At 65.2% G+C, this 57,671-nt stretch carries 44 protein-coding genes and 2 tRNA genes (2 of these 46 cut by a window edge); 27 read left to right on the top strand and 19 right to left on the bottom strand.

Annotated features, from left to right (window positions below; all coding sequences use genetic code 11):
• The 20 genes from cyoC to TK49_RS11955 form a co-directional block, all read left to right on the top strand.
• A protein-coding gene (gene cyoC / locus TK49_RS12050) for a cytochrome o ubiquinol oxidase subunit III (protein ID WP_082062895.1) crosses the window boundary here: on the top strand, positions 1–551 show its 3' portion. Its footprint begins 112 nt before the window's first position; the window shows 551 of its 663 coding nt (coding positions 113–663); its start codon lies beyond the left edge, outside the window; its stop codon occupies positions 549–551.
• The gene (gene cyoD, locus TK49_RS12045; protein WP_045786910.1) at positions 548–976 is read left to right on the top strand and encodes a cytochrome o ubiquinol oxidase subunit IV; all 429 of its coding nucleotides are present in this window, start codon (positions 548–550) and stop codon (positions 974–976) included. Before cyoC ends, cyoD begins: the two co-directional genes overlap by 4 nt.
• Before the next feature lie 162 nt (positions 977–1,138).
• Positions 1,139–1,333 carry a hypothetical protein gene (locus tag TK49_RS12040; RefSeq protein WP_045786909.1) on the top strand — a complete coding sequence of 65 codons (195 nt, stop codon included), beginning with the start codon at positions 1,139–1,141 and terminating at the stop codon, positions 1,331–1,333.
• 143 nt (positions 1,334–1,476) lie between these two features.
• The gene (locus TK49_RS12035; RefSeq protein WP_045786908.1) at positions 1,477–1,986 is read left to right on the top strand and encodes a sigma-70 family RNA polymerase sigma factor; all 510 of its coding nucleotides are present in this window, start codon (positions 1,477–1,479) and stop codon (positions 1,984–1,986) included.
• 83 nt (positions 1,987–2,069) lie between these two features.
• Positions 2,070–4,271, top strand: a complete 2,202-nt coding sequence (locus TK49_RS12030; RefSeq protein ID WP_240479876.1) for a TonB-dependent siderophore receptor — start codon at positions 2,070–2,072, stop codon at positions 4,269–4,271.
• A 304-nt stretch (positions 4,272–4,575) separates the two neighbouring features.
• Positions 4,576–5,955, top strand: coding sequence for a lysine N(6)-hydroxylase/L-ornithine N(5)-oxygenase family protein (locus tag TK49_RS12025; protein ID WP_045786907.1), 1,380 nt, complete (start codon positions 4,576–4,578; stop codon positions 5,953–5,955).
• Positions 5,952–7,190: an MFS transporter gene (locus TK49_RS12020; RefSeq protein WP_045786906.1), complete on the top strand. Its 1,239-nt coding sequence runs from the start codon at positions 5,952–5,954 to the stop codon at positions 7,188–7,190. Before TK49_RS12025 ends, TK49_RS12020 begins: the two co-directional genes overlap by 4 nt.
• A complete protein-coding gene (locus tag TK49_RS12015) occupies positions 7,180–7,773 on the top strand; it encodes a GNAT family N-acetyltransferase (protein ID WP_045786905.1) in 594 nt (197 codons plus the stop codon). Before TK49_RS12020 ends, TK49_RS12015 begins: the two co-directional genes overlap by 11 nt.
• A 13-nt stretch (positions 7,774–7,786) precedes the next feature.
• Positions 7,787–9,667: an IucA/IucC family protein gene (locus tag TK49_RS12010; protein WP_045786904.1), complete on the top strand. Its 1,881-nt coding sequence runs from the start codon at positions 7,787–7,789 to the stop codon at positions 9,665–9,667.
• Positions 9,664–10,482, top strand: a complete 819-nt coding sequence (locus TK49_RS12005) for a siderophore ferric iron reductase (protein WP_157773997.1) — start codon at positions 9,664–9,666, stop codon at positions 10,480–10,482. Before TK49_RS12010 ends, TK49_RS12005 begins: the two co-directional genes overlap by 4 nt.
• 39 nt (positions 10,483–10,521) lie before the next feature.
• Positions 10,522–11,682: an aromatic ring-hydroxylating oxygenase subunit alpha gene (locus tag TK49_RS12000; RefSeq protein WP_045786903.1), complete on the top strand. Its 1,161-nt coding sequence runs from the start codon at positions 10,522–10,524 to the stop codon at positions 11,680–11,682.
• A gap of 64 nt (positions 11,683–11,746) precedes the next feature.
• On the top strand, positions 11,747–13,753 hold the full coding sequence (mnmC, locus tag TK49_RS11995) for a bifunctional tRNA (5-methylaminomethyl-2-thiouridine)(34)-methyltransferase MnmC2/FAD-dependent 5-carboxymethylaminomethyl-2-thiouridine(34) oxidoreductase MnmC1 (protein WP_045786902.1): 2,007 nt from the start codon (positions 11,747–11,749) through the stop codon (positions 13,751–13,753).
• Positions 13,754–13,994: 241 nt separating this feature from the next.
• Positions 13,995–15,341, top strand: a complete 1,347-nt coding sequence (gene tig / locus TK49_RS11990) for a trigger factor (RefSeq protein WP_045786901.1) — start codon at positions 13,995–13,997, stop codon at positions 15,339–15,341.
• Between the two features lie 34 nt (positions 15,342–15,375).
• A complete protein-coding gene (gene clpP / locus TK49_RS11985; RefSeq protein ID WP_045786900.1) occupies positions 15,376–16,023 on the top strand; it encodes an ATP-dependent Clp endopeptidase proteolytic subunit ClpP in 648 nt (215 codons plus the stop codon).
• 187 nt (positions 16,024–16,210) lie between these two features.
• A complete protein-coding gene (gene clpX / locus TK49_RS11980; protein ID WP_045786899.1) occupies positions 16,211–17,485 on the top strand; it encodes an ATP-dependent Clp protease ATP-binding subunit ClpX in 1,275 nt (424 codons plus the stop codon).
• Between the two features lie 210 nt (positions 17,486–17,695).
• Positions 17,696–20,110 (top strand): endopeptidase La, encoded by a 2,415-nt coding sequence (gene lon, locus TK49_RS11975; protein ID WP_045786898.1) that lies wholly within the window; start codon positions 17,696–17,698, stop codon positions 20,108–20,110.
• A 158-nt stretch (positions 20,111–20,268) separates the two neighbouring features.
• Positions 20,269–20,541, top strand: coding sequence for an HU family DNA-binding protein (locus TK49_RS11970; protein WP_045786897.1), 273 nt, complete (start codon positions 20,269–20,271; stop codon positions 20,539–20,541).
• Between the two features lie 76 nt (positions 20,542–20,617).
• Positions 20,618–20,693 (top strand) — tRNA-Val (locus TK49_RS11965).
• Between the two features lie 47 nt (positions 20,694–20,740).
• Positions 20,741–20,817: transfer RNA gene (locus TK49_RS11960), tRNA-Asp, on the top strand.
• A 155-nt stretch (positions 20,818–20,972) separates the two neighbouring features.
• Positions 20,973–22,919 (top strand): SurA N-terminal domain-containing protein, encoded by a 1,947-nt coding sequence (locus TK49_RS11955; protein WP_045786896.1) that lies wholly within the window; start codon positions 20,973–20,975, stop codon positions 22,917–22,919.
• A gap of 82 nt (positions 22,920–23,001) precedes the next feature.
• Here TK49_RS11955 and TK49_RS11950 read toward each other — a convergent pair whose 3' ends face one another.
• Complete coding sequence (locus tag TK49_RS11950; protein ID WP_045786895.1) at positions 23,002–23,622, bottom strand: arylesterase; 621 nt, start codon at positions 23,620–23,622, stop codon at positions 23,002–23,004.
• A 61-nt stretch (positions 23,623–23,683) separates the two neighbouring features.
• Here TK49_RS11950 and TK49_RS11945 point away from each other — a divergent pair, with 61 nt between their 5' ends.
• Positions 23,684–24,394, top strand: coding sequence for an ABC transporter ATP-binding protein (locus TK49_RS11945; RefSeq protein ID WP_045787865.1), 711 nt, complete (start codon positions 23,684–23,686; stop codon positions 24,392–24,394).
• A 4-nt stretch (positions 24,395–24,398) separates the two neighbouring features.
• Here TK49_RS11945 and pgi read toward each other — a convergent pair whose 3' ends face one another.
• Together pgi and TK49_RS11935 are read right to left on the bottom strand one after the other, a co-directional pair.
• Complete coding sequence (gene pgi / locus TK49_RS11940) at positions 24,399–26,018, bottom strand: glucose-6-phosphate isomerase (protein WP_045786894.1); 1,620 nt, start codon at positions 26,016–26,018, stop codon at positions 24,399–24,401.
• Between the two features lie 68 nt (positions 26,019–26,086).
• Positions 26,087–27,682 carry an NAD(P)H-hydrate dehydratase gene (locus TK49_RS11935; protein ID WP_045786893.1) on the bottom strand — a complete coding sequence of 532 codons (1,596 nt, stop codon included), beginning with the start codon at positions 27,680–27,682 and terminating at the stop codon, positions 26,087–26,089.
• An 86-nt stretch (positions 27,683–27,768) separates the two neighbouring features.
• On the opposite strand from TK49_RS11935, the gene TK49_RS11930 reads away from it, so the two are divergent.
• The 3 genes from TK49_RS11930 (at position 27,769) to TK49_RS11920 (ending at position 36,684) form a co-directional block, all read left to right on the top strand.
• Positions 27,769–28,332, top strand: coding sequence for a winged helix DNA-binding protein (locus TK49_RS11930; RefSeq protein WP_045786892.1), 564 nt, complete (start codon positions 27,769–27,771; stop codon positions 28,330–28,332).
• 149 nt (positions 28,333–28,481) lie between these two features.
• Complete coding sequence (purL, locus tag TK49_RS11925) at positions 28,482–32,576, top strand: phosphoribosylformylglycinamidine synthase (RefSeq protein ID WP_045786891.1); 4,095 nt, start codon at positions 28,482–28,484, stop codon at positions 32,574–32,576.
• Positions 32,577–32,862: 286 nt separating this feature from the next.
• Positions 32,863–36,684 (top strand): autotransporter domain-containing protein, encoded by a 3,822-nt coding sequence (locus tag TK49_RS11920; protein ID WP_045786890.1) that lies wholly within the window; start codon positions 32,863–32,865, stop codon positions 36,682–36,684.
• Positions 36,685–36,761: 77 nt separating this feature from the next.
• On the opposite strand, the gene TK49_RS11915 is transcribed toward TK49_RS11920, so the two are convergent.
• Positions 36,762–38,000: a serine hydrolase domain-containing protein gene (locus TK49_RS11915; RefSeq protein WP_240479875.1), complete on the bottom strand. Its 1,239-nt coding sequence runs from the start codon at positions 37,998–38,000 to the stop codon at positions 36,762–36,764.
• Positions 38,001–38,070: 70 nt separating this feature from the next.
• On the bottom strand, positions 38,071–38,997 hold the full coding sequence (locus TK49_RS11910; protein ID WP_045786888.1) for a LysR family transcriptional regulator: 927 nt from the start codon (positions 38,995–38,997) through the stop codon (positions 38,071–38,073).
• Between the two features lie 135 nt (positions 38,998–39,132).
• Here TK49_RS11910 and TK49_RS11905 point away from each other — a divergent pair, with 135 nt between their 5' ends.
• Positions 39,133–39,897, top strand: a complete 765-nt coding sequence (locus TK49_RS11905; RefSeq protein ID WP_045786887.1) for an SDR family NAD(P)-dependent oxidoreductase — start codon at positions 39,133–39,135, stop codon at positions 39,895–39,897.
• 731 nt (positions 39,898–40,628) lie between these two features.
• On the opposite strand, the gene TK49_RS11900 is transcribed toward TK49_RS11905, so the two are convergent.
• The 6 genes from TK49_RS11900 to TK49_RS11875 all read right to left on the bottom strand — a co-directional run bounded on the left by TK49_RS11900 (position 40,629) and on the right by TK49_RS11875 (position 47,572).
• Complete coding sequence (locus TK49_RS11900) at positions 40,629–41,465, bottom strand: ABC transporter permease (protein WP_027681397.1); 837 nt, start codon at positions 41,463–41,465, stop codon at positions 40,629–40,631.
• Positions 41,466–41,481: 16 nt separating this feature from the next.
• Entirely contained in the window at positions 41,482–42,750 is a 1,269-nt protein-coding gene (locus TK49_RS11895; RefSeq protein ID WP_045787864.1) for an ABC transporter permease, read from the bottom strand.
• 103 nt (positions 42,751–42,853) lie between these two features.
• The gene (locus tag TK49_RS11890; RefSeq protein ID WP_045786886.1) at positions 42,854–43,906 is read right to left on the bottom strand and encodes an ABC transporter substrate-binding protein; all 1,053 of its coding nucleotides are present in this window, start codon (positions 43,904–43,906) and stop codon (positions 42,854–42,856) included.
• Positions 43,907–43,962: 56 nt separating this feature from the next.
• Positions 43,963–45,051 (bottom strand): ABC transporter ATP-binding protein, encoded by a 1,089-nt coding sequence (locus TK49_RS11885; RefSeq protein WP_045786885.1) that lies wholly within the window; start codon positions 45,049–45,051, stop codon positions 43,963–43,965.
• A gap of 425 nt (positions 45,052–45,476) precedes the next feature.
• Positions 45,477–46,895, bottom strand: coding sequence for a sensor histidine kinase (locus tag TK49_RS11880; RefSeq protein WP_045786884.1), 1,419 nt, complete (start codon positions 46,893–46,895; stop codon positions 45,477–45,479).
• Positions 46,892–47,572: a response regulator gene (locus TK49_RS11875; protein ID WP_045786883.1), complete on the bottom strand. Its 681-nt coding sequence runs from the start codon at positions 47,570–47,572 to the stop codon at positions 46,892–46,894. The genes TK49_RS11880 and TK49_RS11875 overlap by 4 nt, the downstream gene beginning before the upstream one ends.
• A 207-nt stretch (positions 47,573–47,779) precedes the next feature.
• Between TK49_RS11875 and TK49_RS11870 the strand changes: the two genes are divergently transcribed.
• Positions 47,780–48,853: a porin gene (locus tag TK49_RS11870; protein WP_045786882.1), complete on the top strand. Its 1,074-nt coding sequence runs from the start codon at positions 47,780–47,782 to the stop codon at positions 48,851–48,853.
• A gap of 79 nt (positions 48,854–48,932) precedes the next feature.
• Here the strand turns inward: TK49_RS11870 and TK49_RS11865 are convergent, their stop codons facing one another.
• From TK49_RS11865 to TK49_RS11830, 8 genes are all read right to left on the bottom strand, one after another.
• Positions 48,933–49,727, bottom strand: a complete 795-nt coding sequence (locus tag TK49_RS11865; protein WP_045786881.1) for an ABC transporter ATP-binding protein — start codon at positions 49,725–49,727, stop codon at positions 48,933–48,935.
• 1 nt (position 49,728) lies between these two features.
• A complete protein-coding gene (locus TK49_RS11860; RefSeq protein WP_045786880.1) occupies positions 49,729–50,637 on the bottom strand; it encodes an ABC transporter permease in 909 nt (302 codons plus the stop codon).
• Positions 50,638–50,812: 175 nt separating this feature from the next.
• On the bottom strand, positions 50,813–51,793 hold the full coding sequence (locus TK49_RS11855) for an ABC transporter substrate-binding protein (protein WP_045786879.1): 981 nt from the start codon (positions 51,791–51,793) through the stop codon (positions 50,813–50,815).
• A 291-nt stretch (positions 51,794–52,084) separates the two neighbouring features.
• Positions 52,085–52,882 carry a peptidylprolyl isomerase gene (locus TK49_RS11850; RefSeq protein ID WP_045786878.1) on the bottom strand — a complete coding sequence of 266 codons (798 nt, stop codon included), beginning with the start codon at positions 52,880–52,882 and terminating at the stop codon, positions 52,085–52,087.
• Positions 52,883–52,905: 23 nt separating this feature from the next.
• Positions 52,906–53,178: a BolA family protein gene (locus TK49_RS11845; RefSeq protein ID WP_045786877.1), complete on the bottom strand. Its 273-nt coding sequence runs from the start codon at positions 53,176–53,178 to the stop codon at positions 52,906–52,908.
• On the bottom strand, positions 53,178–53,750 hold the full coding sequence (locus tag TK49_RS11840; protein ID WP_045786876.1) for a septation protein A: 573 nt from the start codon (positions 53,748–53,750) through the stop codon (positions 53,178–53,180). Before TK49_RS11840 ends, TK49_RS11845 begins: the two co-directional genes overlap by 1 nt.
• Positions 53,751–53,775: 25 nt before the next feature.
• Complete coding sequence (gene msrB / locus TK49_RS11835; RefSeq protein ID WP_045786875.1) at positions 53,776–54,162, bottom strand: peptide-methionine (R)-S-oxide reductase MsrB; 387 nt, start codon at positions 54,160–54,162, stop codon at positions 53,776–53,778.
• Between the two features lie 113 nt (positions 54,163–54,275).
• Entirely contained in the window at positions 54,276–55,859 is a 1,584-nt protein-coding gene (locus tag TK49_RS11830; RefSeq protein WP_045786874.1) for a protein adenylyltransferase SelO, read from the bottom strand.
• Between the two features lie 331 nt (positions 55,860–56,190).
• On the opposite strand from TK49_RS11830, the gene TK49_RS11825 reads away from it, so the two are divergent.
• Positions 56,191–57,671, top strand: the 5' portion of a protein-coding gene (locus tag TK49_RS11825; protein WP_045786873.1) for a 3-(methylthio)propionyl-CoA ligase. Its footprint extends 148 nt past the window's final position; 1,481 of the gene's 1,629 nt are visible here — the first part of the coding sequence; its start codon is at positions 56,191–56,193; its stop codon lies beyond the right edge, outside the window.

The raw sequence follows: 57,671 nt of genomic DNA, 5'->3' as shown, positions 1-57,671 counted from the left end.
ACGGCACGCTGCTCGGTTTCTGGGTCTACCTGATGAGCGATTGCCTCATCTTTGCGTGCCTGTTTGCCGCCTATGGCGTGCTCGGTCGCGAATACGCAGGTGGACCGACGGGGGCGGAACTGTTCGACCTGCCGCTCGTGGCGCTGAACACGTCGTTCCTGCTGCTGTCGTCCATCACGTACGGCTTTGCGATGCTACAGATGCAGCAGAACCGGATTCCGGGCCTGCAGATCTGGCTCGCCATCACGGGGCTTTTTGGTGCGGCGTTCCTCGCGGTGGAGCTCTACGAGTTCGTGCATCTGATCCATGAAGGGGCGGGGCCGCAGCGCAGTGCGTTCCTCACGTCGTTCTTTGCCCTGGTTGGCACGCACGGGCTGCACGTGACGTTCGGCCTGATCTGGCTGGTGGTGCTGATGCTCCAGGTTTCGCGGCATGGGCTGATCACAGCCAACAAGCGCAGGCTGATGTGCCTGTCGATGTTCTGGCACTTTCTGGACGTCGTGTGGATCGGCGTCTTTACCTTTGTGTACCTGATGGGGACGCTGCCATGAGCGCGCAAGATCAAACGCTGAACGGTCACGGCGACGGCCACAGCCATGACCATCACGAAGAAGACATCGGGCCGCACGCCACGCTGGGCGGCTACCTGACCGGCTTCGTGCTGTCCGTCTTCCTGACTGCCGTTCCGTTCTGGCTCGTGATGGGCCACGTGTTCGAGCGATCGTCGACCACGGCGGTGGCGATCCTCCTGATCGGCGCCGTGCAGATCGTGGTGCACATGATCTACTTCCTGCACATGAACGCGAAGTCCGAAGGCGGCTGGAACATGCTCTCGCTGATGTTCACGCTCGTGCTCGTGGTGATCACGCTCACGGGTTCGCTGTGGGTGATGTACCACCTGAACACGAACATGATGCCGCACATGCGGCCGCCCACTGATACGGGGGCCGTGATTCTGCCTCCGCGCGCGCCTTAGGACGGACGTCGGCCAGGGCAATCCAGATACTGCTCGACACCTGGCCGTGCCGGCCGCCAGACCGGTCGCGGCCTGAGCGGTCGCCTACACGGAACGTGCGGTGGCACACCCGCGCCACCTTCCCTACGATGACATGGCACAGACCAGACGGGGAGCCGCGCCATGTCCATCTTTGACGAGAACGAGCACCGCGAGGCGTTCTGGGAAACCGTGCGCCAGGCCATCGAGGCGCGCGAACAGGCCGACCGGGCGCGTCGCTCCGGCCGGATGACAGGGCTGGCAATCGGCCTGTCGGTGGCAGCCCTGGCCGTCGCACTCTTGGCGTGGCGGCGGCGCGCATCGGGCGACATCGCTTAGCACGGCCCGTCGCCCATCCCACCCGTTGTGGAACCCCAGTTGCAAAATGGGCTTCGCACCGCTTACAATGAGAATGATTCTCATTCGTAAGGGCGCCGGATGCGGGCTGCATACGCGCGTCCGGTTGACCTTCCGGAGCGCGCATGCAGGCCGTCCAGTCCGATCCGCTGCACGACATCGATTCGCTTTACGCCGACCATAGCGCGTGGCTGTTCGCGTGGCTCAGCAAGAAGCTGGCGTGCCCAGAAGAAGCCGCGGATGTGCTGCATGACACCTTCATGCGCGTGTTGGACTGCCCGCGCCCGCTCGAGGGGGTGCGTGAGCCGCGCGCTTACCTGACCACGACCGCCAAGCACCTGATGATCGATCGCGCGCGTCGGCGGAAGGTGGAGGACGCTTGCCTCGATGCGCTGACGCTGCGCTGCGCGGCATCCGGTCATGCGCCCTCGCCGGAGCAGCACCTGGCCCAGGCGCAGGTGCTGCAGCGCACGAGCGCGGTGCTCGATACGCTGTCATCGAGTGCGCGCGAGGCGATCCGGCTGCGCTACATCGAGGGGCAGTCCCAGGCCTGCATTGCCGAGACGCTCGGCAAGTCGACGCGCATGGTGCGCAAGTACCTGGTGCAGGCAGCGGAGCGCTGCGCGATGGCGTAAGCAAAAAAAATCACAATCGAGTTCCGCTTTTGTGCTGTGGCTCGTCGATGTGCATGGAAACCTCACGCATCTTCCAACACATCATGCCAAAGCACATCAACACAACGGTTTTTCCATCTGAAACGACTGGCCATACGGCGCTGCGCCCCGTGGTGCTCGCCGCGCGGCTGACATGCGTGGCGCTGCTGGGGGCGGTGCTGCCCGTGCAAGTCATGGCGCAGGGTACGGCCGCCGAGGTCACGGCGACGCTGCCGGCCACAACGGCCGTCGGCCGCGGCGAGACGGCACAAAGCCCCGGCAAGGGCTTCGTTGCCAAACAGAGCGCGGCCGGCACCAAGACCGACACGCCGATCATCGAGACGCCCCAGTCGATTTCGGTGGTCACCCAGCAGCAGCTGGATGACCAGAAGCCGCGCGGCCTGTCAGAGGCACTCAACTACACGTCCGGCGCGTTCACGGCCCTGGTGGGTGCATCCAACCGTTACGACTACGTGGCGTTGCGCGGCTTCAATGACAGCAGCGTCGACAACACCTTGCTCGATGGCCTGCGCCTGATGAGCGACCAGGGCAGCTATAGCTCGTTCCAGATCGACCCGTATTTCCTGCAGCGCATCGATGTGCTGAAAGGGCCGGGCTCGATTCTCTATGGCCGCGCGTCGCCGGGCGGAGTGGTGGCGTTGACGAGCAAGAAGCCGCTGTTTCAGCCGTATCACGAGGTGGAAGTCACGGTGGGCAACCGGAATCGCCTGGAAGGTGCGTTCGACATCTCCGGTCCGGTCGACCAGAACGGCGTGATGGCCTTTCGCGTGACAGGTCTTGCGCGCGGCATGGACACACAGTTCGAGCACGTGCGCGAGCAGCGCTTTGCCATTGCGCCATCGCTAGCGATCAACTTCACGCCCGACACGCACTTGCTGCTGCAGGCCTACTTGCAGCATGACCCGGAGGGCGGCTACCACAGCGGCGTGCCGGCCGAAGGCAGCATCTTCCCGCGCAACGGCCGCTTCATCTCGCGGTACTTCTTCGATGGCGACCCGACGGTCGAGAAGTTCCGCCGCACCCAGCGCATGGTCGGCTATCAGTTCGAGCACGCGTTCAATGACCAGTGGACGGTGCGCCAGAATTTCCGTTATGTGTTCGGCGACACGCGCCTGCGCCAGATCTATGGCTACGGCTGGGCCGGCGCAGAGGAACTGACGCGCTACTACTCCGGCGCCAAGGAGGCCACGCACGCCTATACCGTCGACAATCAGCTCGAAGGCAAATTCACGACCGGCCCGGTCAGGCATACGATGCTGTTCGGCCTGGATTACCAGAAGCGCCATGTGGATGGCTTCTGGGAGTCCGGCAGTGCAGACCCGATCAACGCCTTCAACCCCGTGTACGGCAATCCGGGCCTCACTGGTGTCAGCGCAACGCCGATCGACCGCTGGCTCGAGCAGACTGGCCTGTACCTGCAGGACCAGATTGCCATCGATCGCTGGCGCTTCACGCTGGGCGTGCGCGAAGACCACGCCAAGGCATCGAATCTGTTTGGCGCAGGCACGCCCTCGGAGTGGAGCGGGTCGAAGTTCACCAAGCGCGCGGGCGTGGTCTACCTGTTCGACAACGGGATCGCCCCGTACTTCAGCTATGCCGACGGCTTCAACCCGAGCCTGCGGGCAGACCAGCAGGGCAACCTGCTGCAACCGGCGACGGCCAAGCAGTTCGAGGCCGGTGTCCGTTATCAGCCGAAGGGGTCGAGCACGATGCTGTCGGCAGCGGTGTTCAACCTGGATCAGGAAAACGTGGCGACGCGGCCTGTCGGGCAGATCTACTACCAGCCGAGCGGCAAGATCCGCACGCGCGGCCTGGAGCTGGAGGCGCGCACGCAGCTGACGGACACCGTGTCGGTACTGGCCAACTACACGTTCACCAACATGAAGTTCATCGAGTCGGCAGAGGGCTTCGTGGGCAACACGCCGTACCAGGTGCCACGCCATATGGCATCGGCATGGCTCGATTGGACCTTCTTGCCCGGCTACACCGCTGGCATGGGCCTGCGCTATGTCGGCACGAGCTGGGGTGACAACGCCAACAGCTTCAAGGTGCCGCCGTACACGCTGGTCGATCTGATGCTGCGCATCGACCTGGCGCGCTGGGATCCGTCACTCAAAGGTGCCAAGCTGCAATTGTCGGCGAAGAATCTCTTTAACAAGAATTACATGGCATCGTGCCTGAGCGATACCTATTGTTATTGGGGTGATGCGCGCAACGTGATGGCAACCATTTCGTACCAATGGTAATTCGGTTTTCTTCATACAGGCATCATATTTTACGTGTAGTATTCTGATTGTCCTGTCGCCCGGTAATGTCGATTCCGACGTTGCCGGGCATTCCAGGTCGATTCCCAATATCGCTTCGGCGATATTCCATGATCATTCAGCGGCCGGCATGCATCGGCCGTGATCCATTCCCCACCTGAATCCACCCAGCCTAGGCGCGGCCTGATGCCGCCAGCCGACGGAGAACGTGCGCGTTTATCCGGCCGGGGCGTTGCTGCCGTCGTTTTTCAATGCAGCCTTTGTAAAATCAGGAGGTTCAAGCGTGATGAAATCCGATGTTTATGACTTTATTGCAATCGGGTTGGGGCCATTCAATTTAAGTCTGGCTTGCCTGGTCGAGCCTATTGACGGATTGAATGGTTTATTCCTGGAGCGTGCGCAGGAATTCAATTGGCATCCTGGCATGCTGATCGATAATGCGACATTGCAGAATCCATTCCTGGCCGATCTCGTCAGCCTGGCAGACCCGCAAAGCCGGTTCAGCTTCCTGAATTACTGCAAGCAGGAAGGCAAGATCTATTCGTATTACATCCGCGAGAACTTCTATCTGAGCCGGGCGGAATACAACCGCTACTGCCAGTGGGTCATCGCGCAGCTCACCAGCGTGCGCTTCCACCACGACGTGCGCGCGCTGTCGTATGACGCGGCGCACGGCTGCTATGTCGTCAGCGGATGCCGCGGCGCGGGCCGCGAACCGTTCGTGCTGCGCGCCCGCAAGCTGGTGCTCGGCGTCGGGTCATCACCGTCGTTTCCCGCCTGCGTGCCGCGCGACGGGCACCGTTACCTTCATACCGCCGACTACATGGACATGCGGGAGACGCTGCGCGAGAAGCGCTCCATCACGATCGTCGGCAGCGGGCAGAGCGCGGCGGAGGTCTATTACGACCTGCTCAAGGAGAGCGACAAGCACGACTACAGCCTCGTGTGGATCACGCGCTCGCCGCGCTTCTTTCAGATGGAGAACACGAAGCTCACGCTCGAGATGATCTCGCCGGATTACATCGACTACTTCTTCAACCTGCCGGATGGCCGCAAGGAAAGCATCATCCGCAAGCAGGACAGCCTGTACAAGGGCGTGAACGCGAGCCTGATCAACCAGATCTACGATCTGCTCGATGACCGGCGCAAGACGGGGGCGTTGCGCACGCACCTGATCACCAACTGCGAGCTGCAGGCCTGCCGGTACAACGCCGCCACGGGCCGCTACGAGACCGAGTTCCAGCAGCTCGACACCGGCGCCCGTTACGCGCACCGCACCGAGGCCCTGGTCTTTGCCACGGGGTATGAGCAGAACATCCCGGCGTTCATCAGCGGCATCCGCCACCGTCTGCGCTGGGACGCGAAAGGCCGCTACCGGCTCTCGCGCAACTACGCCGCCGATTTCAACGGCAACGAGGTCTACGTCCAGAACGCCGGGCTGCACACGCACGGCCTGACCAACCCGGATCTCGGCATGAGCTGCTACCGCAACTCCTGCATCATCCGCGAGCTCACCGGGGTGGAGCACTACAAGATCGAGCAGCGCATCGCCATCCAGGACTTTGCGATTCCTGCCACGGCGGAGTTCATCCCGCTGGCGGCGAAGGCTCCCGCCACCGCGCCCGTTGAAGCCGCTGTCGAGGAGACTGCCGAGGTGGCGACATGACGTTGCGCCTTTACATCATCCTGATGACGACGTTTGCCGTCATCAGCGATGCGATCCTGATTCCGTTCTATCCGCAGTTCTTTGCCTCGCGCTACGGGTTGGAAAGCCCGGTGCACGTGGGCGCCTACGTGGCCGCCATTTCGATCGCGGTGATGTGCACGCTGCCCATCTGGGCGCGCGTGGCCCGGCGTGTGGAGCCGTTGCACCTGCTGGTCTACACGCAATGCGCGGCGGGCACGTTCAGTCTGCTCAGCGACTGGGCGCCTGACGTGGTGACGTACTGGGTGCTGTCGATGCTGATGTTCATGTGCAAGAGCAGCTACCTGCTGATGTATCCGTACATGATGCGGCTCACGCCCAAGGACCAGCACGCTGCCACGGTCGGCATCCTCTCGGTGGTGGTGCACTTCGGTGCCATCTTCGGCGCCGTGGTGGGCGGCTTCGTGCTGCAGGCGTGGGGGCCGCGCGCCAGCATCGTCGCCATGGCCGCTGGGGATTTCTTCCAGATGGGCGTGTGCCTGTACCTGATTCGCAGCGGCAAGATCGTGCGCGTCAATTCGGGCGAGCACGCGGCGGTGGACGATCCGCAAGCACCCCGCGCGCGCTGGCAGGATCGCCTGCCGATCCTGCGCCTTGCGCTGGTGATGCTGGTGTTCGACTTCAGCGCATACCTGATACGCCCGTTTTTCGCGGTGTACTGGCAGCGGGTGTCGGGCGTCGACAGCGAGTTGGTTTCAGGCATGGCATTTGCCATTCCGGGCGTCGTCGCCATCGTTGCGCTGCGTCTGCATGCGCGCATCCGCGCGCGAGGCGGCCAGTTGCCCGACCACACACTGGGCAACCTCCTGCTTGGCACGTTGGGCCTGCTGCTGCACGCGGCGCCTCACCCTGCGCTGATCGTGCTTGGCCGCGTGCTGTACGGCTGGGCGCTGTTCCAGATCATCGTGAAGCTCGAGGTGAACCTGTTCCGGCTCTCCACACCGCAACGCTACGCGCACGACTACAGCATCACCAACTTCTTCCAGAACCTGGGCGTGCTGCTGTCTTCGTTTGCGGCGGGGGCGATCGTCGATCGCTACGGACTGCACGTGCCGTTTCTGTTGGCCGCCGGTGGCTTCGTGCTGACGGCGCTGCTGGACCGCCTGATTCTGAACGTGCCCAGCGCCAGCCATGCAGCCGAAGCGGGCAGGGCATCGGAGCCCAGCAGCCTGGAGGCGCCAGCCCATGCAAACTGAACACACCATCCACCGCCGCGCCGATGCCGCGCATCGGCCGTACACCGATGCACAGGGCTACACCTTCCGCCTGCTGCGCATTCCGGAAGACATCCCGACGCTGCATCGCTGGTTCCAGCCCGAGCGCGCATCGTTCTGGCTCATGCGCGACAAGACCGAGGCTGAGATCGCACAGATCTACCAGGATCTGATGGACTCGGGCCACGCGACCGCCTACCTCGTCTGGCAGGGCGGCCGCCCGGTCTTCCTGGCCGAGTGCTACGACCCTGCACACGACCGCATCCGCGCGTTCTACGACGTGCAGCCAGGTGACCTCGGCATGCACATCTTCGTCGGGCCGCCGGAGGTTCGGGTGGCCGGCTATACGCGCACGGTGTTCTTCGCCCTCATGCGCTTCATGTTCGAACACCTGGGTGCCGCGCGCATCGTGGTGGAGCCCGACGCCAACAACGAACGCATCCATGCCATCAACCGCGCGGCCGGTTTCGTCTACGGCCGCAACGTCGCATTTACCGAAAAGATCGCCAGCCTCGCCTTCTGCACCCGGCGGGATTTTGAACAGGCCACCGCCGCCATCGCTTAAGAAAGGATTTGCCATGAACGTGACCCTCCAGAACCATCTCTCGCAACACCCGGCGCAGGCTGCGGCCCATCTCACCCCCGAGGTGTGGGCGCAGGCCAACCGCCTGTTGCTGCGCAAGGCGATTGCCGAATACGCGCACGAGATCATCCTCGAACCCGAGCACCTGCGAGACACCACCGACGGCTTTGCGCTGTACCAGGTGTTCTCCGACGACGGCAAGGTGTGCCACCAGTTCGAAGCCCAGCGCCTGGCGCTGCGGCACTGGTCCATCAAGCCCGAGTCGATCCGGCGTCTGGCGGACGGAGTTGAGCAGCCGCTCGACGCGCTGCAGTTCATCATCGAATGCCGGCAGCGCCTCGGCATTCGCGACGATCTGCTGCCGATCTACCTCGACGAGATCAGCAGCACGCTCTTCGGCAGCGCCTACAAGCGGATGAAGGCCGATGCCCCGAGCAGCGCGCAACTGGCCGAGGCCACCGACTTCCAGACCATCGAGGTGGCCATGATGGAAGGGCACCCCGGCTTTGTCGCCAACAACGGGCGGCTGGGCTTCAATGCGGTCGACTATCAGGCCTACGCGCCGGAAGCCGGCTCCGACATCCGCGTCATCTGGCTGGCCGTGCACAAGGACCACGCCACGCCGTCGACGCTTTCCACGCTGAGCTATGCGCAGCTGCTGGCCGAAGAACTCGGCCAGGAGACGGTGGATGACTTCACGCGCCAGGTGGCCGCCAAGGGCGTCGACCCGGCCGACTATCACTTCATGCCCGCGCACCCGTGGCAGTGGTTCAACAAGCTCTCCATCGCGTTTGCCGGCTACGTGGCGCAGCGCAAGATCATCTGCCTCGATTACAGCGCCGACCACTACATCGCGCAGCAGTCCATTCGTACGTTCTTCAATACGAGCGATCGCACCAGGCGCTATGTCAAGACGTCGCTGTCGATCCTGAACATGGGCTTCATGCGCGGGCTGTCGCCGTACTACATGTCGGGCACCCCGGCCATCAACGAGTTCATCAAGGGGCTGGTGGCCGATGACGCCTTCCTGCGCGAGAACGGTTTCACCATCCTGCAGGAAGTCGCGGCGATCGGTTTTCGCAACTTCTATTACGAGGCCGCCATTCCGGTGGATACGCCGTACAAGAAGATGTTCTCCGCGCTGTGGCGCGAGAACCCGCTGCCGTTGCTCAGGCCGGGTGAGCGCCTGATGACGATGGCCGCGCTGCTGCACGTCGACAAGGATGGCGTTGCGCTGATGCCCGAGCTGATCCGCCGGTCGGGCCTGCCGGCCATCACCTGGGTGCGCCGCTACCTGCAGGCCTATCTGACTCCGCTGCTGCATTGCTTCTACGCGTATGAGCTGAGCTTCATGCCGCACGGCGAAAACCTCATCCTCGTCATGGACGACTACGTGCCTGTGCGCGCCATCATGAAAGACATTGCGGAGGAGTCAGCCATCCTCGACATCAAGGCGCGCGAGTGGCTGCCCGAGCGCGTGCAGCGCCTGGCCGTGGAGGTGCCCGACAACTTCAAGCTGCTCGGCATCTTCATCGACGTGTTCGACGGTGTGCTGCGCCACATCAACCACGTGCTGGTGGAAAACCACTGCTGCACGGAAGACCAGTTCTGGGGCGCGGTGGCCGACTGCGTGTACGACTACCAGGACGCCCATCCGGAGCGCGCTGCCAAGTACGCGCACTACGACATGTTCGTGCCCGAGTTCCTGCACTCGTGCCTGAATCGTCTGCAGCTCGGCAACAATGTCCAGATGGTGAACCTGGCCGATCCGGCATCGAGCCTGAAGATGGCCGGCAACCTGGTCAACCCGATCGCCAAGTTCCGTCGCGCAGCGCCCCAGGCTTCGCCCGTCGAGGCGGTGGAAGCGGCTGCGTGACAAGCGTCATGCCGGCGTTTGCCCAGGAACTGGTCGGCTTCGGCGACGTGGTCGCGCGCGCGTGGTTTGCGTCGCCGATGCCCGATCCCGGCCTCGCTCGCACCTTCGAAACCGTGCGCCGCGTGGTGCCGAGCCTGCGTGGCGAGCAGGGCGGCGCGGTGCCGGCCGGTGCGTTGCGGCTTGGTGAAACCAGCGCATTGCAGGGCCTGTGCGACCACTGGGCGCGTGCGCATCCGGAGGCGGGCAAGCATTACCTTGCGCTGCGGTGCTGGGGGTTGGCGATCTGGCAGCCGATTTATGCCTGCGTGATCGCCGTCCATCTCGATGCGCCGGTGCCGCGCCTCGCGGGTCTCGCGCAACCCGTGAAGAGCGGCTTCCCGAGCGGCATGCATCTGCCGACGCATGTGCCGTTCGATGGCACCTTTGCCCGGCGGATGGATGCGGCAGCGGAAGAGCTCCGCCAGTTCTGCGCAGCGATGCGGCGTGCACTCCAGCCCATGATTGCGCTGCACGATCGCGCTGCCGATCGGCTGCAGGCGGAATGCGTGCTCGGCGCGCTCATGGCCGTCCGCCCGCATGTGGCCATGTCGGACGCCGCGGTCGTTGACGCCGGGCAGGCATGGCTCAGCAGGCTGGGCATCGAAGGCGGCTGCGGCTTCTTCGCCTACCGCGCCCGCGATGGCACGCCGGCGCTGGCGCTTGATCGCAAGGTCTGCTGCCACCACTTCCGCCGTCGCGACGGCGAGAAGTGCAGCACCTGCCCAAAACTCTCCATCGACGCGCGCATCGCGCGCCTGCTGGCCGAGGTGCCGTAGCGCGCGTCTCGTTCAACTGCCAACCATGTTGGAGCCCCGATGACCGATATCGGACGCCTGGCCCACGTGATGCCAGCGCATACCCAGTTGCCTGTCACCGCCTACTTTGACGACGATCTGTTCGCGCTCGAACTCGACACCATCTTCAAGCAATCCGCCTGCTATGTCGGCAACGAGAAAGCCGTGCCGGAACCGGGCGACTGGCGCCGTCTTGCCCATGAGGGCGGCGGACGCGTGCTGGTGCGCAATGCCGGCGGCGTCGAGCTGATGTCGAACGTCTGCCGCCACCGGCAGGCGCTCATCCTCGGCGGCGAGGCCGGCAACGTCGCCGGCCCTGCCAATGTCACCGGCAATCTTCGCGCGGCGGGCGGCAACATCGTTTGCCCGCTGCACCGCTGGACCTACACCGATCGCGGTGAGCTGATCGGAGCCCCGCAGTTCGGCAGCACGCCGTGCAAGAACCTGCAGCGCTTCACGCTGCGCAACTGCCATGGGCTGCTGTTCGAAGGCCCGCGTGATCCGGCACGCGACATGGCGCCGTTGTTCGCGCGCCCGGAGTTCAACTTCGCCGACTACGTCCTCGACCACGTCGAGGTGCACCAGTGCAACTACAACTGGAAGACCTTCATCGAGGTTTATCTGGAGGACTACCACGTCGCGCCGTTTCACCCGGGACTGGGCCACTTCGTCACGTGCGACAACCTGGAGTGGGAGTTTGCCGACTGGTACAGCATGCAGCGCGTGGGCATCCACCAGGCGCTGAGCCAGCCCGGATCGGACGTGTACAGCGCATGGCATGACCGGCTGCTCGATTACCGTTGCGGCACATCGCCCGATTTCGGTGCCATCTGGGTGACGTACTTCCCGACCCACATGATCGAACTGTATCCGCATGTGCTGGTGCTCTCGACGTTGTATCCGAAGGGCCCGCAGGACACCGTCAACGTGGTCGAGTTCTACTACCCGGAAGAGATCGCCGCGTTCGAGCGCGAGTTTGTCGAAGCGCAGCGCGCGGCCTACATGGAAACGTGCGTCGAAGACGACGAGATCGGCGAGCGCATGGATGCCGGCCGCCGCGCATTGATGGCGCGCGGCGTGTCGGAAACCGGCCCGTACCAGTCGCCACTGGAAGATGGCATGCGGCATTTCCATGCGTGGTACCGCCGCATCATGGGCACGCTGCCCATTGCCGACGTGTGACCGGCAGGGGCGCGAATGGAGGGCATGCAGCGGTACAATCCGCTGCTTCCTTCCAGGGTGTTTCATGCCACGCGGCCTCGTTCTCGCCACGCCTCAGCTCACGCCGGACGGCACGCCGTTCTCCGCCGAGTACGACGACGTCTATCACAGCACTGAAGGCGGCCTGGCACAGGCACGGCACGTCTTTCTGGGCGGCAACGGACTGCCGGGGGCATGGCAGAGCAAGGGCGCATTCACCATCGTCGAGACCGGTTTCGGCCAGGGCCTGAACTTCCTGGCGACCTGGGCCGCGTGGCGCGATGACCCGCAGCGTTGCGCCCGGCTCGATTTCGTTTCCATCGAGAAGCATCCGTTCGATCGCCCGGGCCTGTCGGTCGTGCACCCGAAGCACGGAGCGCTTGCGCCACTGGCCGAGCAATTGCGGCAGGGGTGGCCCGTGCCGGTACCGGGCGTCCATCGCCTCGCATTCGAGCAAGGCCGCGTCACGCTGACGCTGCTGTTGGGCGATGCGATGGACATGCTGCCGCAACTCGCCTGCGCGGCCGACGCGTTCTATCTGGACGGCTTCTCGCCCGCCAAGAACCCGGACCTGTGGCAGCCGCGCGTGTTCAAGCAGCTCGCCCGCATTGCGCGCGCCGGTGCCACGCTCGCCACATATACCGCGGCGGGGTTCGTGAGGCGAGGGCTGCAGGAAGCCGGCTTCGAGGCGCGCAAGGCGCCCGGTTTCGGCACCAAGCGCGACATGACGGTCGCCCGGTTTCCGACGCACTGGCGCACGCGGCGCGGGCCGGCCGAAGCGCCGCTCTGGAGGGAGCGCCATGCCATCGTGCTGGGCGCCGGGCTCGCGGGCTGCTCCGTCGCCGAGCGCCTTGCCGCGCGCGGTTGGCGCATCACGCTCATCGATGCCAACGAGGGCCCCGCGCGCGGCACGTCGGCGCATCGGGCAGCGGCCATGCATCCGCATGTGTCCATCGACGACAGCGTGCTGTCCCGCCTCTCACGCGCGGGCAACCTGCTCGCGCGCCGCCACTGGGCAGCGCTCGACCAGGCCGGCTTTGCCACAGGCTTTCAGGCGACCGGCGTATTGCAGGTCGCCGAGAGCGCCGACGATGCCATCGAGCAGCAGCGCGTCGTACAGGCGCTCGGCTATCCCGCCGACTACATCACATGGCTCGATGCCACCCAAGCTGCCGAGCATGTCGGCGCGAGTGTGCCGCGCGGCGGCTGGTGGTTCGCGCAGGCAGGCTGGGTCGCGCCGCCCGACGTGTGCAGCGCCGCCTTGGCCGCCGCGGGCGGCGCCATCGAAGCGCATTGGAAGACGCGGGTGGAGGCGCTTGTGCAGGATGGCGCCCGATGGCAGATGCTGGACACCGAAGGCCGGGTGATTGCCGCGGCGCCGGTCGTCGTTCTCGCCAACGGTGTGGATGCCGCACGGCTGGCACCCCTGGCGTCGGCGTCACTCAAGCCGGTGCGCGGCCAGCTCACCGATGTTCCGATCGACGCGTTGCAACCGCACGTCGCGTGGCCCAGGGCGGTCGTCTGCGGCGACGGCTACCTGCTGCCCGCCGAGCCGGGCGCCGAGACCGTGCGGATCGGGTCTTCATTCCAGCCCGGCGACGTCGACCTTGCCGAGCGCGTTGCCGATCACGCGGCCAATCTTCAGCGCGCGGCGCGTCTGCAGCCAGCGCAAGCCGATGCCCTGGCGCGCGTCGACCCCGCACGGCTGCGCGGCTATGTCGGCTTGCGCTGCGTGTCGGCCAACCGGCTTCCGCTGATAGGCCCGGTTCCGGACGAAGCGGCGGCCGCGGCGCCCGGTTTTCGCCTGCGCGGGCCGCATGCGGCCGTGCCGCGTGTGCCGGGGCTGTACGCCGCGCTGGCCTATGGCTCCCGCGGCCTCACATGGTCGGTACTGGGCGCGGAGCTCCTCGCGGCACAGATCGACGGCGGACCGCTGCCGCTGGAAGCCGACCTGGCCGCAGCGCTCGACCCACGCCGTTTCATCCTGCGCGCGCTGCGCCACGGGCAGGGCGCCACCCGCGCTGAAACGGACCCCGCGGGCACGCTCGACTAGCGCACGATCTGTAGGGCTTTTCCAAGCGTTCCGACCCAAAAATCAGGGCTGGCGAGCGTTCCATGCCATAATATGCGTTTTGCGTTTGCCAGCCCGAACGCGCCCATTGCACCGTTCAAGCCGCCCATGCGGCCCGCGCGTCGCATTCGGTGCAAGCCCGGCAAGACCAAGAACTGAACCACGGCTGCTGCTGGCGCTGCGCCGTTCGACGCAACTTTCTTCTGAATCTGGAATTACGACCATGTCGACTGTCATTGAAAACCTCGGCAAACTCGATCGCAAGGTGACCCTGGCCGTCCCGAAGGCCGAAGTGGAGCAAGAGAAGCAAAGCCGTCTGGCGCGTCTGTCCAAGACCGTCAAGATGTCCGGCTTCCGCCCGGGCAAGGTGCCGATGAAGATGGTCGAAAAGCAGTACGGCCAGCAGGTTGAACTCGAGGTGCGCTTCGACAAGGCCGCCCGCCAGTTCTTCGACATCACGAACCAGCAGGGCGTGAAGGTTGCCGGCCAACCGCGCTTCGAACTGAAGACCGAAGGCGTGGCCGATGACCAGTTCGCCTTCGACGCCACCTTCGAGGTGTATCCGGAGGTGAAGATCGGCGACCTGGCCGGTGCAGAACTGACCCGCACCAAGACCGAGATCACCGACGCCGAAATCGACAAGACCATCGACATCCTGCGCAAGCAGCGCGTGCACTACCACCCGCGCGGCGAGGCCGGCGAGCACGGTGACGGCGGCGAAGCCGTCGCCCAGAACGGCGACCGCGTGACGGTGGACTTCGTCGGCACGATCGACGGCGTGGAGTTTGCCGGCGGCAAGGCCGAAGGCTTCAGCTTCGTGCTCGGCGAGGGCCGCATGCTGCCCGAGTTCGAGCAAGCCACGCTGGGCCTGAAGCGGGGCGAGTCGAAGACCTTCCCGCTGGCCTTCCCCGAGGACTACCACGGCAAGGACGTTGCCGGCAAGACCGCCGAGTTCACCGTCACGCTCAAGCAGGTCGAGTGGGCGCACCTGCCGGAAGTCAACGCGGCCTTCGCGCAATCGCTGGGCATCGCCGACGGCAACCTCGACAAGATGCGCGCCGACATCCGCGAAAACCTCGAGCGTGAAGTCAAGCGCCGCACGCACGCGCTGCTCAAGGATCAGGTGATGGAAACGCTGCTGAAGGTGGCCGAGCTGGACGTGCCGAAGTCGTTGGTCGAGCAAGACCAGGAGCGTCTGGTGGAAATGGCCCGCCGCGATCTGGAAGCGCGCGGCATGCCGAATGCCAAGAACATGCCGATCCCGGCCGAGATGTTTGCGCAGCAGGCCGAGCGCCGCGTGAAGCTGGGCCTGGTGCTGGCCGAAGTCGTGAAGGCCAACGGCCTGGAAGCGAAGCCGGAGCAGGTCAAGGCCGAGATCGAAGAGTTCGCCAAGAGCTACGAGGATCCGAAGGAAGTCATCCGCTGGTACTACGGCGACCAGCAGCGCCTGGCCGAGATGGAAGCCTACGTGCTCGAAAACAACGTGGTAAATTTTGTGTGCGACAAGGCCAAGGTCACCGACAAGACCGTGTCGTTCGAAGAGCTGACCGCCACGCCGGCGCAAGGCTGATTCGACCCGCTGAGTTTAAGCACCGGAGAACCGCATGATCCGCAATGAACTGATCGATCAACTCGCCCGCACCCAGGCTTCCGCGCTCGAAACGCAGGGGCTCGGTCTGGTGCCGATGGTGGTCGAGCAGTCTGGCCGCGGCGAGCGCGCCTATGACATCTACTCGCGCCTGCTCAAGGAGCGCGTGATCTTCATGGTGGGCGAGGTGAACGACCAGACTGCCAACCTCGTGGTGGCACAGCTGTTGTTCCTCGAAAGCGAGAACCCGGACAAGGACATCTCGCTGTACATCAACTCGCCCGGCGGGTCGGTGTCGTCCGGCCTGGCGATGTACGACACGATGCAGTTCATCAAGCCGGACGTGTCGACACTGTGCATGGGCATGGCCGCCAGCATGGGCGCCTTTCTGCTGGCAGCCGGTGCCAAGGGCAAGCGCCTGGCGCTGCCGAACTCGCGCATCATGATTCATCAGCCGCTGGGCGGTGCACGCGGTCAGGCTTCGGACATCGAAATCCAGGCCCGCGAGATTCTGTATCTGCGCGAGCGCCTGAACACGGTGCTCTCCGAGGTGACCGGCCAGCCGGTCGACAAGATCGCCCGCGATACCGATCGCGACAATTTCATGAGCGCCGAGCAGGCCAAGGAGTATGGCCTGATCGACCAGGTCATCAGCAAGCGCTGAAGTATCGGGAGGGCGCACGCGTGTGCACGGTAGCCGGTGTCGCGCGCGGCACACCGGCGGTTGCACCAAACATGTCAAGCGGTGTCAAAAACGAGGCTTCGCGCCTCGTTTTTGCTTTGTACAACACCTGCGGATCGTCGCCAGATAATTTGGCGTATGATGCTGCCAGGAACTACTGGTTATCGTTATGGCGGACAAGAAAGGCTCGACTGGCGAAAAGCTGCTGTACTGCTCGTTCTGCGGCAAGAGCCAGCATGAGGTCAAGAAACTGATTGCCGGCCCCTCGGTCTTCATCTGCGATGAATGTATCGACCTGTGCAACGAGATCATCCGGGATGAGGCCGCCATCTCCGAAAAGGAAGGTGGCCTGGCCGTCAAGTCCGACCTGCCCACGCCGCACGAGATTCGACAGAGCCTTGACCAATACGTGATTGGTCAGGAGCAGGCGAAGAAGATCCTGGCGGTTGCGGTCTACAACCATTACAAGCGTTTGAAGCACCTCGGCAAGAAGGACGATGTCGAGCTGTCCAAGAGCAACATTCTGCTCATCGGGCCGACCGGCTCGGGCAAGACCCTGCTTGCGCAAACGCTGGCACGTCTGCTGAACGTGCCCTTCGTCATCGCCGATGCCACCACGCTGACCGAAGCCGGCTACGTTGGCGAAGACGTCGAGAACATCATCCAGAAGCTGCTGCAGAACTGCAATTACGAGGTGGACAAGGCCCAGCGCGGCATCGTCTACATCGACGAGATCGACAAGATCTCGCGCAAGTCGGATAACCCTTCGATCACGCGGGATGTTTCCGGCGAAGGTGTGCAGCAGGCGTTGCTCAAGCTGATTGAAGGCACGATGGCGTCGGTTCCGCCGCAAGGTGGCCGCAAGCATCCTAACCAGGATTTCCTGCAAGTTGACACCACCAACATCCTTTTCATCTGCGGCGGGGCATTCGACGGTCTGGAGAAGATCATCATGCAGCGCTCGGACAAGACCGGCATCGGTTTTGGCGCGGAAGTGCAGAGCAAGGAAGAACGCGACGTCAACGAAGTGCTGCCCCAGGTGGAGCCGGAAGACCTGATCAAGTTCGGCCTGATTCCCGAGCTGATCGGCCGTCTGCCCGTGGTGGCGACGCTGGCCAAGCTCGATGAGGCAGCCCTCATGGAGATTCTGGTCGAGCCGAAGAATGCAATCGTCAAGCAGTATCAAAAGCTGCTGGCGATGGAAGGGGTGGAGCTGGAAATCCGTCCAAGCGCGCTGACGGCGATTGCCCGCAAGGCGATCAAGCGCAAGACGGGGGCGCGCGGTCTGCGTTCCATCGTCGAGCATGCGCTGATGGATGTGATGTATGACCTCCCTAACCACAAGGGCGTGCAGAAGGTGGTGATCGACGAGAGCACGATCTCCGGCGACGGCAAGCCCCTGCTGATTTACGAAGAGCAGCCCAAGGTTGCAGGTTCCAACTGAGAGCCGGCTCACGGCCCCACCGGGGCTGTGCTGGTTCTGACGCGAATGCTCGGCCGGGATGCGCCGTATGCGTCCCATGCAGGAAGCCGTTCGCACGCGAGCGGCTTTTTTTGCTTCGGGAAACCGGGTCGGCATGCGACTTGCAGCAACGGTCTTGTAAAAACGTTGCCGCGCCCAATTTAGCCCTTACATGACTTTCTGGGGAAAATAATGTCCGGAACCCAACTTTTACCCGCTGAGCAGATTCGCCTGCCGCTGTTGCCGCTGCGTGACGTGGTGGTGTTTCCGCACATGGTGATTCCGCTGTTCGTGGGGCGCCCCAAGTCCATCAAGGCGCTCGAAGCCGCGATGGAGGCGGGCAAGAGCATCATGCTGGTTGCCCAGAAGACGGCGGCCAAGGATGAGCCGACCGATAAGGACCTCTACGAGGTCGGCTGTATCGCCAACATCCTGCAGATGCTGAAGCTGCCGGACGGCACCGTGAAGGTGCTGGTCGAGGGCACGCAGCGCGCCAACATCCTGTCCGTCACCGACGACGAATCGCACTTTTTCTGCGAAGCCGTGCCCGTCGGTCCGGAGCCCACTGAATCGGCCGAGACCGAGGCGCTGCGTCGCGCCATCGTGTCGCAGTTCGATCAGTACGTGAAGCTGAACAAGAAGATTCCGCCGGAGATCCTGACCTCGCTGTCGGGCATCGACGAGCCGGGTCGTCTGGCGGATACGATCGCCGCGCATCTGCCGATCAAGCTCGAGCAGAAGCAGAAGATTCTCGAGATGTTCAACGTGACCGAACGTCTGGAGAGCCTGCTGTCGCAGCTGGAGGGCGAGATCGACATCCTGCAGGTGGAAAAGCGCATCCGCGGCCGCGTCAAGCGCCAGATGGAAAAGAGCCAGCGCGAGTACTACCTCAACGAGCAGGTCAAGGCCATCCAGAAGGAACTGGGCGAAGGCGAAGAAGGCGCCGATCTTGAAGAGCTGGACAAGAAGATCAAGGCCGCCCGCATGCCGAAGGAGGCCAAGAAGAAGGCCGAGTCCGAGTTCAAGAAGCTCAAGCTGATGTCGCCGATGTCGGCCGAGGCAACCGTCGTGCGCAACTACATCGACACGCTGGTCGGCTTGCCGTGGCGCAAGAAGAGCAAGGTCAACAATGACCTGGCCAACGCCGAGCAGGTGCTGGATCAGGATCACTACGGTCTGGAGAAGGTCAAGGAACGCATTCTCGAGTACCTCGCAGTGCAGCAGCGCGTCGAGAAGGTGAAGGCGCCGATCCTGTGCCTGGTGGGGCCGCCGGGCGTCGGTAAGACTTCGCTGGGCCAGTCGGTGGCGCGTGCGACGAACCGCAAGTTCGTGCGCATGGCGCTGGGTGGCGTGCGCGACGAGGCCGAAATTCGCGGCCACCGCCGTACGTACATCGGGTCGATGCCGGGCAAGATCCTGCAGAGCCTGACCAAGGTCGGCGTGCGCAATCCGCTGTTCCTGCTCGACGAGATCGACAAGATGGGTGCGGATTTCCGCGGCGACCCATCGTCGGCCCTGCTCGAAGTGCTGGATCCGGAACAGAACCACACGTTCCAGGATCATTACATCGAGGTGGACTTCGACCTGTCGGACGTGATGTTCGTGGCAACGTCGAACTCGCTGAACATCCCGGCGCCGCTGCTCGACCGGATGGAAGTGATTCGCCTGTCGGGCTACACGGAAGACGAGAAGGTCAACATCGCCCGCCGCTACTTGCTGCCCAAGCAGGTCAAGAACAATGGTCTGAAGACCGGCGAGATCGAGGTGACCGAAGCCGCGTTGCGCGACATCATCCGCTATTACACGCGGGAAGCCGGCGTGCGCTCGCTCGAGCGCGAGGTCTCGAAGATCTGCCGCAAGGTGGTCAAGCAGTTGCTGCTGAAGAAGGAAGCCGGCACGTCCGTGAAGGTGGATTCGGACAACCTGGACAAATTCCTAGGCGTGCGTCGCTTCGACTTTGGTCTGGCCGGCAAGGAAGATCAGGTCGGCCAGGTGACCGGCCTGGCATGGACGGAAGTGGGCGGCGATCTGCTGACCATCGAAGCCGCGCTGATGCCGGGCAAGGGCAACATCACCCGCACCGGTTCCTTGGGCGACGTGATGAAGGAGTCGGTCGAGGCTGCGCGCTCGGTGGTGCGTTCGCGTTCGGCGCGCCTGGGTATCAAGGATGAGATGTTCGAGAAGCGCGACATCCACATCCACGTGCCCGAAGGTGCGACGCCCAAGGACGGCCCGTCGGCAGGTATTGCGATGACGACGGCGCTGGTGTCGGTGCTGACCGGGATTCCGGTGCGCGCTGATGTGGCAATGACCGGCGAAATCACGCTGCGCGGCGAGGTGTTGCCGATCGGTGGCCTGAAGGAAAAGCTGCTGGCGGCTCACCGTGGTGGCATCAAGCTGGCACTGATTCCGGAAGAGAACGTCAAGGACCTGGCCGACATTCCGGACAACGTGAAGAACAGCATCGAGATCCAACCCGTACGGTGGATCGACAAGGTGCTGGAGCTCGCGCTGGTGCGCAAGCCCGAGCCGCTGCCCGAAGAGGAAGCCAAGCCGGCGCCCGCGAAGAGCGACGACGGCAAGGCGCAGGAGATGGTGCACCACTGACAACTCCAGCGTGTAGCGATTGAAAAAGGGCCCGACATGTTCGGGCCCTTTTTCTTTGTCGGGCGGCGGTGCGGTGTAGGCAGTTCTTCGCCTTGACACGTCGATAGGCGGCCACTTTAATGAATCCACACTGAGCGGGTGTTCGGGGAGGTGGCACGATGAACAAGACAGATCTGATCGACCATGTGGCGGCACAGACTGACATGTCAAAGGCTGCCGCCGGGCGCGCCATCGACGCGTTGATCGGCGGGATCAAGGACGCGTTGTGTGACGGCGGATCCGTCACGCTGGTCGGGTTCGGGACATTCCTGGTCGGCAAACGGTCTTCCCGCAACGGGCGCAACCCGCGCACGGGGGCCGCCATCACCATCGAGGGCGGCAAGGTTGCGAAATTCAAACCTGGCAAAGCGCTGAAAGATGCGCTAAACTAGCGGGCTTTGGTGCTTGCGGCTCGGGTGACAACGAACGCATGCGCCGGACAGTCCGGCTTGCGCCGGCAGTGCGAACGGGTGCTTAGCTCAGTTGGTAGAGCGGCGCCCTTACAAGGCGTAGGTCGGGAGTTCGAGCCTCTCAGCACCCACCATCGTTCGCAGTGCCGCTCTCGGCAGGTCGTGCAGTCCGACCCAATCTGGAGCGGTAGTTCAGTCGGTTAGAATACCGGCCTGTCACGCCGGGGGTCGCGGGTTCGAGTCCCGTCCGCTCCGCCAGAATTTGCACAAAGGCCCGATTCGTTCGGGCCTTTGTCTTTTCTGCGGCCGATGCATTGGCGTGTGCCTGTGCGTCGCGCCGCGATTGTCGGAGATGTCGGCGGCACCTGATAGAATCGCCGGATTTTCCATCTTCCCTTCACCCCCGGTCCAGCATGCTTGATTTCGTACGTACGCATCGGCGCTTGATGTTTCTGGTGCTGCTGATTCTGGTGTTCCCGTCGTTCGTGTTCTTTGGCGTGCAAAGCTATTCGAGCTTCATGGACAGCTCGCACGATGCCGCCAAGGTCGACGGCAAGGTCATCTCCACCAACGAAGTCGACGCGCGCGTGCGCGAGCAGACCGAACGCCTGCGCCAGATGCTGGGCGCCCAATATGATCCGCGCCAGTTCGAGGGCCCGCAGATGCGCCGTGACGTGCTGGACGGCATCATCCAGCAGCGCGTGCTCGCCAATGAAGTCGCGCGTGCAAATCTGAACGTGTCGAACGAAAAGATCCGCGACACGATCCTGCAGATTCCCGCTGTGGCCGCGCTGCGCAAGCCCGATGGCTCGTTCGATCAGGAAGCCTACGTGCGCCTGCTGGCCGCGCAGAACATGACGCCCGAGCAGCTGGAGGGCAACCTGCGCTTTGAACTGGCCCAGCAGCAGATTCCGCAATCGATCGTGTCGACGGCGTTCGTGCCGAAGTCGCTGGTCGACCGCCTGATCCAGGCGCGCGACCAGCAGCGCGAGGTGCAGGCGCTGCTGTTCAAGCCGGCGGACTATGCTGCCAAGGTCAATGCGGACGACAAGGCCATCCAGGCCTACTACGACGCGCACCAGCAGGAGTTCTCGGTGCCGGAACAGGTCAAGGCCGAGTACGTCGTGTTCTCGGGCGAAGACATGATGAAGCAGATTCCGGTCACGCCCGAGCAGATCAAGGAGTACTACGACCAGAACGCCGCGCGTTTCAAGACGCCGGAAGAGCGCCGTGCCGCCCACATCCTGATCAAGCTGCCGGACAACGCGAAGCCTGCCGACAAGGAGGCCGCCAGGAAGAAGGCCGAAGAAGTCCTGGCCGAGGTGCGCAAGAACCCGGCAAGTTTTGCCGAACTGGCCAGGAAGTACTCGGGCGATCCGGGCTCGGCGGCGCAGGGCGGGGAGCTCGGCTTTCTCGGCAAGGGCGCGACCGTGCCGGCGTTCGAGAACGCGCTGTTCGCGCTCAAGCAGCCGGGCGACATCAGCGACGTGGTGGAAAGCGATTTCGGTTTCCACATCATCAAGCTGGAAGAGGTGAAGGGCGGCGGCGTGCAGCCGCTGGAGGCGGTCAAGCCCGAGCTCGAGCGCGAGGTGCGTACGCAGTTGGCCAACAAGAAGTACTCCGAGTTGGCTGATGCATTCTCCAACACGGTTGAAGACCAGTCCGACAGCCTGAAGCCGGTGGCCGACAAGCTCAAGCTGCAGATCCAGACGGCCGACAACGTGACGCGCACGTCCAACCCGGCGCTGGCCAACAGCCCGGTCGCCAACGACAAGGTGCTCAAGGCCCTGTTTGCCGACGACGTGATCAAGAACCATCGCAACACGCCGGCCATCCAGGTGGGGCCGACCACGCTGGTGGCGGCCCGCGTGGTGGAATACCGCCCGGCGACGGTGAAGAAGCTGGCCGACGTGCGCGAACAGGTCAAGGCCAAGGTGATTGCTGAACAGTCCGCAGCGCTGGCCAAGAAGGCGGGCGAAGAAAAGCTGGCTGCCGTGAAGCAGAGCAACAGTGCCGAAGGCTTCGGCGCGGTGCAGACGGTGTCGCGCCAGCAGGCGCAGGGCACGCTTCCCGCGGCGCTCACCGCCATCTTGCGCGCCGACGCAAGCAAGCTGCCCACGACCATCGGTGTCGACCTGGGTGCCCAGGGCTATGCGCTGTACCGCATCAACAAGGTGCTGCCGCCGGCCAACGCAGATCAGGCGCGCCGTGCTGCCGATGCGCAGCAACTGGGGCAGGTGGCAGGCCAGGCCGAGTTCAACGCTTACTACGAAGCGTTGAAAGCACGCTCGAAGGTGAAGATCAACAATAGCGTGATCGACGCCGCCAAGCCCGCCAACACGGCAGACGACGCGTCCTGAAAGCACGCTGCTGCACCTAGCAGAAAAGCCCCCGTCGCAGGGGGCTTTTTCTTTTATGACGCGGCGGGTCCGGGCGCGCAAATCAATGGCCGCGTCCTCGCTTGAGCAGCGGCTCGAGCTTGGGCCACACGTTGTCGAGCATCACCGGCTGTGCCGCGGCAACCGGATGGATGCGGTCTTCCTGGAACCAGTCCTGGCGCTGCACAACACCGTCGAGCAGGAACGGGACGAGCGGTACATGGTATTGCTGGGCCAGCTTGCCGAACGTGGCGAAGAATCGCTCGCTGTAATCGGGCCCGTAGTTCGGCGGGATGCGCATGCCAACCAGCAGCACCTTGGCGCCAGCCGCCTGCGACGCCTCGATCATGGCCTTCAGATTGGTCTCGCTGGAGGCGAGCGACAGGCCGCGCAACGCATCGTTGGCGCCCAGCTCGAGGATGACGATGGCAGGCCTTTCGCGCGCCAGCACGGCGGGCAGCCGGGAGCGGCCGCCCGCTGTGGTGTCGCCGCTGATGCTGGCATTGGCGACGCTATAATCGAGCTTCCGTTCTTTGATGCGCTTGTCGAGCAACGCAACCCAGCCGGTGCCCTGAGCCAGGCCGTATCCAGCCGACAGGCTGTCGCCCAGCACCACGATTCGGCGCGATGTTGTCGCCTCCTGTGCTGCTGCAGGCTGCCCGACCGGCAGCACGCCAAACGCCATGCAGCCGAGCGCCGCTACCAACGCCTTCACGCTGCGCCTCTTACTTCCCACTCGTTCCATCATGTCGTCTGCCGCTACCTGGGTGATTGAAGTCGATTCGCTGCACAAGACCGTGCGCGATGCCACCGGTGAGTTGCCTATTCTGAGCGATGTTGCTTTCCGGGTGGAAGCCGGCGAGACGCTGGCCATCGTCGGTGCCTCGGGCTCGGGCAAGTCGACGCTGCTCGGTCTGCTGGCGGGACTGGATCTGCCGACCTCTGGCAGCGTCAAGCTGCTCGGCCACGAGCTCTTCAGCCTCGATGAAGACGGCCGGGCGGCCGTGCGGGGCAGCCATGTGGGATTCGTATTCCAGTCGTTCCAGCTGCTGCCGCACCTGACGGCGCTCGAAAACGTGATGCTGCCGCTGGAGCTGGAGGGCAGTGCAAGCGGCCCCGAGATGCGTCGGCGCGCCACCGTCCTGCTGGAGCGCGTGGGCCTCGGGGCGCGGCTGTCGCATTATCCGAAGACGCTGTCCGGCGGCGAGCAGCAGCGCGTGGCGTTGGCCCGCGCGTTCGTGACCGAGCCCGACATCCTGTTTGCCGACGAGCCGACGGGCAGCCTCGACACGGCCACCGGCGAGGCCGTCATCGCGCTGATGTTCGAACTGAACCGCAGCGCCGGTTCCACGCTCGTGCTGGTGACGCACGACCGCTCCGTGGCCGCGCGCTGCAGCCGCATTCTGACCATCGAGGCGGGGCACCTGATCGGCGACGAAACCGTCACCGAGCTCTGACCAATCAGAGCGCGGCCTTGGCGCGGCGGATCAGCGCGGCCGTGGACGCGTCATGCGCCACCGAAGCGGGCGCGCCTTCCAGTTCGGCCTGGATCGGCTTGGCGAGTTTCTTGCCGAGCTCTACGCCCCATTGGTCGAACGAGTTGATGTTCCATACCGCGCCTTGCACGAAGGTGCGGTGTTCTGCGCAGGCGATGAGCGCGCCCAGTGAGGCGGCATCGAGCCGCTCCATCAGGATGGTCGTGCTTGGGCGATTGCCCTCGAACACCATGTGCGGTACCAGGGCCTCGTCCGTGACGCCGCCCGCACGGACTTCATCGGCGGTCCGTCCGCGCAGCAGCGCCTCGCCCTGGGCGAAGCAGTTGGCGAGCAGCTTGGCGTGATGGCCGGGCAGGCTGCGCACCGGCTCCAGCGTGGTGATGAAATCGACCGGCACAATCTGCGAGCCCTGGTGGATCAGCTGGAAATACGCATGCTGGCCGTTGGTGCCGGCCGTGCCCCATACGATGGGGCCGGTGTCTGTGTCGACCGTGGCGCCATTGCGCTGCACCGACTTGCCGTTGCTCTCCATCTCCAGTTGCTGCATGAAGTCGGTCAGCAATTCCAGCGGCGCACAATAGGGCACCGTGCAGGCGCTTGCTGCATTGAAGAAGCCGCGATACCACACCGACAGCATCCCGAGAATGAGCGGCAGGTTCTCGCGCGGGGCGGCGGTGGCAAAGTGACGGTCCATCGCACGGGCGCCGTCGAGCATCGCCTCGAACTGCTGCGGCCCGATCGCCAGCACGATGGACAGCCCCACCGCCGACCACAGCGAGAAACGCCCGCCGACCCAATCCCAGAACGTAAACATGTTCTCCGGATCGATGCCGAACTGGACGACCGCCTCCCGGTTGGTGGAAACGGCCACGAAATGCTGCTTCAGCTTGTCTTCGGCCACGCCGTGCTCGACGAACCAGCGGCGCATGCTGTGCGCGTTGGCCATCGTCTCGAGCGTGGTGAACGTCTTGGAGCAGACGATGGCGAGCGTGGTGTCCGGGTTCAGGTGGTCCAGCGTTTCGGCCAGGTCCGTGCCGTCGACATTGGAGACGAAATGCACGCGCACCTGGGGCACAGCCAGATGCGCCAGCGCGCGGCACACCATGCGCGGGCCGAGGTCCGATCCGCCGATGCCGATGTTGACGATGTCGGTGATGCGCTGGCCGGAGTGGCCGGTCCACGCGCCGCTGTGCACGCGGTCTGCAAAGTCGCGCATCTGGGCGCGCACACGCAGGACCTCAGGCATGACGGCTTCACCGTCGGCGCGGTAGTCGTCTTCGGCGTGGCCGCGCAGCGCGACGTGCAGCACCGAGCGATGCTCCGTGTTGTTGATGCGCTCGCCGCGCAGCATGGCGTCGCGCAACGCGAGCACGCCGGCTTCGTCCGCGAGTTGCAGCAGAAGGGCGAGCGTGTCTTGCGTGATGCGGTTCTTCGAATAGTCGACCGTGAGGCCCGCGGCTTGCAGTGTGAAGGCGTGCACGCGCTGCTCGGCGTCCGGCGCGGCAAACCAGTCGCGCAGATGCGCCGCGCGGATCGATTCTGCATGTTGCGTCAGGGATTGCCAGGCGGGGAGGGCGATGGGCATACAGCGTGATATCGGCGTAAGGGAGAACGAAGGGGAATGCGCAGTATAGCGGCGCGATGGGACCGGTTCTATCGGCGAGCGTCCGACGCCAGCAGCGCATTCAGCGCCCGGCGCGCAGGGGCGCAGAGTTCGCTCGCGTGCAGGCCGATGGGTCCGACGCCGGCTTGGACGAGGTCATCCGCTGCGCGGCCATGCAGCCACACGGCGGCGAGTGCAGCCTCGTGCGCGCCCATGCCCTGGGCCAGCAGCGCGCCGATCATGCCGGTCAGCACGTCGCCCGTGCCGCCGGTCGCCAGGCCGCCGTTGCCGGTCGGGTTGACGGCGGGCGGCATGCCGGGCGCCGCAATGATCGAGCCCGAACCCTTGAGCACCACGACGGCGCCCGTCCGGTTAACGAGCGCCTTGGCTGTTGCGAGACGATCTTGCTGGACGGTGCGCGCATCGCTGTGCAGCAGCCGTGCCGCCTCCTGCGGATGCGGCGTCAGGACCATCGGCACGCCACTTTCAGCAAGCTGCGTGAGCCGGGCCAGCAGAGCCGGCGCCTTGGCAAAAAGGTTCAGCGCATCGGCGTCGAATACGGCAGGCGTGCGGGTCGACAGCATGCGATCCAGCAGATGGGCCAGGGCCGCCTCCGACTCCTTGCCGGTGCCCATGCCCGGGCCGATGGCAAGCGCCTGCATGTCGGCCGCGTCGACCGTGCCCCATGTGTGCAGCATCAGTTCCGGCTGCGCGGGATCAACGCGGGGCGCATCGGCGGCAAGCGACACCACGTGCACTTTCCCGGCACCCAGGTACAACGCACCGCGCGCCGACAGCAGCGGCGCGCCCACCATGCCCTGCGCGCCGCCCACGACCGCCACGCTACCGTATGTGCCCTTGTGGCCATTGTGGCGCCGGCGCGGCACATGCGTGAGCCAGCGCGCCGGCGCGTTGATGCATGCATCGGCTTCGATCACGCCGTCGTGGGCCGGTTGTGCGGCCTGCAGGTCCGCCAAGGCGATATCGCCGGAGGCGTCGCGGCCGCTGCCGGTGAGCAGCCCCGGTTTGGGCGCCAGAAACGTGATCGTGCCGCGCGCTGCAATGACGGGAGAATCCGGCGCGGGCGGCTGCCCCGTGTCGCCATTGAGCCCGGACGGGATGTCGAGCGCGTAGACGGGCAGGCCGCTGGCATTGATGGTGTCGACCAGCGCGGCATGCAGCCCCGTCAGCGGCCGCGCCAACCCGACACCGAAGAGCCCATCGACGATGGCGGCTGCCGTCGCGGGCACCGAGGCGGGCGTGTGGAGCGTTTCGATCGGCACATTCGCTGCGCAGGCTTCGGTCCAGGCGCGGCGGGCGTCGTCGGGCAGCCGGGCCGGGTCCGCAGCCAGCCACACGGTCACGGCGCGGCCGCCCAGATGCAGCACGGTGGCGGCCACGAGCGCATCCCCGCCGTTGTTGCCTGGGCCGGCAACGAACAGCAGGTGGCCGTGCGGGGCACGCGTCTGCAGCCAGTCGGCGGCGGCTTCACCGGCCCGCGCCATCAGTGTGAAAGGCTCCAATGTGCGGTAGGCGGCAGCCTCCAGCGCGCGGATGCCGGCGGTGCCGAAGAGCAGGTCGGCGCCATGGTGCGCGGCCAGCGCGCCGTCGATGAGGATTTCCCGCCAAGTGCGGTGTTCAGGCATGAGAACTACGGATCCACCAGGACAGACATGACGATCTATTCTCTTACAATAGCCCGCGTTTTCCTTCCTTTCCCAGCTCCGTTGCAATGTCCAAGCCGCCGACCACCCCGAAAGCCGATGTCCCGCAAGCCGCCAGCCAGGGTGGAAAAGGTGGTCCGATCGTGTCTTCGTCGCACCTCGTATCGCTGCGCAGTCCGGAGCTGTCGGAGTTCGAATTTGCGCTGAACACGGCCTACAACGCCTACAACCGCTGGTGCGTGCGCTGCATGGCGGCGGCCGGGGTGCGCGACCTGACCTTCCTGGACGTGCTGGTGGTGCACCACGTCAACCACCGGGGCCGCGCCAAGCGGCTGGCCGACATCTGCTTCGTGCTGAATGTGGAAGACACCCACCTCGTCACGTATTCGCTCAAGAAACTGCAGGGCATGGGGCTGGTGGAGGGCACGCGCAACGGAAAGGAAGTCACATACACCACCACCGAGGCCGGCGAGACGGCCTGCTCCCGCTACCGCGAGATCCGCGAGCAGTGCCTGACCAGCAATATCTCGCCCGGCGGCGAAGAAAATGCCGAGATTGGCGAACTCGCGCGCCTGCTGCGCGTGCTGACCGGGCTCTACGAACAGGCAGCGCGCTCCGCAACGTCGCTGTGAAACGCGCGTTCCAGCCGCGGCAACGGCTGTTCATGGGCGATTTCAGGGTGATTTGACGGTCGGTAACAACGCTTGGGCAAGGTACAATAGCGGTTTTCCCGCGCACGCCGGGAAACCTCCTCTTCCTGCTACTGCCTGCCTTGCCCACCATGGCGCATTTCTCGTGCTTCCCCGGCGCTCTCGCGCTGTCCGCCTTCCGCCAGCAACGCCTGCTTTCCACCCTTAAGCGCATCGATCCGGACATCGATGCCGTCAGTGCCCAATACCTGCATTTCGTCGCCGCCGACACGCCGTTGTCGGCCGATGAGGCTGCCCGTGTGCAAGCGCTGCTGACCTACGGTTCGCCCGCCCCGGCCGATGTCGAGGGTGACCGCTTCGTGGTCATCCCGCGCTTCGGCACGATCTCGCCGTGGGCCAGCAAGGCGACGGAAATCGCCCGCCACTGCGCGCTGCCGCAGATCCACCGGATCGAGCGGGGCGTCGAATTCACCGTGACGTGCAGGAAGGGGCTGATCCGCAGCCTGACCGGTACTGCCAGGCACCTGGACGACGCCACCCGCGCCGCCGTCGCCGCGCACCTGCACGATCGCATGACCGAAACCGTGGTCGACACGCGCGAGGCCGGCTACGGCCTGTTCGACGTGCTGCCGGCCAAGCCGCTGCGCTTTGTGGACATCGCCGGCGGTCGCCAGGCGCTGGAAGCCGCCAACGTCGAGATGGGCCTGGCCCTCTCCGACGACGAAATCGACTACCTCGTCGATGCTTACCGCAAGCTCGAACGCAACCCGACCGACGTCGAGCTGATGATGTTCGCGCAGGCCAACAGCGAGCACTGCCGCCACAAGATCTTCAACGCCGACTGGACGATCGACGGCGAGCAGCAGGACAAGTCGCTCTTCGCGATGATCCGCAACACGCACCAGCTTGCGCCGCAGGGCACGATCGTCGCGTATTCGGACAACGCCGCCATCATGGAAGGCGGCATGGCCGAGCGCTGGTTCCCGCGCGCAGGCACGGAAGGCGAGACGGGTGTGCCGCAGTACGGCCGCCGCGAAGCCCTCACGCACACGCTGATGAAGGTGGAGACGCACAACCACCCGACAGCCATCTCGCCGTTCCCCGGTGCGTCGACCGGCGCGGGCGGTGAGATCCGCGACGAAGGCGCGACCGGCCGTGGCGCCAAGCCCAAGGCCGGGCTGACGGGCTTCACCGTGTCGAACCTGCTGCTGCCCGACGCCGTGCAGCCGTGGGAAAACGCCCGCGATGCGGCCCAGCCCATGGCGCACCGCAATCCCGATGAAGCGGCACCGGGCCCCGTCGGCAAGCCCGAGCGGATCGCCTCGCCGCTGCAGATCATGATCGAAGGCCCGATCGGCGGCGCTGCGTTCAACAACGAATTCGGCCGGCCCAACCTCGGCGGCTATTTCCGCGTCTATGAGCAGAACGTGGGCGGCACCGTGCGCGGTTATCACAAGCCGATCATGATCGCCGGCGGCATTGGCAACATCGATGCCGGGCACACGCACAAGCATGGCCTGCCTGCCGGCACGCTGCTGGTGCAGCTGGGCGGCCCCGGCATGCGCATCGGCATGGGCGGCGGCGCGGCCAGCTCGATGGCCACCGGCACCAATACCGCCGACCTGGACTTCGACTCCGTCCAGCGCGGCAACCCCGAAATGCAGCGTCGCGCGCAGGAAGTCATCAACGCGTGCTGGGCGCTGGGCGAAGACAACCCGATCCTGTCGATCCACGACGTCGGTGCGGGCGGTATCTCGAACGCCTTCCCGGAACTGGTGGACGGCGCAGACAAGGGCGCACGGTTCGACCTGCGCCAGGTGCATCTGGAAGAATCGGGGCTCTCCCCGGCCGAAATCTGGTGCAACGAATCGCAGGAGCGCTACACGCTGGCCATCGCCCCGGGCGATTTCCCGCGCTTCCAGGCGATGTGCGAGCGCGAGCGCGCGCCATTCTCGGTGGTCGGCTTTGCGACCGACGAACAGCAGCTGCAAGTGGTCGACAGCAGCGCCCCGGCCGACAGCCCCGAGCACTTCCCGGTCAACATGCCGATGGACGTGTTGCTCGGCAAGCCGCCGCGCATGCACCGCGACGTTCGCCGCGTCGCGCAGGAGCTACCAGAAGTCGATGTCACCGGCCTGGACCTGGAAGTCGTCGCACGCGACGTGCTGCGCCATCCGACGGTGGCCAGCAAGTCGTTCCTCATCACCATTGGCGACCGCACCGTCGGTGGCCTGAACACGCGTGACCAGATGGTCGGCCCGTGGCAGGTGCCGGTGGCCGACGTGGCCGTCACGACGCTCGACTACAAGGGTTATGCCGGCGAGGCGATGACGATGGGCGAGCGCACGCCGCTGGCCGTCATCAACGCACCGGCATCGGGCCGCATGGCGATCGGCGAGGCCATCACGAACATCGCGGCCGCACCGATCGATTCGCTCACGCAGCTGAAGCTGTCCGCCAACTGGATGGCCGCCTGCGGCGTGAACGGCGAAGACGCCCGCCTGTACGACACCGTGAAGGCCGTCGGCATGGAGCTGTGCCCGGCGCTCGGCATCAGCATTCCGGTGGGCAAGGATTCGCTGTCGATGCGCACCAAGTGGGAAGACGACGGCGTTGCCAAGGAAGTCGTCGCGCCGGTCTCGCTGATCGTCTCGGCGTTCGCGCCGGTGACGGACGTGCGCAAGACGCTCACGCCGCAGCTCAAGCAGGTCGAATCGGCCAACGCGCCGGCAGACAGCACGCTGATCCTGATCGACCTGGGCCGCGGCAAGAACCGCATGGGCGGCAGCATCCTGGCCCAGGTCACGCAGCAGATCGGCAACAGCGTGCCCGACGTGGACGACGCCGAAGACCTCAAGCGCTTCTTCGCCGCCATCCAGCAACTGAACGCCAGCGGTTCGCTGCTGGCGTACCACGACCGCTCCGACGGCGGCCTGTGGGCAACCGTCTGCGAAATGGCCTTCGCCGGCCACTGCGGTGTGTCGATCAACGTCGACATGCTGACGCTCGACGGCGCGCATGAATCCGACTACGGCGACGCCAAGAACTGGGCGCAGCAGATCTCCGGCCGCCGCGCCGACCTGACGCTGCGCGCGCTGTTTGCCGAAGAACTCGGTGCCGTCATTCAGGTGCCGCTGGCGCAGCGCGATGCCGTCTTCGCGGTGCTGCGCGAGCACGGCCTGGCCGCCTGCAGCCACGTCATCGGCGCACCGAACGCCAACGACCACATCGAGATCTGGCGCGACGCCAGGAAGGTGTTCAGCGCCTCCCGCATCGAACTGCAACGCACCTGGACGGATGTCTCCTGGCGCATCGCCAGCCTGCGCGACAACCCCGAGTGCACGCAGAGCGAATACGACCGCATCCTCGACGCTGAAGACCCGGGCATCTCCCCCAAGCTCACGTTCGATATTGCGGAAGACGTGGCCGCGCCGTTCATCGCCACGGGCGCCCGCCCGCGCATGGCGATCCTGCGCGAGCAGGGCGTGAACTCGCAAGTCGAAATGGCCTATGCGATGGACAAGGCCGGCTTCGACACCTACGACGTCCACATGAGCGACCTGCTGGCCGGCCGCACGAACCTCGCCAGCTTCAAGGGCTTCGTCGCCTGCGGCGGTTTCAGCTACGGCGATGTGCTCGGCGCGGGCGAAGGCTGGGCGAAGACGATCCTCTTCAACAGCATGCTCGCCGAGCAGTTCGCGGCGTTCTTCAACCGCACCGATTCGATCGCGCTGGGTGTGTGCAACGGTTGCCAGATGATGGCGAACCTCGCCCCGATCATCCCGGGCGCCGGTGCATGGCCGAAGTTCACCCGCAACCAGTCGGAGCAATACGAAGGCCGCCTGGTCACCGTGCAGGTGGAGGCATCCCCGTCGATCTTCTACGCGGGCATGGAAGGCAGCCGCATCCCCATCGTCGTCGCGCACGGCGAAGGCTATGCCGACTTCTCGCAGCAGGGCGACATCGGCAAGGTGGCCGTGGGCCTGCGCTACGTCGACAACCGTGGCGAAGTCACGCAGACGTATCCGCTGAACCCGAACGGCTCGCCGCAGGGCATTGCGTCGGTGACGACGCACGACGGCCGCTTCACCGTGCTGATGCCGCATCCGGAACGCGTGTTCCGGGCCGTGCAGATGAGCTGGCATCCGAAGGAATGGGAGACCGCCGGCGACGGCAGCAGCCCGTGGATGCGGATGTTCCGCAACGCGCGGAAGTGGATGGGCTGACCTGTTCTGCCGCAGCAATGCAAAACGCGCCGGGGCCACTCGGCGCGTTTTTTTTGGCCCGTCGCCACGGGTACGCATCCACGCGGCCGGCCTGAGATGGCCGCGGCAATATTCCTTAGGCAAGTGTTATATTGCGCCCGCATGCGCCACGCTCTATCAGCCGAAGAATGCATCCACCCGGCGGCGCACCGGAAAGCGACAACACAAGAACGGGTCAACCGCGCCACGGTCATGCCTCTCCAAGATCAGCGCCGGGCCCATGGGTCTATGCAACGAGGGGATCGACATGAACCGGGTCTATCGGCTGGTCTGGAGCCGCACCTTGCGTGCGCCGCAGGTGGTGTCCGAATGCACAAAGGCGTCGCACGGGGGCGTTGACGCCGGTACCCACACAGCGCATGCGCGTCGGCGCGCTTCGCTCATTTCCATCGGTGTGTCGGTCGGCCTGGCGGGCACGGCGCTCCCAGGCTGGGCCGCCACGTGCTCGCCGACCACGATCGCCAATTGCAGCGCCGCGGGCGGCAACGGCATCCCGGATCGCAGCGGCAACGGCGGCAGCGGCAATGGCGGAGGCGGCGGTTCTTCGACGCTGGGCGGAGGCACTGCCACTGTCCAAGTCCCCGGCGGGCCAACCTCAGGCGGCACGGGTGGCACCGGTGCCACGAACGACAGCGGGCAGGGCGGCGTTGGAGGCTCGCCGGCCGTCGTACTCGCTGGCGATGCCGTGGTCAATGCAAACGCGCAGGGCGGCGCGGGCCAAGCGTACGACGGATTCAACTTTGCAGCCGGTGGGGGTGGCGGCGGTGCGGGCGTGTATTCCACGGGCACCAGCGTCACTGTCAGCAATGGCGCAACTGTGCAGGGCGGCGCGGGCGGAAACGGGGGGGCCGGCACATCGGGGGCCGCTTCCAACGGTGGAGGCGGCGGTGGCGGCGGCGCAGGCCTGGTGATGGTGACGCCGGTCGGCGAAGTGAACAACCAAGGCACGCTGGTTGGTGGCAATGGCGGCAACGGAGGCGGCGGCGGAAACCCGGGTGGCGGTGGGGGCGGCGGCGATGGGTTGCTGACCTTGGGGTCCGGCTCGCAGGTGACCAACATCGGGACGATCGTCGGCGGTGTTGGCGGCGCTGCCGGTGGCGCGGGCAGCACGGCCGGTGCCAGTGGCGCGGGCGTCAACCTGGCCGCCGCGTTCAATGTGCTGACCAACGTCGGCACGATTACTGGCGGCGCGGGCAACGGCGGTGCCGCGGGCGCGGGTGTCATTGCCAACGGCGCCGTCATCGTCAATGGCGGCACGATCAGCGGCGGATTGTCCAGCGACGGCGTGACGCGTGCGGCAGCCATCCAGTTCAACGGGACGAACAACACGCTGCAACTGGTGACGGGTTCCAACATCATCGGCAACCTCGAGGTGGCCGCGGGGGCGGCAGCCAAGATCACTGCCGGCACTGCAGGCCTCTCGCTCTCCAACAACGTCACGCTGGGCGACGCCACGTCGCGCGTCACGCTCGATTCGACCACGACGAACCTCGTGGTGTCAGGCGTCATATCGGGCGCGGGCGGCGTGGGCGTCACCGGCAGTCGAACGATCACGCTGACGGGCGACAACACCTACACCGGCGCGACCACCATCACCACGGGCACGCTGCAGATCGGCAACGGCGGCACCACTGGTTCGGTGGCCGGCAACATCGTCAACAACGGCACACTGGCTTTCAATCGCAGCGACGCGGTGACGTACGCCGGCACCATCAGCGGCGCCGGCAATCTGGTGCAGGCCGGGGCCGGCACGTTGACCCTCTCGGGCACGGCGGGCTATGCCGGCAGCACGACCATCAATGCGGGCACGCTCGCGTTGTCTGGCGCCGGCAGCATCGCGGCTTCGAGCGGCGTGGTGAACAACGGCACGTTTGATATTTCGGGGACGACCTCGGGCGCGACCATCAACGCATTGACCGGCTCCGGCATCGTCGCCCTCGGTGGCCGGACGCTCACGCTTGCGAACGCAGCCGGCACGTTCAGCGGCACGATCGGGGGGACGGGCGGCCTCACGGTCAGCGGTGGCGCGCAAACGCTGTCGGGCGTCAACGGCTTTACCGGCGCAACGACGATCGGCGGCGGCACACTCGCGCTGTCCGGCGCTGGCAGCATCGCGGCCTCCAGCGGCGTGGTGAACAACGGCACCTTCGATATTTCGGGGACGACGTCCGGCGCCACGATCAACGCACTGACGGGTTCGGGCATCGTCGCCCTTGGTGGCAGGTCGCTGACGCTCGCCAACGCAGCCGGCACCTTTAGCGGCGCAATCGGCGGCACGGGCGGCCTCACGTTGAATGGCGGCACGCAAACTCTGTCCGGCGTGAACACCTATGGCGGTGCAACGACGATCAACGCCGGCACGCTGGCGTTGACGGGTGCCGGCCGACTGGCCTCGGGTACGACGGTCGCGCTCACGGGCGCAACGTCGGCACTCGATCTGTCCGCAGGAGCCGGCCAGACGGTCGCGCATCTCTCGGGCGTCGCTGGCAGCCGCGTGGTGCTGAATGGCAGCGCGCTGACGCTGGCCGACGACTCGTCCCAAGCCTTCGGCGGCAGCCTGAGCGGCAACGGATCGTTGATCAAGCAGGGCACGGGCACGCTCACGTTGAACGGTGTCAGCAGCAGCTTCTCTGGGTCGACCACGGTGGCAGGCGGCACGCTGGCCGTCGGCGATGCGGCAAACGCCAGTGCCGTGCTTGGCGGCAATGTCCTGGTGAACGCGCTCGGCACGCTGCGCGGCCACGGCACGGTTTCGGGCGATGTGAGCAGCAGCGGGGTGGTGGCGCCGGGCGGCTCCATCGGCACGCTGTCCGTTGGCGGCAATTACACGCAAGCGTCGGGCGGGACGCTCGCCATCGAGGTGAGCCCGACGGACGCCTCGCAACTGCGCGTGGGCGGTGCCGCGGCGCTCGGCGGGTCGCTTGCCATCGTGTTCGATCCGGGCACCTACACCGCGCGCCGCTACACCGTGCTGAGCGCGGCCAACGGCGTGACGGGCCGCTTCGCCAACGTCAGCACCGCCACGGCCGGCGCCAGCCTCGGCACGCTGCAGACATCGGTCGACTACGGAGCGAATGCGGTCGATCTGCTGCTCGCGGAAGCAACGGCGCCCGGTGCACCCGGCGGCGGGACCGTCGTCGCCCCGACAAAAACCTCCATCTACACGGCGCTTGGCACGACGGCGCTGCTGCAGGCGCAAAGCGCCAATGCCGCGCTGCTCGGCCGGTTGTCCGGGCCGCAAGGCGCGCTGGGCGGCGCCAACAACGTCTGGGCTACGGCCAGCGGATCCAGCACGAAGGTGGGCGGCACAGGCAATGCGCCGGGCTTCCTCACGCATGCCTACGGGTTCCTGGCGGGAGCGGAGGGCCGCATGGGCGCTGCCACCGTCGGCGCGGCGGGCGGCTACACGCACACCACGCTCGGCGAGGACACGACCGGCGCATCGGGCGCCATCGACACGTTGCGCGTGGCACTTTACGGCGCGCAGCCGATGGGCGCCATCAACCTGTCGGCCACGGTCGGCTATGGGCTCGATTTCTTCTCGCAGAAGCGGCCGTTCGGCAGCGTGGGCACCGCCGAGGGCGACCATCTCGCGCACGAATTCACGGCTGCCACGCAAGCCAGCTTGCCCCTGGAGATCGGCGGCCTCCGCCTCGCGCCGCACCTGGGCCTGCGCTACGCCTACGTGCGCGGCAGCGGCTTCGGAGAGGACGGCGCCCACGGCCAGAACCTCCAGGTCGGCCCGGACAGCGCTCGCAGCCTCCAGCCGTATGTGGGCGTCACGCTCGACAAGGCCTTCGGAGACGTGCGCCCCGTCAACGTGCAACTTCGCTTGGGCTATGCGCATGAGCTGATGAACGCCGGCCGTGTCGTCCAGGTGCAGAGCCAGGACGGCACCGTGTTCGCGGCCCCGGGCACCGATCTGCCGCGTTCGTTCCTGACGACGGGGGCGAGCGTCACGCTTCAGGCGGCCAAGGCGACCACGGTGTCCTTGGGTGTGGATACCACCCTCAACACGAGCCACGTGTCTGCGCAGTCTGCGTATGTGCGGGTCAACCATCGGTTTTAACGGAAGCCGCGTGCTCAAAGAAAAAACGCGCCGACGTGATCTCGGCGCGTTTTTTTTCACCAGCACCAGCGGCGCGTCTAGCGGCCAAACTTCTCGACAACGCCGCGCCACAACGCATCACGCTCGGCGCCCAGGTGCGCGCCGCTTGCATCGCCCGACGCGTCCTGGCCCACCGCAAGATGGACCATGGTGAGCCCGGATTGCGGGTCCACGTAGATCGCCTGCCCATGGACGCCGAGCAGCACGAATCGCCGTGCTTGTCCCGGGAGGAGCCAGACCTGATAGCCGTAGCCGTAATAGCGGCTGCCGTGATACGTCATCTGCCCTGGGCGAAACGCATCGGGCTGGCGCGCTGCGTCGGTCATGTCGAGCAGGAAGTCGCGCGGCACGACTTGCCGGCCTTGCACCACGCCATCGTTGGCCAGCATCGAGCCGAGGCGCGCGTAGTCCCGCGCCGTTGCATTGAAGCCGCCCTGGGCAAACGCCGATCCGTCGGATTGGCGCAGGAGGTAGGTCGCCTTGCCTTCGGCCCCCATCGGCTTCCATAGCTTGTCGTCAACGAAGTCGCACAGGCTGCGGTGCGTCGCCGCTTGCAGCACGAGCGCCAACACTTCGGTTTGCGCGCCCGCGTAGTTGAAACGCGTGCCCGGCGCATCGGCGCGCTCGTTGACTTGGGCCGCGGCCGCGAGCACGCCTTGCTTTGCTGCCGTCTTGAGAAAACGTGCACGGTCGTCGGTGGGGGTGTAGTCCTCGACGTACTTCGCGCCGGAGGCCATGCGCAGCAGATCGACGATGCGCGTTTCACCGTACAGCGTGCCTGCAAGGTCCGGCACGTACTGGTCAACACGGTCGTCCAGCAAGTGCAGGCTTCCATCCTCCAGCGCCTTGCCGATGGCCAGTGCAACCAGCGTCTTGGCCATCGAGTTGGACAGCATGCGCATGTCGCGCGTGCGGTCGTAGCCGTAATGCTCGGCCAGGATGACGCCGTCCTGAACGATCAGCACAGCGGTCGCGCGCTGATGCTCCATGTAGTCGGCCAGCGTGTAGTCATGGTTGCGGAAGCGATACCGGACATCCGCCTCCTTGTCTGCGATCTTGAGCTGCACCGGTTGGTCGGCCGGCGCCAGTTCGCAAGACGGCGAGATGCGGTCCATGCCGCTGAAGGCCCCCACGATGTACTGGGCCTCGTGGATGCGTGCGGCGCTTGGCGCGAGCGGATAGCCTTGCGCCTTGCCGAGTCGATCTTCATCGGGCGAAGCGACGGCGACGCTGCAGGCGAGCAGCGCGCACATCGCGCAGTGTTGGAGAGCGTTCATTGGCTGGGTCGGGGGTGAGATTGCGGGCGGCGGCAAGCCGTGAGACTACACCGGCCGCAAGGCGGAGCGCCTACGCATTCGTGCCCAGCGGTTCCAGATACGGCTCCAGCAACTCGCTCATCCAGTTCATGAAGACCTGCACCCGAACCGGCAGGTTTCGCCGGTTCGGATACACCAGCGAGACCGGCATCGGCGGCGGCCGGAAGTCGGGCATGACGTCAAGGAGCGTACCGTCCGCAATCGCCGACGACAGCCCCGCGTACACCGGTGCCTGGATCATTCCGAGCCCCGCGCGGCACGCTGCATCGTAGCTCTCGGCCGAGCTGACGGTCACCGCGCCTTTCATCGGCCGGAACGCCGAGCGGCCGTCCACCGTGTATTCCCACCCCGGCGACTTCGTCCCCAGCGTCTGCACGTAATGGACGATACGATGGTGGTCTAGGTCTTCGAGCGTTTTCGGCATGCCATAGCGCGCGATGTAACTGGGGCTCGCGCAGTTCACCTGATGCAGCTGGCCGAGCGGGCGTGCGATGAGGCTGCTGTCGGCCAGGTTGCCGATGCGCAGGACGCAGTCGAAGCCTTCGCGCACGGGGTCTACGCGGCGGTCGGTGCTGGACAGCTCGATCTCGAGGTCGGGATGCATCTCCAGAAACGCGGGCAGGGCCGGGATGACGATGCGGCGCGCCACGCCCACCGGCATGTCGACGCGCAGCCGGCCGCGCAGCGCCTGAGGGCTCTGGCGGAACATGGTCTGCAGTTCGTCCATGTCGGCCAGCAGATCCTGGCAGCGCTCGTAGAACGTCTGGCCGTCCTGCGTGAGCTGCACCTTGCGGGTGGTCCGGTGCAGCAGGCGCGTGCCGAGCATCGTCTCCAGCTGCTGCACCGCCACCGAGGCGGCCGGCTTGGGAATGCTCAAGGCTTCTGCCGCGCGCGTGAAGCTGGCAAGTTCAGCCACGCGCACAAAAACCTGCATGGCTTCGAGTTGGTTGGTGGACATGGCGGGCGGGTGAGTTGATTGTTATCTGTGAGCAAACACAGCGATAGGATAAGCGAGATTTATTCTTTGTTTGTCGCCCAATACCATGCTCTCACGGTGTTCGACACCCATCCCAAACCCAACCGGAGAGCAAACATGACCCAGACCCACACCCCCATTGCGATCGTCACCGGCGGTAGCCGCGGCCTTGGCAAGAACATGGTGCAGAAGCTGGCCCAGCGCGGCACCGACGTGATCTTCACCTACCGCACCAACCGAGCGGAAGCCGATGCCCTCGTCGCTGAACTGACTGCCCAGGGCCGCCGCGCCGCCGCCTTGCAGCTGGACGTCGGCAAGATCGCCACGTTCCCGGCCTTTGCCGAGGCCGTGCGCGGCGTGCTGGCGCAGTGGAAGGCCGAGCGCTTCGATTACCTCGTCAACAACGCCGGCGTTGGCGTGCATGCCACGGTGGCCGAAACCACCGAAGCGCAGTTCGACGAACTGATGAACGTGCATTTCAAGGGCGTGTTCTTCCTCACGCAGATCCTGCTGCCGCTCATGGCGGACGGCGGGCGCATCGTGAATATCTCGTCGGGGCTGGCGCGCTTTGCGCTGCCGGGCTACGGCGCGTATGCGGCAATGAAGGGCGCGGTGGAGGTGCTGACGCGCTATCTGGCGAAGGAACTCGGCCCGCGCGGCATTGCCGTGAACGTGGTGGCGCCGGGCGCCATCGAGACGGACTTTGGCGGCGGTGCGGTGCGCGACAACGCGAGCCTCAATGCGATGGTGGCGTCCAATACGGCACTGGGGCGCGCTGGCCTGCCGGACGATATTGGCGGCGTGGTGGCCTCGTTGCTGTCGCCGGATAACCGGTGGATCAATGCGCAGCGGATTGAGGCGTCGGGCGGGATGTTCCTGTAAGCAGCGGCAGATCGCGACACTCGGCGTTCTGCCGTCCCGCTGTCGAGCTCTGAGCTCGGGGCGCCGAGGAAATAGCTCTGCGTGTTGCGTTCGGAATTTGGAACTGGTGGCTTGATGGGTTGGCGCGGCGGCGCAGCGCTTGTTTCACCCCCTGCCGGGGGCGACTTACTTTCTTTGTCTTGCCAAAGAAAGTAAGCAAAGAAAGGCGCGCCCGAGATGGCGACTTCCCCTTGGATTTTTGTAACCGGGCGGAGACGGGGAAAACTCGCTGCGCTCAGACAGTTCCCCGTCTTTTTTCCGCCCGCTTACAAAAATCCAAGGCGCCATCAAGGGCAGGAAAGTCAAAGGCCACACCGACGGTGTGCTGGCCTACGTGCCACTTATTTCTGCTTCCGTGGCTCGCTTTGCTTCGCGTTGTGTTGGTGGTGCCTGCTGCACTGGTGATCGATGGTCTGGCCTTTGACTTTCCTGCCCTATGCGGCGCCTTGAATTTCTGTTGCAAGGAGGAAAAAGAGGGGAGGCCTGTCTGAGCGCAGCGAGTTTGCCTCCCCTCCCTCCTTGCGACATAAATTCAAGGAGGGGGTCGCCGCATCGGGCGCGCCTTTCTTTGCTTACTTTCTTTGGCAAGACAAAGAAAGTAAGTCGCCCCCGGCAGGGGATGAAACAAGGGATGCACCAACGCCATCAATGCGTTGCCAGAACATCCAATAATCAAATCGTCAACACGTTCCTCAAGCCACCGCCTTAGCCGCAGCCCGCCCCCGCAGCCATTCAAACGTCAGCAACAGACACGTCGAAAACACAATCAAGATCGTCGCCAGCGCCGCAATCGTCGGCGAGATGTTCTCCCGAATCCCGGTAAACATCTGGCGCGGCAGCGTCACCTGATCGGCCCCCGCCAGGAAGAGCGTCACCACCACTTCGTCAAACGACGTGGCAAACGCAAACAGCGCGCCGGAAATCACGCCCGGTGCGATGACGGGCAGCGTAATGCGGAAGAACGTCATGACCGGGTTGGCACCCAGCGACAGGCTCGCCCGCACGAGGTTGTGATTGAAGCCCTGCAGCGTCGCCAGCACGGTCGTCACCACAAACGGCACGCCCAGCGCCGCATGCGCGAGGATCAGCCCGATATACGTGTTGGCCAGGCCCAGCGGGGCAAAGAACAGGTACATGCCGACGCCTACGACGACCACTGGCACGATCATCGGCGACACCAGCACCGCCATCAGCAGGCCCTTGCCGCGGAAGTCCGCCTTGTTCAGCCCGATGGCGGCCAGGGTGCCGAGCACCGTTGCGACGATCGTGGCGGCGGGCGCGACGATGAAGCTGTTCTTGGCCGCCATGCGCCATTCATCCGACGTGACGAGGTTCTGATACCAGCGCAGTGAATAGCTCGGAATCGGATACGACAGGAACGTGCTCGACGAGAACGACAGCGGCACGATCACCAGCACAGGCAGCACGAGGTACAGCAGGGTCAGCACGGCCAGGCCGCGCAGCGCGAAGTACCACAGGCGCTCGATGAGCGAGGTGTGCGGGGCGAACATCGGTTTGGCGAGTTTCATGTTCGATGGGCTCCGTTCAACCAACGCGGACCTTGGGCCGCGTGAAGCGTCCATACACGGCGTACAGCACCAGCGTGGCCAGCAACAGCAGCGCACCCAGCGCGCACGCCATGCCCCAGTTGATCGTGACGTTGGTGAAGTACGCCACGTAGTAGCTGACCATCTGGTCGTTCGGCCCGCCTAGCAGCGCGGGGGTGATGTAGTAGCCGAGCGCCAGGATGAACACCAGCAGCGCACCGGCGCCGATGCCCGGATACGTCTGCGGCACATACACGCGCCAGAAGGCGGCAAACGGATGGCTGCCCAGCGACACGGCCGCGCGCTGGTACGTGGGCGGGATCGACTTCATCACGCTGTAGAGCGGCAGGATCATGAACGGCAGCAGGATGTGCGTCATCGAGATGTACACGCCCACGCGGTTGAACAGCAGCGCCAGCGGCTCCTTGATGATGCCGAGGTCGATCAGGCCGTGGTTGATCAGGCCTTCGGTCTGCAGCAGCACGATCCACGCCGCCACGCGCACGAGGATGGACGTCCAGAACGGGATCAGCACCATCACCATGACGAGGTTGGCGCGACGCTCCGGCAGCGAGGCAATCCAGTACGACAGCGGATAGCCAAGTAGCAGGGCGAACAGCGTCACCATCGCGCTGATGACGAAGGTGCGCACGAACACCGTCACGTAGATCTGCTCGTCGGGGTCGGTGGCTTCGATGTGGCCGAAGGCGTCTTGCCGGTGGTCCAGCGCGGCCAGCAGGTAGAACGGCGACGTGCGGCTGCTGTTCTTGGCAATGGCCTGCCAATACGCGACATCGCCCCAGCGCTCGTCGACTTCAAGCAGCTTGGCGCGGGTCTGGCCGGGCGTGAGCGACAGTGCCTTGCCCTGGTCATCGGCCAGCGGCATGGCGCGCGCGGTCTTGGCCACCAGCGAGCGGAAGCCTGAAATTTCTGTGTTGAGGCGGCGGGCCAGTGCGCCCATCGCTTCGCCTTCGCTCACGGTCGTGAGGTCGGCGGCGAGCGCGGCGTAGGCGGCGTCGGTGGGCGGGCTCTTGCGGTCCCAGCCCTTCAGGGCGACGACGGTTCTGGGCAGCGCGTCGGCCACCTCGGGGTTCTGCACGGCGCGTGTGAGCAGGGCGCCGATCGGCACGACAAAGATCAGCAGCAGGAAGATCGCGAGCGGCGCCACCAGCGCCAGCGCCATGGCACGCCTGCGCGCCTCAGCGCTCTTCAATTCGCGTTTGAGTTTGGCCGTCGATTCCGGAACCGATTCAGCCGCGATCGTCATGGTGTTCAATGCTGCCTCGCCATCGCTACGGGAATTCGTCCGGCGGATGCCTCGCCAAACCTGCAGGGCATCCGCGCGGTCACTGCGTTACACCGCTATGCGGTTACTTCGACGCCCACGAGGCGAAGCGCTGTTCCAGCTCGTCGCCGTGGTCGGTCCAGAACTGCAGGTTCTGCAGCACCGCGTTCTTGCTGTTCTCGGGCGAGTTCGGCATGTTGGCCTGTGTCTTGGCATCGAGCGCCTTGATGGCGGCCACGTTGGCCGGGCCGTATGCGATGTGCTTGGCGTATTCCTGCTGCGGCTTCTGCGACAGCGTGTACGCGATGTACTGCTCGGCCAAGGCCTTGTTGGGCGAGCCCTTCGGGATGGCCCAGTAGTCGAGGTCGTAGATGCTGCCGTTCCACACCACCTTGAGGTTCTTGCCTTCGCGTTGCGCGGCATCGATGCGGCCGTTGAAGGCGGTGGACATCACCACGTCACCCGCCACCAGGAACTGCGGCGGCTGTGCGCCGGCTTCCCACCACTGGATGTACGGCTTGAGCTGATCGAGCTTCTTGAACGCGCGGTTCTGGCCATCCTTGGTGGCCAGCACCTTGTAGACCTCCTTGACCGGCACGCCGTCGGCCATCAGCGCGAATTCCAGGTTGTAGCGCGCGCCCTTGCGCATGCCACGCTTGCCCGGGAAGGTCTTCACGTCCCAGAAATCGGCCCAGCCCTTGGGGGCGGTCTTGAGCTTGTCGGCGTTGTAGGCCAGCGCGGTGGACCACACGAAGAAGCCCACGCCGCAGGTTTGCGGTGCTTCCGGGATCAGGTCGGTCTTCTTGGCGATCTTGCTCCAGTCGAGCTTCTCGAACAGGCCTTCGTCACAGCCGCGGCCGATGTCGCCGGATTCGACTTCCACTACGTCCCAGTTGACGTGCTTGGCTTCGACCATGGCCTTGATCTTGGCCTGCTCGCCGTTGTACTCGACCACGGTGACCTTGTTGCCGGTCTGCGTCTCGAACGGCTTGTTGAAGGCGGCCTTCTGCGCATCGCCGTTGGCACCGCCAAAGTTGACGACGGTGAGTTCCGCCGCATGGGCGCCCGACTGCGCACCGAATGCAATGGCGAACGCGCCGGCAAGTACGCTCAGACGCGTCTTCGTGATGTGTTTCATGTTGGCTCCTCTTTTGGCTTTAGCGTGTGGATACGGCTTTGTGGTCGTGTTACGGCTCAGACAAAAACGCGCAGGTGTTCAGGCGCGAACTCGAGCTGGATCGGCGCGCCGGGCGTAAAGCCTTCAAGCGCGCGCGTGCCCAGCGGCACCTTGACGAAGCATTCGGGTTGGTCGGGCAGGGCGCAGCGCATGCGCACGTGGTCGCCAAAGTAGACGAGGCCGCGCGTCTGCCCGGTGATCGCGTTGCCGGCGGCGGAGGTGCCCTCGGCCAGCCGCATGCGCTCGGGGCGGATGCAGCCCGTGGCCGTGGCCCCGACGTTGGCGCCGGCCACGTTGCGGCCGACCACGCGGGCGCCGTCGTTGAGTTGCAGTTCGCAGTACTCGCCGTCAACGCGGATGACGGTGCCGCGCAGCGTGTTGCTGTCGCCGATGAAGTTGGCGACGAACTCGTTGCAGGGGCGCTCGTAGAGGCTGTCCACCGTGTCGAGCTGCTGCACGATGCCCTTGTCGAACACGGCGACGCGGTCGGACATGGTGAGCGCCTCGCCCTGGTCGTGCGTCACGTAGACGAAGGTCACGCCCAGCTTTTCGTGCAACGATTTCAGCTCGTACTGCATGTGTTCACGCAGTTGCTTGTCGAGCGCGCCCAGCGGTTCGTCCATCAGCACGAGCTTGGGCTCGAACACCAGCGCGCGGGCCAGTGCAATGCGCTGCTGCTGGCCGCCCGAGAGCTGCGCGGGGTAGCGCTTGGCAAAGCCTTCCATGCGGACCATCTGCAGGGCCTTGTGCACGCGCTCGGCACGTTCGGCGGCGGGCAGCTTGCGCACGGTCAGCGGGTATTCCACGTTCTGCGCCACTGTCATGTGCGGAAACAGCGCGTAGTTCTGGAACACCATGCCGATGTTGCGCTTGTGCGGCGGCACGTTGTTCAGCAGCGCGCCTTCGAGGCGGATCTCGCCGCTGGTCGGGAATTCGAACCCGGCCAGCATCATCAGGCACGTGGTCTTGCCCGAGCCGGACGGACCGAGCAGGGTGAGGAACTCGCCCTGGTAGATGTCCAGGTCCAGGTGCTTGACCACGAGGGTCTCGCCGTCATACGTCTTGCGTACACCGCGAAAGCTGACGATCACGTCGTCGGTCTTCATTGCTGCTCCTCCGTCAACCGGTCGTGTTGTGACGATTTGTGAATGGACTATAGCGGCTCATGGTTTTATCAAGTGGACCCAATTCTGGCTATTTGATGGAGCCAATTTATGCGAGCTGAGCACCGCCCCAGTGAGCGCGGTACGCGTGGGCACCACAATAGGGAAAACCCCCGATGCCTTGCTCTAGCAGGCATCGCAGCCGATCAGCCTGGGGCACGCGCGCCGGCTCCTGGTCGCTGGCAATCGGTGGCGAACCGGCGGGCGTAACAGCGTCCGGATGGAACCAATTTGGCCGGAACAGGCCCGCGCGCCGTCTGCCTGGAAATGGTGCGCCGCGTCGTCACGCAAACGGTGCACGGGTGATCGGCGGACGGGGCACGGTGCAGTTGCCGATGTTGTCTTGCAGCAACCGCTGGCGTGTCGGATCAGGACGCCGCTTCGTCCGCAGGGGCGAGCGCCAGGCAGACGGTGACGGTCAGCCCGCCGCCAGGCGTGTCGGACAGCGCGACCGTGCCGCCATGCATGCGGGCGATCTCGCGCACGATGGCGAGGCCCAGGCCGCTGCCTTCGTGGCCCGCTGCCGCGGCTCCGCGGTAAAAGCGGCCGAACACCGCGTCACGTTCGAGCACGGCAATGCCGGGGCCGTCGTCTTCGACCTGGAGCACCCCCTGCTCGCCAAACGTCGCCATGGCACGCCGGCTGACGCGCACAGTCACGCGTGAGCCATGGCCGGCGTAGCGCAGGGCGTTGTCGAGCAGGTTGCCGACCAGCTCCTGCAGCCATTGCGGGTCGCCAGCCACGATCACGGGCTCGCCTTCGAAGCCGAGATCGATACCAGCCTTGCGGGCCACGGGCGCGAGTTCGAGTGCAACGTCGCCGGCCAGCGCATCGAAGCGCAGCGGTTGCAACTGCGGTGTGTAGCCGCTGTCGGGCTCCAGGCGCGAGAGCGACAGCAGCTGCTGGACGCCCTTGGCTGCTTCGCGGACCGTGCCGTGCAGCGGTTGCAGATGGCGGCGGATGCGCTCGCCGTCGGGCTCGCGCAGGGCCAGTTCCGACTGCGCCTGGATCACGGCCAGCGGCGTCTTCAATTGATGTGCGGCGTCGGCAAAGAAGCGCTTGCGGGCCTGCACCATGCGCAGCAGGCGCGCCACGTACTGATTGATGGCCTCGACCAGCGGCGCGACCTCTGCTGGCAGGCCTTGCTGCGGTAGCGGTGCAAGCTCATCGGTGCCGCGGCTGGCCACGGTTTCGCTCAACTGGCGCAGCGGCCGCAGGCCGCGCCGCACGCCCAGCCAGACGATGCCCACGGCCAGCACCACCAGCAGCACTTCCTGCTGCAATGAACCCGCCAGGATCTCGTGCGCCAGCGCCTCGCGCGGCTCCAGCGTTTCACCCACCAGCAGCCAGATGACCTGCGTTTGGCCCGACTGCGCATCGCGCACCGGCAGCGGTTGCACGGCCATGCGCACCTGCATGCCGCGAAACTGCGTGTCGTAGAACAGCGTGCGATAGGGCGTGGCGCGCTGCCCGCCGGGCATGGGCAGATCGTCGTAGCCGGTGAGCGTGCTGCCGCCGGCATCGACGATCCGGTAGAAGATGCTGCTGCCGGTTTCCGATTCGAGAATGTCCAGCGCTAGGTAGGGCAGGTCGATGGCGAATTGCTTGTTGCGCAGTCGCACGCCTTCGCGCATGGCCTTGAGCGAGGCCTCGAGCGTGCGGTCGAACGCGGCGTTGGCGGCCGTCATGGCGCGCGTGTAAGTCAGCCACGCATCGAGCGCGAGCAACCCCAGCAGCGGCAGCAGCAGCCAGAACGAAAGCTGCCGGCGCAGGCTCGACGGGTTCATGGGGCGGCGCCTTCCGTGGCTTCCAGCAGATACCCGAGGCCGCGCAGCATGACGATGGCGACGCCGCTGCCATCGAGCTTCTTGCGCAGGCGGTGCACATAGATCTCGATGGCGTCGGCGTTGACGGATTCGTTGATGCTGAAGATCTTTTCCGAGATGGCGGCCTTGTTGACGGCGCGACCGTCGCGCAGCATCAGGACTTCCAGCACGGCGCGCTCGCGGCCGGTGAGGGCGAGCAGTTCGCCATGGAGCGTGAAGGCGCCGCTGATGCCGTCGTAGTGCAGCGGGCCGCATTGCAGCTGCGTGCTTTCGTGGCCGTGGCTGCGTCGGATGAGCGCCCGGGCGCGGGCTTCGACTTCGGTCAGGTCGAACGGTTTCGCAAGGTAATCGTCAGCCCCGAGGTTGAGGCCGCGCACGCGCTCTTCCACGGCGCCATGTGCGGTCAGGATCATCACCGGCAGCGGGTTCTTGCGGGCGCGCAGGCGGCGCAGCACTTCCAGTCCGTCCAGGCGGGGCAGACCAATGTCGAGAATGGCCAGCGCGTAGTCCTGCGTGGAGAGCAGCAAGTCCGCCGCGTGGCCGTCATGCACGCAATCGACCGTGAAGCCGGCCTGGCCGAGGGCTTCTTCCAGCGTGCTGGCCAGCTTCAGGTTGTCTTCCACCAACAGGATGCGCATATCGGGACATCTCTCACTCAGCCGCAGAGGAATACAGACATCGCCGCATGTTTTGAAGCTAGGGAAACCCCCGAGAACGCCGCGACACAGCCCCGCAATTTCCCGTCAATCGAAAGTGAACTGAAAGTGCGTCCCCCATACGATCCGTCCCGCCCAACGGCCCTGTGACTGGGCCTTTGCGCTAGGACAACGAATAAGGGAGACCTGATGAACAAGACTTCGATGGCGCTGGCCGTGGTGGCGCTCGCCACCGCGACGACGGCTGGCACGGCCGCCGCACAATCCTCCAACGTGACCCTGTACGGGATCATGGATTCGGGCATCGAGTATGTGAACCACGCCGGTCCGAACGGCGGCAGCGCCACGCGCCTCGTCTCGGGCGGCAAGAACACATCGCGCTGGGGCATGCGCGGCACTGAAGACCTGGGCGGCGGCCTGAAGGCCGTGTTCAACCTGGAAAGCGGCATCGCCATCGACACCGGCAAGCTCGACACCGACAACACGCTGTTCGACCGCCGCGCGGTGGTGGGGCTGGCGGGCGGCTTCGGCCAGGTGGTCGCCGGTCGCACCTTCACCACGACGTACGACTTCATGCTGCCGTACGACCCGATGGGCTATGCGCCGAACTATTCGTGGGCGACGTCGTCCACCGCAACGGGCGACCGCAAGGACGGCCTGTTCTCGCGCGCTTCCAACGCCGTGCGTTATGACGGCACGTTTGGCGGCCTGAAGCTGGGCGCCACCGTGGGCTTTGGCGAGGCAGCGGGCAACTTCAAGAGCAGCTCCAAGTACGACCTGGGCGTTGGCTACAGCGTGGGCGGCTTCTCGGCAGCCGTCACGTGGGATCGCCAGAACGGCGCAGGCACCAGCACCACGCCGGCAGACACGACCGATTACATCCAGGGCATTCACGCCGGCGCCAGCTACGACTTCGGCGCACTGAAGCTGTTCGCGGGCTATCGCAACTACAAGCGCGCGTTCACCACGGCCACCGCCAGCCTGCGCAGCGACATGTATTGGGCGGGTGCCAGCTACGACGTGACGCCGGCCTTCACGCTGTACGGCGCGGTGTACAAGCAGAACATCAAGGACGGCACGGATGCCGATCCGATCCTGTTCTCCGTGCGCGGCCAGTACGCGCTGTCCAAGCGCACGACGGCGTATCTGTCTGCCGGTTATGCCAAGGCCAAGAACGGCCAGAACGTGAGCCTGTCGCGCGACGTGGTGGGTTATGGCAACAACCAGGTCGGCGTGACGATGGGCCTGCAGCACCGCTTCTGATCGACGGCAGGCGCATCCAAGGAAAACGGGCACCCGAAGGTGCCCGTTTTTCATGGTGCGTTGAAACGCTGCGTGCGGCTTAGCCGAGGAGCAGGGCGTCGTCGTCCACCTTGGCGCCGCGCGTTTCCTCGAACTTCTGCAGCAGGTGCGGCACGTCCAGGCCACGGCGTTCCTCGCCTTGCACGTCGAGGATCACGTTGCCCTGGTGCAGCATCACCGTGCGGTCGCCGTAGTCGAGCGCCTGGCGCATGGAGTGCGTCACCATCATCGTCGTCAGCTTGCTCTCCGAGACGATCTTGGCGGTCAGCTCCAGCACGAAGGCGGCCGTTTTCGGGTCGAGCGCGGCAGTGTGCTCATCCAGCAGCAGGATGCGCGACGGCTGCAGCGAGGCCATCAGCAGGCTCACGGCCTGGCGCTGGCCACCCGAGAGCAGGCCGATGCGGTCGGTCAGGCGGTTCTCGAGGCCGAGGTCGAGCCGGCGCAGCTGCTCGCGGAAGATCTCGCGCCACTTGCGGTTGGTCGCAAACCTGAAGCCGCGACGCTGGCCGCGACACATGGCCAGCGACATGTTCTCTTCGATCGTCAGGTTTTCGCAGGTGCCGGCCATCGGGTCCTGGAACACGCGGGCGACCTTGTCGGCGCGCTGCCATGCGGTCTTGCGCGTGACGTCTTCACCGTCGATCGTGATGCGGCCCGAGTCGACCATCTGGTCGCCACTGATGGAGTTCAGGAACGTCGACTTGCCGGCCCCGTTGGAGCCGATCACGGCGACGAACTGGCCCGCCGGAATGTCCAGCGACAGGCCGCGCAGCGCGCGCGTCTCGATGGGCGTGCCGGGGTTGAAGGTGAGGGTGAGTCCTTGTGCGCTCAGCATGTCAGTTCCCCTTGGTACCGTTCTTGGCGAGCTTGCCGAACACCTTGCGGCGCACACCGGGAAGCACGAGCGCGATCACCACCAGCGCGGCGGTCACCATGTTCAGGTCCTGCGCCTGCAGGCCGATGAAATCGCTGTTGAGCGCCAGGGCGATGAAGAAGCGATACAGGATCGCGCCCACCACCACGGCTAGCGTGGTCAGCACCAGGCGGCGTGCGGGGAGCACGGTCTCGCCGATGATGACGGCGGCCAGGCCGATCACGATCGTGCCGATCCCCATGGAGACATCGGCGCCGCCCTGCGTCTGCGCATACAGCGCGCCTGCAAGCGCCACGAGGGCGTTGGAAATGGCCATGCCCGCCAGCGTGGCCGCCCCGGTGGCGACACCCTGCGCGCGCGCCATGCGCGGGTTGGCGCCGGTCGCGCGCAGCGACAGGCCGATCTGCGTGGAGAAGAACCAGTCCACCAGCAGCTTGACGATCACCACGACCACGCCCAGCAGCACCGGGCGGAACACATAGTCGGGCATCCATTCGGGCTGCAGCAGCGAGAACACGGTCGGCTCGGAGATGAGCGGCACGTTTGGCTTGCCCATGATGCGCAGGTTGACCGAGTACAGCGCGATCATCATCAGGATGCTGGCGAGCAGATCCATGATCTTCAGGCGCACGTTGAGCCAGCCCGTGATGAACCCCGCCACGGCGCCGGCCAGCGTGCCGCCCAGCGTCGCCATGAACGGATCGTGTCCGCCGGCGATGAGGGTGGCCGCCACCGCGCCGCCCATCGGGAAGCTGCCGTCAACGGTGAGGTCGGGGAAATTGAGGATGCGGAAGGAGATCAGCACCCCGAGCGCCACGAGGCTGAAGATCAGACCGATCTCCAGGGCGCCGAGCAATGAAAACAGTGACATGGCAGAGGTGGGCGCGGTGGTTGGGTACCGGCCTGTAGGCAATGAACGGGGGACGCTTGAGGGTAAAGCGCAGGCGCCCGAGCTTGATGCGGCGGATAGCCGCGTTCGGGCTCGGGCTGCCAGACCCGCGCCGGGACGGCTCCCTCGGGCGGAAGCCGACCCCGGCGCCTGCGCGTTACTTGATGACTTCCTTGGCGTCCTTCAGCAGGTCGGCCGACAGCGTCGCGCCTTGCTGCTTCGCCGCCTTTTCGTTCACGAACAGTTCCAGGTCGGAGCTGCCGGCCGAGGCGATCGCGCCCGGCTTTTCGCCCTTCAGGATGCGCGCGACAACCTTGCCGGTCTGCTGCCCGAGCTTGTAGTAGTTGATGCCCAGCGCTGCGATGGCGCCGCGCTTGACGCTGTCGGTATCGCCGGCCACCAGCGGGATCTTCGCTTCGTTGGCCACCTTCACCAGCGACTCATACGCCGACACCACGTTGTTGTCGGTGTTCGTGTAGATCACGTCGACCTTGCCGATCAGGTTCTTGGCCGCGGGGGCGATGTCCACGGTGCGCGGCGCAGCCGATTCCACCAGCGTCATGCCTTGCGCCAACAGCAGCTTCTTCAGCTCGGTGACCACCACGACCGAGTTGGCCTCGCCCGGGTTGTACACCATGCCCACGCGCTTGGCATTCGGCACCACGCGCTTGATCAGGGCAATCTGCTTGTCCAGCGGCAGCTTGTCGGACACGCCCGTCACGTTGGTGCCCGACGGCTCCCAGCTCTTCACCAGTTGTGCGGCCACCGGGTCCGTCACGCCCGAATAGACCACCGGGATGGTCTTCGTGGCAGCCACGACAGCCTGCGCCGACGGCGTGGCGATGGCGATGATGGCGTCCGGCTTGTCGCCGATGAACTTGCGGGCGATCTGCGCGGCGGTGGCGGTGCTGCCTTGCGCGCTCTGGTATTCCCACTTCAGGTTCTTGCCGGCGTCGAAGCCTTCGGCCTTGAGCTGCTCCTTGGCGCCGTCGCGGATGGCGTCGAGCGCCGGGTGCTCAACGATGGCGAGCACTTCGACCGTCTTGGTGGCCTGGGCCAGTGCCGGTGCGGCTTGCAGCAGCGCCATCGGGATGACGGCAAGCGCGGCAAGGCGGAAGGCGTGCTTGAGGTTGGACATAAGGATCTCCTGTTTCCTTTTGGGTGGTTTCGCTCTGGTGCAGGGCGGGATAGGCCCGTGCTGGCGCGGTTGGTCTTTCAAAGACTATTGACTCTTGAATGCACCGAAGCAGTGCAATGCCGGCGCATGTGGGCGCACATTATCCGGCAAATCGCCATGCTTTTCAGCAAACACTTCAAAAGAACATGGGGGGTGTCGGCGGGGGAGGACGGCGTGCAGCGCAGGCAGCGCCGCATCAAATCAAAAAGGGGCACGCGGCCCCCTTTTCTGATTGCCCCAACGGGCCGCTGCTTACTGGATCTTTGCCTTGTCGCGCAGGTCCTTGAGCATGGCCTGGAACTTGGTGCGTTGCCAGTTCTGGTCGCCCATCATCATCTCGAGCAGTTGCGGCTTGATCTCCTCGAACGACGGGATCTTGGCGTCGCGCGTGTCGTCCAGACGGATCACGTGCCAGCCGAACTGCGTCTTGACCGGCGTCTGGGTGATCTCACCCTTCTTCAGCGCCGTCAGGGCCGCCGAGAACTCCGGCACGTAGGTGCCCGGGTTCGCCCAGTCCAGGTCGCCGCCGTTGGCGCCCGATCCCTTGTCCTTCGATTGGGCCTTGGCGATGTCTTCAAACTTGGCGCCGGCCTTCAGCTTGGCGATGATGGCCTTCGCGTCGGCTTCCTTGTCCACGAGGATGTGGTGCGCGTGGTATTCCTTGCCGTTGCCGAATTGCGACTTGATCTTGTCGTATTGCTTGCGCAGTTCTTCCTCGGTGGCGGGGCTGTTCTTGACGTAGTCTTCGAACTCGGCTGCCACCAGCACGTTCAGTCGCGCCTGCGTCAGTTGTTCCTGCACGTCCTCGCGCTGCAGCAGGCCCCGCTTGAGCGCATCCTGCTCGAGCAGTTCGCGGTCAATCAGCATCTCGCGGGCGCGGTTACGCAGCTCCGGCGATTCGGGCTGGCCCGACTTCTTGATCAGCGCGTCCACCTTGGCGCTCGGGATGGCTTTGCCGTTGACCACGGCGGCGTTCTGGGCCATGGCGGGAACAACGGTCGCGGCAAGGGCAACAGCCAGCAGGCTGGCGGTGAGGCTGGAAATCTTCATGGGATTGCGTTCGAGGGAAGGACTCAGACGTTTTCTTCGGGTGTGACCGCACGGATCGCCAAGGCATGGATGGCGGCCGGCCACAGCGTGCGCAGCGCATCATACACCATGCGATGGCGGGCAACGCGGCTCTTGCCGGCAAAGGCCTGGCTGACGATATCGACGTTGTAGTGCCCGCCGCCGGAAGCCGCGCCGGCATGGCCTGCGTGCCTGGCGCTGTCGTCTTCAACGACGAGGTGGATGGGCTGGAAGGCCTCGCGCAGGAGGCGTTCGATTTCGCGTGGATCGGCAGCCATCAGCGGTCGTCCCGGATGTTGGAATCGTTGGCCGCGCCGGCCGGGCGTTCCTGCATGTGGCGCGCCAGCCAGACGCTCTGTACGAGGATGAAGACCACCATCAGGCCCATCGAACCGAACAGCTTGAAATTGACCCAGACGTCGGTGTCGAAGTTGTAGGCCACGTACAGGTTCAGGCAACCCATGGCGAGGAAGAACAGCGCCCAGACCAGGTTCAGCCGGCCCCACATCGCCTCGGGCAGCGAGACCTGCTGCTCCATCATGGCGCGGATGAGGTTCTTGCGGACGAACACCGCGCTGCCCAGCAGAACGACGCCAAACAGCCAGTACAGCACCGTCGGCTTCCATTTGATGAAGGTGTCGTTGTGGAAGACGAGCGTTGCACCGCCAAACACGCCGATGATGAGCAGCGACAGCCACTGCATGGCGTCGACCTTGCGGTGCCTGAACCACACCCACGCGATCTGCACGACGGTGGCGACCATCGCGACGGTGGTCGCCACATAAATGCCGGCCACCTTGAAGGCAGCAAAAAAGAGGATGACCGGGAACAGATCGAACAGGAATTTCATGCAGGACGCACTTGCGGCGGAAAGATCAAGCCTTGAAGTTTAGCGCAGCCGAGTTGATGCAATACCGCAGGCCGGTCGGCGCAGGGCCGTCCTCGAACACATGGCCCAGGTGCGCGCCGCAGTTCTTGCACTGCACCTCGATGCGCACCATGCCGTGCGAGTAATCGGTCTTCTCGGCGATCACCTCGCCGTTGATGGGCTGGAAATAGCTCGGCCAGCCGCAGCCGGCGTCGAACTTGGTCGACGATTCAAAGAGCGGCGTGCCGCAGCACACGCAGTTGTAGACCCCGCGGTCCCAGTGGTTCCAGTACTTGCCGGTGAAGGGGCGTTCGGTGGCGGCTTCGCGGGTGACGCGGTATTCGATGTCGGAGAGCTGGTCGCGCCATTCGGCGTCGGTCTTCTTGACGGTCATGGTGATGAGACTCCTGGTTGGTATTGCCGGCGGCTTCGTGGGCGGCCGGTGTGCATTTGTCGTGCGCGGGCGGCGATCCTGACAGGCGTGGATTAGAGCATGGCCTCGGCGCATCACGACGAGCAGCTCACCTCCAGCGACGAGGCCCACTCCGGCGCCGGCTGCGCGTAGTGCTCGAACCCGGGATGCTCGTCGAAGGGCCGGGCCAGCACGGCGCGCAGGTGCTCGACTTCGGAGAAATCTTTCTCCTTGGCGCGGCGGATGGCGATCTCGGCTAAGTGGTTGCGCAGCACATATTTCGGGTTGACGCGGTACATGGCTGCCGCGCGCTCGTCGTCGGATTGCGGCTCGGCCCGCAGGCGCTGCCGATAGGCGGCCAGCCACGCGTCGGCGGCCGCGCGGTCGAAGAAATAGTCGCGCACGGTGCGCGCTTCGGCGGTGGCCGGCGCGTCGTCGCGGCGCACCTCCGCGAGGTGGCGGAAAAAGAGTGTGTAATCGGCGCGCTGGTTGTGCAGCAGCTTGAAGAGGTCGCCGAAGAGCGTTTCGTCTTCGTCGTGCGCGGTCGTCAGGCCGAGCTTGGCGCGATACCGTGCGTAGAACGCGGCGCCATAGATGTCCCGATAGGTCAGCAGGACGTTCTGCGCTGCATCGATGGCGGGCTGGGCCTGCGCTTCGTCGGTCAAGTCGACGAAACGGGCGTGATCGTCGCCGAACAGCGGCAGCAGCGCCTGGGCGAGGCAGAAGAGGTTCCAGTAGCCGATCTGCGGCTGCTGGGCGTAGGCGTAGCGGCCGCCGGTGTCGGAGTGGTTGCAGATGTGGTTGGCGTTGAAGCCGTCCAGGAAGCCGAACGGGCCGTAATCGAGCGTGAGGCCGAGGATCGACATGTTGTCGGTGTTCATCACGCCGTGGCAGAAGCCGACGGCCTGCCAGTCGGCCATGAGTTCAGCGGTGCGGCGGGCGACTTCGCGCAGCAACGCGAGGTAGGGCTGGGGCTCGGCGCGGCAGGCGGGGTAGAAGCGGTCGATGACGTAATCGGCGAGCGTGCGCAGCTGGGGCAGTTGCTCGCTGGCGGCAAAGTGCTCGAAGTGGCCGAAGCGCACGAACGACGGCGCCAGGCGCGTGACGACGGCGGCGGTCTCGATCTCTTCGCGGCGCACGGGGGCGTCGGTGCCCGTTACACACAAGGCGCGTGTGGTCGGGATGCCGAGGCCGGCCATGGCTTCAGAGCAGAGAAATTCGCGGATGGACGAGCGCAGCACGGCGCGCCCGTCGCCCATGCGCGAATACGGCGTGCGGCCGGCGCCCTTGAGCTGCACTTCGCACGGGCCGTCGGCGGTTTGCAGTTCGGCCAGCAGCAGCGCGCGGCCATCCCCCAATTGGCCGGCCCACACGCCGAACTGGTGACCCGAGTAGACGGTGGCGAGCGGATCGCTCCACGCGGCGACCGCGTTGCCGCTGAAGACGGCCAGCCCTGCCGGCGTATCCAGCGCCTCTCGGGCAAGGCCCAGGGGGGCCGCCGCCTCGGGAGAAAAACCCACGAGGTAGGGCGCCCATGTTGCAGGCATGGGCATAGGCGGCAAGCGCGTCAGGAAACGCTCGCCCAGCGCGGAGAAGCCGGGGGCTGCCGCGGGCCGGCCGGACCAGTCGAAGGCACTCGCAAGGGAATCGTCAGGCAGAACGGCAGGGGAGGCGGACATAGGGCGGGGATCGATTAGCACAGGAAACGGCGCAAAAACAGTGCCGAGTGGCGAAATCCTGGGCCTGTTGAGGTGCGGAAAAAGGCGCTCAGCGTAGGGGAAAACGCCATGTTGAGACGCAGCAACGCTATCGCGTATTGTACTTGCGAGTAAAGAAAGCTGCAGCCTGCGAACCCTTGCACCACAACGATTCACGGGGTTTTACAGATGGCCGGGTAAACATGGGGGCCGATGTGGCAGCGCACAACAATATCCCGTTGACGTGCTTGGCGATCACGGGAACAATCGGCCAAAAAATAGAACGGTTGTTCAGTTTTTTCTAGGAGACACCATGGCCCTGATGGGACAAATGATGAGCACCCCTTTGCTCATCTCGACCATCATCGAACATGCAGCGCGCAATTCCGGTTCGACTGAAGTCGTGTCGCGCCGTGTCGAGGGCGATATCCATCGCACCACGTACCGGCAAGTGCGAGACCGTTCCAAGCAATTGGCAAATGCGCTGGCCGCGCTGGGCGTGCAGCCTGGCGAGCGCATCGGCACGCTGGCCTGGAATGGCTACCGTCACCTTGAAATCTATTACGGCGTGTCCGGCTCGGGCTCGGTGTGCCACACCATCAACCCGCGGCTGTTTCCGGACCAGATCGCCTACATCATCAACCACGCAGACGACCAGTACGTCTTCTTCGACCTGACCTTCGTGCCGCTGGTCGAAGGCCTTGCACCGCATTGCCCGAACGTCAAGGGCTGGGTGGCGATGACCGATCGCGCGCACATGCCCCCCTCCAGCGTGCCGATGCTCTGCTACGAAGAGCTGCTCGATGCGCAGAGCACCGACTACACCTGGCCGCAGTTCGACGAGAACACCGCGTCCAGCCTCTGCTACACGTCGGGCACGACCGGCAACCCCAAGGGAGCGCTGTATTCGCATCGCTCCACGGTGCTGCATTCGTATGCATCGGCCATGCCCGATGCACTGGGGTGCTCGGCGCAGGACGTGATCCTGCCGGTGGTGCCGATGTTCCACGTCAATGCGTGGGGACTGCCGTATTCGGTGCCGCTGGTGGGCGCCAAGCTCGTCTTTCCGGGGCCGAAGCTGGACGGCGCCTCGCTGTACGACCTCTTCGAGCAGGAGAAGGTGACCTTCTCCGCAGGCGTGCCGACGGTGTGGCTCGGCCTGCTGCAGCACGTGCAGGCGAACGACCTGAAGTTCTCGACCTTCCGCAAGACGGTGATCGGCGGATCGGCCGCGCCGCCGGCCATGATCCGCACGCTCAAGGCGCTGGGCGTGGAGACGATCCACGCGTGGGGCATGACCGAGATGTCGCCGCTGGGCACCACGTGCAAGCTGATGAGCAAGCATGCCGACCTGCCCGATGAGGCCAAGCAGCAGGTGCTGGAGCGCCAGGGCCGCGCCATCTACGGCGTCGAGATGAAGATCGTCGATGCCGAGGGCCGCGAGCTGCCGTGGGACGGCAAGGCCTTCGGCGATCTCTATGTCCGTGGCCCGTGGACGATCCAGAGCTACTACCGCAACGACGCGTCGCCGCTCGTGGACGGCTGGTTCCCGACCGGCGACGTCGCCAACATCGACGCCGACGGCTACATGCAGATCACCGATCGCAGCAAGGACGTGATCAAGTCCGGCGGCGAGTGGATCTCGTCCATCGATGTGGAGAACGTAGCCGCTGCCCACCCCGCCGTACACATGGCGGCGTGCATTGCCTGTCATCACCCGAAGTGGGACGAGCGCCCGCTGCTGGTGGTGATGAAGAAGCCCGGCGTCGAGCTCACGCGGGAAGACATGCTGAA

This window comes from Ralstonia mannitolilytica, assembly GCF_000954135.1.
Lineage (GTDB): Bacteria > Pseudomonadota > Gammaproteobacteria > Burkholderiales > Burkholderiaceae > Ralstonia > Ralstonia mannitolilytica.
This window is presented reverse-complemented; position numbering and strand designations above follow the sequence as displayed.

Bases quoted from the DNA above. Each gene is read 5' to 3' on its own strand.
- TK49_RS11895 (WP_045787864.1), bottom strand. From the start codon at position 42,750: ATGACGATCGCGGCTGAATCGGTTCCGGAATCGACGGCCAAACTCAAA.
- TK49_RS11880 (WP_045786884.1), bottom strand. From the start codon at position 46,895: ATGAACCCGTCGAGCCTGCGCCGGCAGCTTTCGTTCTGGCTGCTGCTG.
- lon (WP_045786898.1), top strand. From the start codon at position 17,696: ATGTCCGGAACCCAACTTTTACCCGCTGAGCAGATTCGCCTGCCGCTG.
- TK49_RS11930 (WP_045786892.1), top strand. From the start codon at position 27,769: ATGTCCAAGCCGCCGACCACCCCGAAAGCCGATGTCCCGCAAGCCGCC.
- msrB (WP_045786875.1), bottom strand. From the start codon at position 54,162: ATGACCGTCAAGAAGACCGACGCCGAATGGCGCGACCAGCTCTCCGAC.
- TK49_RS11955 (WP_045786896.1), top strand. From the start codon at position 20,973: ATGCTTGATTTCGTACGTACGCATCGGCGCTTGATGTTTCTGGTGCTG.
- TK49_RS12000 (WP_045786903.1), top strand. From the start codon at position 10,522: ATGACCGATATCGGACGCCTGGCCCACGTGATGCCAGCGCATACCCAG.
- TK49_RS11855 (WP_045786879.1), bottom strand. From the start codon at position 51,793: ATGTCCAACCTCAAGCACGCCTTCCGCCTTGCCGCGCTTGCCGTCATC.
- TK49_RS11915 (WP_240479875.1), bottom strand. From the start codon at position 38,000: ATGAACGCTCTCCAACACTGCGCGATGTGCGCGCTGCTCGCCTGCAGC.
- TK49_RS11885 (WP_045786885.1), bottom strand. From the start codon at position 45,051: ATGAAGACCGACGACGTGATCGTCAGCTTTCGCGGTGTACGCAAGACG.
- purL (WP_045786891.1), top strand. From the start codon at position 28,482: ATGGCGCATTTCTCGTGCTTCCCCGGCGCTCTCGCGCTGTCCGCCTTC.
- TK49_RS12035 (WP_045786908.1), top strand. From the start codon at position 1,477: ATGCAGGCCGTCCAGTCCGATCCGCTGCACGACATCGATTCGCTTTAC.
- TK49_RS11875 (WP_045786883.1), bottom strand. From the start codon at position 47,572: ATGCGCATCCTGTTGGTGGAAGACAACCTGAAGCTGGCCAGCACGCTG.
- TK49_RS11850 (WP_045786878.1), bottom strand. From the start codon at position 52,882: ATGAAGATTTCCAGCCTCACCGCCAGCCTGCTGGCTGTTGCCCTTGCC.
- TK49_RS12015 (WP_045786905.1), top strand. From the start codon at position 7,180: ATGCAAACTGAACACACCATCCACCGCCGCGCCGATGCCGCGCATCGG.
- TK49_RS12020 (WP_045786906.1), top strand. From the start codon at position 5,952: ATGACGTTGCGCCTTTACATCATCCTGATGACGACGTTTGCCGTCATC.
- TK49_RS12040 (WP_045786909.1), top strand. From the start codon at position 1,139: ATGTCCATCTTTGACGAGAACGAGCACCGCGAGGCGTTCTGGGAAACC.
- cyoD (WP_045786910.1), top strand. From the start codon at position 548: ATGAGCGCGCAAGATCAAACGCTGAACGGTCACGGCGACGGCCACAGC.
- TK49_RS12010 (WP_045786904.1), top strand. From the start codon at position 7,787: ATGAACGTGACCCTCCAGAACCATCTCTCGCAACACCCGGCGCAGGCT.
- TK49_RS12025 (WP_045786907.1), top strand. From the start codon at position 4,576: ATGAAATCCGATGTTTATGACTTTATTGCAATCGGGTTGGGGCCATTC.
- TK49_RS11920 (WP_045786890.1), top strand. From the start codon at position 32,863: ATGAACCGGGTCTATCGGCTGGTCTGGAGCCGCACCTTGCGTGCGCCG.
- TK49_RS12030 (WP_240479876.1), top strand. From the start codon at position 2,070: ATGCCAAAGCACATCAACACAACGGTTTTTCCATCTGAAACGACTGGC.
- TK49_RS11830 (WP_045786874.1), bottom strand. From the start codon at position 55,859: ATGTCCGCCTCCCCTGCCGTTCTGCCTGACGATTCCCTTGCGAGTGCC.
- TK49_RS11950 (WP_045786895.1), bottom strand. From the start codon at position 23,622: ATGGCGTTTGGCGTGCTGCCGGTCGGGCAGCCTGCAGCAGCACAGGAG.
- tig (WP_045786901.1), top strand. From the start codon at position 13,995: ATGTCGACTGTCATTGAAAACCTCGGCAAACTCGATCGCAAGGTGACC.
- TK49_RS11935 (WP_045786893.1), bottom strand. From the start codon at position 27,682: ATGCCTGAACACCGCACTTGGCGGGAAATCCTCATCGACGGCGCGCTG.
- TK49_RS11865 (WP_045786881.1), bottom strand. From the start codon at position 49,727: ATGCTGAGCGCACAAGGACTCACCCTCACCTTCAACCCCGGCACGCCC.
- TK49_RS11905 (WP_045786887.1), top strand. From the start codon at position 39,133: ATGACCCAGACCCACACCCCCATTGCGATCGTCACCGGCGGTAGCCGC.
- TK49_RS11890 (WP_045786886.1), bottom strand. From the start codon at position 43,906: ATGAAACACATCACGAAGACGCGTCTGAGCGTACTTGCCGGCGCGTTC.
- TK49_RS11970 (WP_045786897.1), top strand. From the start codon at position 20,269: ATGAACAAGACAGATCTGATCGACCATGTGGCGGCACAGACTGACATG.
- mnmC (WP_045786902.1), top strand. From the start codon at position 11,747: ATGCCACGCGGCCTCGTTCTCGCCACGCCTCAGCTCACGCCGGACGGC.
- TK49_RS11840 (WP_045786876.1), bottom strand. From the start codon at position 53,750: ATGAAATTCCTGTTCGATCTGTTCCCGGTCATCCTCTTTTTTGCTGCC.
- TK49_RS11845 (WP_045786877.1), bottom strand. From the start codon at position 53,178: ATGGCTGCCGATCCACGCGAAATCGAACGCCTCCTGCGCGAGGCCTTC.
- TK49_RS11860 (WP_045786880.1), bottom strand. From the start codon at position 50,637: ATGTCACTGTTTTCATTGCTCGGCGCCCTGGAGATCGGTCTGATCTTC.
- clpX (WP_045786899.1), top strand. From the start codon at position 16,211: ATGGCGGACAAGAAAGGCTCGACTGGCGAAAAGCTGCTGTACTGCTCG.
- TK49_RS11945 (WP_045787865.1), top strand. From the start codon at position 23,684: ATGTCGTCTGCCGCTACCTGGGTGATTGAAGTCGATTCGCTGCACAAG.
- TK49_RS11900 (WP_027681397.1), bottom strand. From the start codon at position 41,465: ATGAAACTCGCCAAACCGATGTTCGCCCCGCACACCTCGCTCATCGAG.
- TK49_RS11870 (WP_045786882.1), top strand. From the start codon at position 47,780: ATGAACAAGACTTCGATGGCGCTGGCCGTGGTGGCGCTCGCCACCGCG.
- clpP (WP_045786900.1), top strand. From the start codon at position 15,376: ATGATCCGCAATGAACTGATCGATCAACTCGCCCGCACCCAGGCTTCC.
- TK49_RS11910 (WP_045786888.1), bottom strand. From the start codon at position 38,997: ATGTCCACCAACCAACTCGAAGCCATGCAGGTTTTTGTGCGCGTGGCT.
- pgi (WP_045786894.1), bottom strand. From the start codon at position 26,018: ATGCCCATCGCCCTCCCCGCCTGGCAATCCCTGACGCAACATGCAGAA.